This is a genomic window from Achromobacter sp. ACRQX, assembly GCF_022346505.1.
Classification (GTDB): Bacteria; Pseudomonadota; Gammaproteobacteria; order Burkholderiales; family Burkholderiaceae_B; genus Achromobacter; species Achromobacter animicus.
The window spans coordinates 115,343-170,803 of record NZ_JAKRML010000001.1 but is presented as its reverse complement, the minus strand read 5'-3'; the positions used below and the strand labels follow the sequence as shown (position 1 = coordinate 170,803).

Genomic DNA, 55,461 nt, shown 5'->3' with positions numbered 1-55,461 from the left:
TCAACGCCTGGCAATGCGTCCACCCATGCTGCTGGGGGGCGTTACTGCCATATCGGCGGTGTTCCTTCCGGATAGCCGCCTGATGAGGAAAGTTTAGGACCTCGGACGCGTTTCCAGTAATTCTTTGTTGATAGTCTTCCATACCAGATTGATATAGCAAGCCCCTCCCCTCCATGCCCCTGCCCCAGCCATCCCTGCGCCATCGCCTCCGCAAGATACTGGCGTTTTTCCCGCCGAACTGGTGCCTTGCCATCCTGGTGGCGCTGGACGGCTACGCGTTCATGCACCCGGTGCTGCGCGAAGTCCGTGCCCGCGAATATTCGTTCTGGCTCGCGCTGGACAACTGGCACGAGATCATGCGCGTGGTCGGTCTGCTGGAGATTCCACGTCTGGTGCTAGGCGTCGGTTTGCAGGTGATTGCGCTAGGCTTGATCCTGAAGGCGCGCATCGCGTGGGCGTTCTCGCTGGTGCTGCTGATCGGCATCGGCACGTTCGCCATTCTGGGCGACGGGGGCCGCGCGGGGCTGGGCATCTACACGCTGGTCCTGGTGATTGCGCTGGTGGCGTACTGGCGGCGCTTTGACCGCGCCAGCGTGACGGCCGGGTCGCTGTTTGCGCTGGTCAGCGTGCTGTCGCTGATGATCTACGCGGTGTTCGGCACGCTATACCTGGGCAACGAATTCAACCCGCCGATTCTGGACGCGGGCACCGCGCTGTACTTCTCGATCGTCTCGATGTCCACGGTGGGCTACGGCGACATCGTGCCGCATAGCGGCACGGCGCGCCTGTTCACGGCGTCGATTATCATCCTCGGCATTACCGTGTTCGCCACCTCCGTCAGCGCGATCGCCGGACCGGTGATCGGCGGCAATCTGAAACGGCTCGTCAAAGGCAGGTTTTCTTCGGCCATGAGAAAAAACCACATCATCATCGCCGGCGCGACGCCCCTCGCGCTAAGCGTCTACCAGGGTCTGCGCAGCCGCAACGAAGAAGTCACCGTCATCGTGCCAACGGGCATGGCGCACGACTATCCCGCCGCCGCCGACCTGATCGAAGGCGATCCCTCCAGCGTGGACGTGCTGCACGTCGCGGGCGTCGCGCGGGCGCGTTATGTGCTGGCGCTGCGCGACGACGACGCGGAAAACGCATTCATCGTGCTGGCCGCGAAGGAAGCCACGGGCACCGACGGCGCCAAGACCGTGGCGCTGGTCAACACCAGCAAGCATCTGGAGAAGATCCGCCGGGTGCAGCCCGATCTGGTGTTTTCGGTGCAACTGCTGGGCGCGGAAATGCTGACGCGCGCGATCAACGGCGAACCCATGGACAGCCAGGCCATCACGGACCTGTTCTTTGCCAAGCCGTCATCCAACGCCAAGACCACTTGAACGCGATTGCGGCTCGCCCACCGGTGCGTTCGGTGGCACGTGCCCGGCGTACCACGTCACGAACTGATCCGACGGCATGGGCCGAGCAAACAGGTAGCCCTGGATGAACGCGACGCCGCGCCCGGTGAGATAGCGGAACTGCAGATCCGTTTCAACGCCTTCGGCTAACACCGCCAGGCCCAGACGATGGGCAAGCGTGATGATCACGTCCAGCACTGGCGCGTCTTCGCCGGTGGGTTCGATGGCATGCACGAAGCCCTTGTCGATTTTCAGGTAATCCACCGGAAAGCGCTGCAGATACGACAGCGAGCAGTGGCCGGTGCCGAAGTCGTCGATGGCAACACGCACCCCCTGCTCACGCAGCGCGTCGATGTTGCGCCGCGCCTGGCCGTCATCGGTGATCAGGCTGCGTTCGGTGATCTCCAATACCAGGGTCGGGTCACGATGGGCGATGTTGGCGGCGAAGCGCTCGACGTCGGTGGTGAACTCGGCGCATGACAAATGCTCGGCGGCAATGTTGACTCCGACGTGAAACCCCGGCGGCGTGGTCCAGCTGCGCATGTCGCGTTCGATCAGCGTAAACAGATGGCGCGTCAGCGGGGCGATCATGCCATCGGCCTCGGCCGCGGCAATGAAGACGTCCGGCCGCACGGATCCGACCCCGGGCCGCTCCCAGCGCAGCAGCGCCTCGACGCCGCTGCATTGGCCCGTTGCATGACCGTACACGGGTTGGTAATGCACCCTGAATTCATCAGCCCGGATCGCGCGGCGCAACTGCTCTTTGAAGGAACGGCGGTTCGCCTGCTGGCGGTAAGCGACCACGGCCAGGCCGAAACCGAGCAGTGCGGCGGCAGGCAGGTAGGTCATCATCAATTGCTGCCACGCCTGCACGACGGCTTCAGCCGGCGCATTGACGCGAATGGTCAGCGGTGTGGGCCCATCGTGGCCCGTGGTCTCGTGGTGGACCAGCTCGCGCGCCGCCCCCGCCGCACCCTTGAAATCGTTGTGAATGAACGCCCCGCCCTCGCCTACCTGCAGTTCGATGCGGTAATCGCGCAGGCTTGCCACGGCGTCCAGCAGATCCTGTACGTACCGTCCGTCGACCACCACGACGCCGCTGCGGCCCTCGGCGCCGGGCCGGCCCAGCAGGATCGCCGGCCGTTCGGGCGCCAGCGGCGTGCCGGTCACGGTAAAGCGCCAGCGGTCGGGCGGCAGGTCGGATACCCACTTGCGAAACTCCGAGACCGGGTAGTCGATCTTGCCAACAGCCGACGAACAATAGATGCGATCGCCGCGTACCAGGAACAGGGACCGCAGATACGGGTTCAGTGCGCCCCAGCGTTGCAGGTCGGGCAGCGCTTCGTCGCAGGACAGCGCCGTCAGCGCCGCCACCCGGTCCGCCAACGTCCACGTCTGCGTCAGGACGTGCTGCGTCTGCACCCGCACGATGCGCGCGGCCGACTCGGCTTCAAGGCGCTGTTCCTTCTGCGCGTGCCACCACGTCCAGGCGACGCAGGCGATCACCGGCAGCACCAGCGCCAAGGCCACGGGCAGATAACGCCACGAGGGAACACGATCCATCAGGCCTGATGTCGGCAAGGGGTCTCCGCGGCAGTGGGGGCCATTAGTACAGCTGCATCGTTGCGATGGGACACCATGTGCGGCGCTGCGTCAAGAACTGCGTGTGCGCTTGCGCCTTGCGCAAGGTTTGCGTCGGCAACGCTGGCCGTACCGCCGCTCGCTGGGCTATCGTTGACGGGCAAGCCCCTCTGCCGACGGCATGAGGCTCGTGTGTATTCGTTTCCCCTTAGCACGCCATTTACAAGGACGGATGATGAAGAAAGCAAATGCCTCCCTGCCCGCCGGCCTGACCGGCGCCAACGTCGCCTTCTGCCAGCGCCTGGCCCAGCTTGCGCAGGAAAGCCAGCAGCGCTGGCTGGAAATGGGCCAGCGTCTGGCCGGCGACAGCTCCGGCCAGGTCCTCGCCGCCCTCTCCCCCTTGAACCCCACCGCCAACTGGCAGGATGTCATGCCCGCCATGGGCGAGCTCGCGCGCAAACGCTGGCAGGCGCAACTGGAAGCCAGCCAGGCCCTCACGCACGCCGCGCTGCAGGAACAGGCCACCATGGCCGCCGGCGTGGGCGAAGCGATGTGCGAATGGTTCAAACAGGCTAACAGCGCGGCCGTCGACAACTCGCCTTTCGCGCAGATGTGGTCCACGATGACCAACCAGATGGCCGCCGCCTGCGCCGCCATGCAGGACGCCCATCAGCAGGGAGGCCGCCATGACCGCTAAACGGACCGCCCTCATCACGGGCGGGACGGGCTGCCTGGGCCGCGCCATCGCCGTCGCGCTGCACGATGCGGGCCACGACGTCATCGTCACCTACCATTCCAGCGAGAGCGCCACGCGCGAATGGATCAAGGAAGAGGCGGCAAAAGGCCGCACCTTCGCCATGTACAAGGTCGACGTGGCGGACTTCGACGCCTGCCAGGCGCTGGCGCGCAAGCTTGAAGAAGATGGGCGCCAGATCGACATCCTGGTGAACAACGCCGGCATCACGCGCGACGCCAGCCTGCGCAAGATGAGCGCGCAGAACTGGGCCGACGTCATGCACAGCAACCTGGACTCCATGTTCAACATGACGCAGCCGCTTTGCGGGCCGATGGCGGATCGGGGCTGGGGCCGCATCGTGAACATTTCTTCGGTGAACGGCAGCAAGGGTGCATTCGGGCAGACCAACTACGCGGCCTCCAAGGCGGGCATCCACGGCTTCACCAAATCGCTGGCGCTAGAAGTCGCCCGCAAGGGCGTGACGGTGAACACCGTGTCGCCCGGTTATCTGGCCACGCGCATGGTGCAGGCCGTGCCGCCGGAGGTCATGCAGGAAAAGATCCTGCCGCAGATCCCCGTGGGACGGCTGGGCGAGCCCGATGAGATCGGCGCGCTGATCGCGTTCATCTGCAGCGACGCGGCCGGGTTCATGACAGGCAGCAACGTCGCCATGAACGGCGGGCAGCATATGTATTGAAGGCGGCGGCCAGCGCTGCGCGCGCTGGCCGGCCGCTTCCCTTTGATTAATGTCCCGCAACACCGACCTCCTCCTGACCGCGCTCGCCCCCACGATCTGGGGCAGCACCTACGTCGTCACCACGCTGATGCTGCCACCGGGCTATCCGCTGACGGTCGCCATGCTGCGTGCCCTGCCCGCCGGCATCCTGCTGATGTTGTGGGTCCGTGCGCTGCCGCACGGCATCTGGTGGCTGCGCGTGTTCGTCCTTGGGGCGCTGAATTTTTCGGTGTTCTGGGCGTTGCTGTTCGTCGCCGCCTACCGCCTGCCGGGCGGGGTGGCGGCCACGCTCGGTGCGATCCAGCCATTGGTCGTGATCGCACTGGCCCGGTTGCTGCTGGGCGCTCCGGTGCGCGGGCTGTCCGTGGTGGCGGCATTGACGGGCCTGGCTGGCGTGGCGCTGCTGGTGCTGACGCCCAAGGCGGCGCTGGACCCCGTCGGCGTTGCAGCCGGGTTGGGCAGCGCGGCATCCATGGCGCTGGGCACCGTGCTGAGCCGCCGGTGGCAACCGCCCGTGTCCGCGCTGACCTTCACGTCGTGGCAATTGACGGCGGGCGGCATCCTGCTCGTGCCCGCAGCGCTGCTGGCCGAGGCGCCGCTGCCGACGTTCACGCTGGTCAATGTCATGGGCCTGGCTTGGCTGGGACTGATCGGCGCGGCGCTGACCTATGTGCTGTGGTTCCGCGGGGTGGCGCGGCTGGAACCCGCTGCGGTGTCGTCGCTGGGCTTTCTGAGTCCGCTGTCCGCCACGGTGCTGGGGTGGGCGATCCTGGGCCAAAGCCTGTCGCCGCTGCAATTGGCAGGCATGGGGGTGGTGGTGGGCAGCGTCTGGCTAAGCCAGCGCGCGCAACGTCAAACCGTGCCAGCGGTAGCGCCGCGGGCCGCGCGCTGAGCCTCATATTTGTAACGCGCGGCCCCCACCCTGTACGGCAGATTTATTGCGGGTGAGGCGCCCCGCGCGCCGCCTCCATCTCTGCCCGCAACGACATCGCATCCGGCCGCATGGGCAGCGCCAGCCGCCCTTCGCGGTCGATGGCGCCCCATTCTCCGCCCGTGACATAACTGTGTTCGCCGTCGCGCGTGCGCTCGATGCGGCAACCCTTGCACACCGCGGCGAGACCACCCTCGAAGCGGTCGACCCAGTCGTAAGGCGTAGCCAGCACGCGGTTGAGTTGCCTGTCGTAGTAGGCCATGCCGCCGGCCCACGGTCCGCGCGTCAGGCCTTCCTCGAAATCGTCGGCGCCGTTATCGAACGTGACCACGGCGACGGCGCGTCCGTCGGGCCGCACCCAGTGCCACGAGCCATTGGCCGTTGCGGGTGACAGGCCATCCTTGCTGAAATCCATGCGCGCCATGACGGCGGGACGGAATTCGACGCTACCGTTCGTGGCGCGGGCGCAGTGCTGGACGTGTTCGAGGGAGCCTTCCGCTTCCTTGTCCGCAAAGAAGCACGGAAGGTCGTATTCAAGGGCAGGGCCCGAGGTCAGGGCCAGCGAGGTAAGCAAGGCGGCAATCAGCATGCGGGGCATCCTAGCATGGCGGATTCGCGCTCATCCGCCCGTCTGATGCCCGGCAAATCCCGTCGGTCTTCAGAAATCCTCAAAGGCTGAAAGAAGCCGCGAGACCGCCTGCCGCCTCAATTCGCCGTGGCGCCAGAGTCCTTGACCGCCTTCGCCCACGCCGCGATCTCGGTCTGGATGAACTTGCCGAATTCGGCGGTGTTCACGCTGGAGGCGCGCGCGCCCTCTTCCAGCAGGCGCTGCTTGACCTCGGGCGAGGCCAGCGCGCCGGTCAACGCCTGATTCAGCTTGGCCACCACCGCGTCCGGCGTACCGGCCGGCGCAACGATGCCGTGCCAGGACACCGCCTGAAAGCCAGGCAAGCCGGATTCGGCCATCGTCGGCACGTCGGGCATCGCGGACGAACGCTCGGGCGACGTCACGGCCAGTGCGCGCAGCGTGCCGGCCTTCACATGCGGCAGGACGCCCGGAATGGTGGTGAACATGAAGTCGATCTGGCCGCCGATCAGGTCCGTGATCGCGGGGCTGCCGCCCTTGTACGGCACGTGCGTGAATTCCAGCTTGGCTTCGCTCTTGAACATCTCGCCCGCCAGGTGCCCCGGCGTGCCGGCGCCCGCCGAGCCCATGTTGGTCTTGTCGCCCTGCGAACGGATGAACGCGATCAGCTCCTGCACATTCTTGGCCTTGACGTTGGGGCCGACGACCAGCACGTTGGGCACGGTGGCCAGCAGCGTGACCGGCGTGAAGTCCTTGACCGCGTCGTACGAAATGCGCGAGTACAGCGACGGGTTGATGCCGTGCGTGCTGGCGGTGGCCAGCAGCAGCGTGTAGCCGTCCGGCGCGGCCGAGGCCACCTGCTTGGCGGCGATGGTGCCGTTGGCGCCGCCCTTGTTGTCGATCACGATCGTCTGGCCGAGCGTCTTGGCGGCTTCGGCAGCGACGGTGCGGGCCAGGATGTCGGACGTGCCGCCCGCCGAATGCGGGACGGCCAGCGTGATCGGCTTGGCGGGAAAGGTCTGGGCGTGCGCCGCCGGCAGGGCCGGGGTCAGACAGGCGGCCAGCGCGCAGCGCGCCAGCAAACGAGTGCGGAACATGGGAGTCTCCAGGGTTGTGGCCGGCTGCGGCGCCTCGAGCGGGCGCTGTCAGGCCGGCGGTAAGGCCGGTCCGGTCAGTCCGAACCGAGCTGCAGCTTGTTGGGCTGGCGTTTTTCGATGGACCACTTCAAGAGCGCGGCCGAGCGGTAGATGCCATGGGCGAACTTGCCGTAGGGCAAGGTCAGGAACAACGCCATCACGACGCCAAGATGGATCGCCAGCAGCAGCGCCATCGCGCTGCCGTCGCGGCCGGCCAAGAGCGCCAGGCCCGTCGCGCTGGTCAGGAACAACAGCACGATGAAGCCCCGGTCCATCGGTTTCTGCGCCGCGTCGCCCTGCAGCGGATGGCGCTTGACATTCAGCCACAGCAAGCCGGCTGGCCCGATCAAGAGGCCGATGCCGCCCGCGGTGCCCAGCAGCACCGGCGCGCTCAGGATCGGATACGGCGCCTGCTGGTCCAGCAGATAGTGGTAAAGCGTGGCGACACACGTGGCTGCGAAACACAGCATGAAGCCGTAGAACGTGAAGTGGTGAAACCGCCGGCGCCACAGCGTGAAGGCGTCGTCGGCGTTGTTGCAACCCTTGCCGTGGCCGCCGTCCAGATAGCGCAGGCGCAGCGCGTCGTGCGCCGCCTCGGCCACCGCTGCGCCGGATGCCGCCCCCGGGCTGACGTTGCGCCAGAACCGCGTCACGCCCACCGCCAGCGCCAGCATCGAAAAGCCGAACACCACGCCAAACATCAGCGCCAGCGTGTTGTGCGGGAACACGGCGTAGAAATTGCCTGCCATCGGCTCGTGGAACAGGCCGCCCGCCATCACCACCGCCAGCACCAGGAACAGCGCCAGTCCGGCGGCCGTGGCCAGCGACAGCGCGAGGCCATTGCGCTTGTACAGCGTGCCCAACGCCGCGGGCCACGCATAGTCGGTGTAGGTCTGCATCCGCACCTTGGCCATGGCCTGCGGCACGTTGACGGCGAACTCGTGCGGCGGCGCGTACTGGCACGCGTGCAGACAGGCGCCGCAGTTATGGCACAGGTTGGCCAGGTAGTTCAGGTCGGCCTTGCCGAATTCCAGGCGGCGCGTCATGGCGGGAAACACCGCGCAGAAACCTTCGCAGTAGCGGCAGGCGTTGCAGATCTGCATGACGCGCGCCACTTCGGTCTCGTCATCGGTCAGCGATTCCGTCAGCGGCTTGGCGCCCCTTGCATGAAAATGCACGGGCTGCTCGGTGGGCGCCGGAGTCGGGATAGGTCCGGACTGGCTGGTGGAAAAGGACTGCGCCTCGCGGGCCAGGGCTTCAAGCTGCTTCACGGTGTGCTCCCGCAGGGTTCTGGCCGAGCGCCGCGGCGGCGGCGCGGGTGCCGGCAATGCGGCCGAAGGCCGTGCCGATGGACATGCCCACGCCCGCCGTGTATCCCTTGCCCAGCACGTTGCCGGCCATCATTTCGCCCGCGACAAAGAGGTTGTCGCTGGGCTGGTCGTTGAACCGGACCGCGGCGGTGTCGTCCACCTTCAGGCCCAGATAGGTAAAGGTGATGCCGGGACGCAGCGCATAGCCGTAGAACGGCGCGGTGTCGATGGGCCGCGCCCAGTGCGTCTTGGCGGGCGTCAGGCCTTCGGTATGGCAGTCGTCCAGCGCGGTGTGGTCGAACTTGCCGACGCGGCAGGCCGCGTTGTAGTCCCCGACCGTCCTCTCGAAGGTGGCCGCATCCAGCCCCAGCTTCTCCGCCAGTTCGGGCAACGTATCGGCCTTCACGCCCGGAAACACCGGCGGCATGAAGCGGCCGATCGCCTTGGCGTCGATGATGGAATACGCGATCTGGCCGGGCTGCATGGCCGTCAGGCGCCCCCAGATGGCGTAGCGCTTGGGCCAGAAGTCCTCGCCCTCGTCGTAGAAGCGCTCGGCGTCGCGGTTGACGACCACGCCCAGCGACACGCAATCGATGCGCGTGCAGATGCCGCCGTCGTAGAGCGGCGCGCGGGCGTCGATGGCCACGCAATGCGATTGGGAGGGGTCGCCGATGCCGTCGGCGCCGGCATCCAGCATGAATTTCAGCAGCACGCCCATGTTGAAGCGCGTGCCGCGGATCAAAAAGTTGTCGGCCGGCCATTCGCCGCGCTCGTTCTGACCCCAGGCTTCGCGCAGCCATTCGCGGTTGGACTCGAAGCCCCCTGCGGCCAGCACACAGGCGCGGGCCTCGATGCGCTCGTCGCCAATGCGCGCGGCCACGAAGCGGCCGTTGTCCAGGTCCAGCGAATCGACCGGCGCGTTGTAGCGGATCTGCACACCCAGCGCTTCGGCGCTGCGGTAATAGGCATTGACCAGCGCCTTGCCGCCGCCCATGAAGAACGCGTTGGTGCGCGCCACGTGCAGCGCGCCCGACAGCGGCGGCTGGAAGTTCACGCCGTGGCGGCGCATCCAGTCGCGACAGGTGGAGGACTCGCGGATGACCAGCCGCGCCAGATGTTCATTCGTCAGCCCGCCCGTCACCTTGAGCAGGTCCTGCCAGTATTCCTCTTCGGGATACGCGTCGATCAGCACGTCCTGCGGCGCATCGTGCATGCAGCGCAGATTGCGCGTGTGCTGGGAATTTCCGCCCCGCCATTCCTTTGGCGCCGCTTCCAGCAGCAGCACGCTGGCGCCGGCTTCGCGCGCCATCAGGGCCGCGCACAGCGCCGCATTGCCCCCACCAATCACCAAGACGTCAACCATGCCATCTTCCCCAATTCAAGGGGCAGACTCTACGCAGCGGCGCGCCGCTGCGATATCAGGCAGGCGTCAACGGGTATTCACGATTCGTGAAGAGCGACCACCGCCCATTTGCCTTCGCGGGCCAGGGTGCGGGACACGTCGGCCATGACCAGCCGGGCCGCCAGCGCCGCGGGCGACAGCTCCTCGTCCGACAGGCTGGCCAGCAGGTTGGAGCGGAACAGGTGGGCATCGTCGATGCGCGCCATCTGCAACTGGCCGGGCGCGATGCGCGCGGTGGCCGAACTGGGCTGGATCGTCGCCGCGCCGCCCTGCTGCACCACGTCCATCAGCAGGGACAGGCCATCGACCTCGGCCACCACCCGGGGCGTGCGTCCCAGTTGCTGGAAGGCGTTGTTGACCAGCGCCCGCAGGCCGTGGCGGCCGCTGGGCAGCACCAGCGGCAGGTCGGCAATGGCCTCCAGCCGCGTCGTGTCGCCAGACGGCACGCCGGGCATGCCGGGCCGGGCAAAAAGGAACAGGGGCTCGTCCAGCAGCGGCATCACGCTCCAGCGGCGCGCGGATTCGGCATGGAACACGATGGCCAGATCCAGCAGGCGGCCGTTGAGCATGTCGGTCAGGTGCCCGGACAGCGCTTCGACCAGATGCAGCCGGATGTCGGGGTAACGCGCATGCATGGCCTGCAGGAAGGGCGCGCCCAGCACCGCCGCCGTCGTGGACGGCAGGCCGACGCTGACGTGCCCGGCCAGCCGGGCCTGTTGCGCAGCCTGGACGGCGTCGTCGGCGTGGCGCAGGGCCAGCTGCGCCTGCCGGAAAAACGCCAGCCCCGCGTCCGTGGGCACCACGCCGCTGGCGCTGCGCTGCAACAGCCGCGTGGACAGTTCGCCTTCGAGACGGCTGATCTGCTGGCTGAGCGCCGACGTGACCATGCCGATCGACATGGCCGCCCGGCCGATGCTGCCGGCCTCGACCACGCGCACGAAGTAACGGAGCTGGCGCAGTTCCATCGGTCAGCCCGGAATGGTCAGACCCTTGGCGACCGCGGGCCGCGCCACGAACGCGTCCAGCACGCGCGCGACGTTCTTGAACGACGAAAAGCCGACGAGGTCGCCGGCGTCATAGAAGCCCACCAGGTTGCGCACCCACGGGAAGATGGCGATGTCGGCGATGGTGTACTGGTCGCCCATCACCCAGTCGCGCCCTTCCAGGCGCTGGTCCAGCACGGCCAGCAGGCGCTTGGACTCGTCCACATAACGGTCGCGCGGGCGCTTGTCTTCATAGTCCTTGCCCGCGAACCGATGGAAAAAGCCCAGTTGGCCAAACATCGGTCCGATGCCGCCCATCTGGAACATCACCCATTGCAGCGTCTCGAAGCGACCCGCCGTGTCCGCCGGGATGAACTGGCCGGCCTTGCTGGCCAGGTAGACCAGGATCGCGCCGGACTCGAACAGGCCCAGCGGCTTGCCGTCCGGCCCGTTCGGGTCGAGGATGGCCGGGATCTTGTTGTTCGGGCTGAGCGACAGGAACTCGGGCGTGAACTGGTCCTTGGTATCGAAGGCGACCCGGTGGACTTCATAGGGCAGACCGGTTTCCTCGAGCATGATCGACGCCTTCACGCCGTTGGGCGTCGGCAGCGAATAGAGCTGGATGCGGTCGGGATGCTGGGCGGGCCACTTCTTGGTGATGGCAAAGGCGTCTAGGGAGGACATGCAGGGTATCTCCGGGGGAGGCGGGGTTGGGTGACGACAATCCTAGCGCAAAAGCCGGCGCAAACCCCACCGCAGCGCGGTCGCCGCGACGGCGATGGGCAGGACCAGGCGCCATTGCGCCAGAAACAGTTCGCGCGTGGCCTCGCCGGGGGCCCAGGTGTTGCCGAACACTTGCGGGGAAGGCGGCGCGAGGTACAGGGCGAGCAGCGCGGCGGCAAACGTCGCCACGAGGCCCCAGGAGAAGGATTGGCGCAGCTTGGCCGGGCGCTCGGCCACGATCAGCATCAGCACACCAGCCAGGCCGGCCAGGACCGCCTGGGCGTAGAAATCGCGCGCCGAGAACATGTACGGCGCGTCGGAGACCACCCAGCCGAGGTCACCGGTCTGCAGCAAGGACGTCAGGCACGCGCCGAAAAGCGCGGCGGCAAAGGACAGGAGAGACAGGTCCAGGGCACGCAGGATGAGTTTGGACATTGGGCACGGCGGGGAAGGCGAAGGCGAAGGCGCGAGGATGCCACACGTTGACGCGGGCGCGGGGCTGTCAGCGGCGCGAAGCCGCCACGCGCATCGGATCCCGCGGCCCGCTACGCTTTCGGTTTGTGATGCACAATCCGGCTCGCGCTTGCGTCGCAGCGCCCTGCTTAGGCAGGCCTTCTCCCCTACCGCCGTGGCAGCCCGCCGCGCCCGGCGCCACTGGCAGTCCCCATGAAGCACCCGCAGCAACGTTCCGGACAATCCGCCTCACCCGCACTTCCCGGCGCCGCATCGCGCCCCGCCTGGTTCGCATCGGCCTCTGCGTCATGCCTGGCGGCCGTGCTGGGACTGGCCGCGGCGGCCGCGCATGCAGCGGCTCCGGCAGGCACGGCGGCCGCGCAGGTGTCAGACACCCCAAGCCGCACGCGCAGCCTGACGTTGACGCTGATGGATGGCAATGGCCCCGCCCCCGCGCCGCATACGCCGTACCGCGTCTTCGTTACCGGCTCGAACGACGAGATTCTCGATACCCCTTCCGGCGACGGCATCCTGCATGGCGTCACCGACGCCGAAGGCCGCACGGCGCTGATCCGGACCTCGCTGCCGCATACGGAAGACGACTTCACCCTGATCCGCCGCATCGGCGACGGGCCTTGGGGGCACTTCTTCCAGTTGCAGCGCAGTGGCAGCACCGAGCCCTTGCCGGCCTGGCCGTACATCATGACCATGCCCCAGCGCTGGGGCGAACAATGGGTGGACCTGGGCTACACCACCCGGCAGGGCGCGACGGCCTACTTCAGCCACGACGTGCCGGCGGGTTCGGTGTCGCTGCATATCGATGCGGACGTCACGCGCGACAGCAAGTGCTTTGCGGAGCTGGACGCCGTCAACCGCAAGTTCGCGCAGCACGACGCAGACGGCGCCCGCGCGCTGATCGGCGCCATGCGCTGCACCCGCAGTGCCGAGCAGAAGCTGGACCTGGCGCGGCTGCTGCTGGCCGCTGGCCAAACCGATCTGGCGCGGCACTGGCTGCTGCAGACACGGCAGCGGCCGTTTCCGGACATGTTCAAGCCGGTTGACGACGCCGACCGGCGCAAGCGGCTGGAAGTGGAGCGCCTGCTCGGCATGCCCGATCTGGTGCTGGAGGATTCGAACGTCTTGCAGGCCCGGCAATCGAAAAAGCACGCCGCCGACGCAACGGACCTGGCGAACAACACCGCCTACTTCCTGGCGGACTTTCCCGACTACCTGCCGCAAGCGGAGGAACAGGCCCGCCGCTCGCTGGCGCGCGTCGGCCCGCGTCCGTACAACCAGGGCACGCTGGGCTGGATTCTGGCCCTGCGCGGCCAGACCGACGAAGGCCTGCGCCTGATGCGTCTTGCCTACCGCGACCTGCCGCGCGACGAAGAAATCGCGGCCGATTACGGCCTGGCGCTGTGGCGCAGCGGACAAAAAGACCTGGCGGCGCGGCTGTGGGACGAAGCGCAGCGCGAATGCGTGTGGGGCGTTCGCCTGCACGCGGCGCTGCGCGAAGCAGGCTACCCGCACCCGTACTTTCATCCCGCGGATTCCGACCCGGTGAACGCGTATCGCGCGCGTTGCGCAAAACCCCGGATCAAGGCGAAGACTGCGGGCCTATAATCCGCGCATACGCTGCAAGCCACGCGCCTGCTGAGGGGCAGACGCAGGAGACCTCCATGACATCCTCCCTGAAGCGCCTGCTTTCTCTTCTTGCCGCCACCCTGCTCCTGGCCGGTTGCGGCGCCGGCCCCGGCGGACCGCCGCACCCGGGCGCGGCAAATCCGTACAGCTCCGGCGGGTTCAACGACGCCGGGCCTGACTATCCCAACACGGGACGCTGACGCCGACGCACGATGACGGCCTCAATCCGCATAACAGCTTTGCGCTCGCGGGCCCCTCCCGCAGCGCCCGCCAACTCCTAGACTGCCTGCACATACCGCAGTCAAGGAGAAGGCTTTGCAGCCGCTGTTATCGAATCTCAAAGTGCTGGACCTGAGCCGCATCCTGGCCGGTCCCTGGGCCAGCCAGATCCTGGCCGACCTGGGCGCTGACGTCATCAAGGTCGAGCGGCCGGGCCAGGGCGACGACACGCGCTCCTGGGGCCCCCCGTTCCTGAAGGACGAAGAAGGCCAGGACACCAAGGACGGCGCCTACTTCATTGCCACCAACCGCGGCAAGCGCTCCGTCACGCTGGACCTGCAGACGCCGGAAGGCCAGGCGCTCGTCAAGGAACTGTGCCGCGATGCGGACGTGGTGCTGGAGAACTACAAGGTCGGCACGCTGGCGCGCATGGGGCTGGATTACGACACGCTCTCCAAGATCAATCCGCGCCTGGTGTACTGCTCTGTCACCGGATTCGGGCAGACCGGGCCACGCGCCGCCGAACCCGCCTACGACTTCCTGATCCAGGCCATGGGCGGCCTGATGAGCGTCACCGGCGAACGGGACGACAAGCCCGGCGGCGGTCCCCAGAAGGTCGGCGTGCCGATCGTGGACCTGACCACCGGCGTGTATGCCGCGCTGGGCATCGTGGCCGCGCTGCTGCGCCGCGCACAGACCGGCCAGGGCGAATACATCGACGTCGCGATGCTGGACGTGCAGGTGGGCCTGCTGGCCAACCAGGCAATGAACTTCCTGTTGGGCAACAAGGTGCCGCGCCGCACCGGCACCGCGCATCCCAACATCCAGCCGCAGCGCACCTTCGCGTGCGCCGATGGCGACATCGTGATCGTGGTGGGCAACGACGGGCAGTTCGCCACGCTGTGCGACATGCTGGGCCAGCCCGAGCTGGCGCAGGACCCGCGTTACATCACCAACAGCCAGCGCGTGCGCAATCAGGACACCCTGGACCCGATCCTGGACGCCATTTTCGTCACCCAGCCGCGCGCCCACTGGCTGGCGGCGCTGAAAAAGGCCGGTGTACCGGCGGGCTCCATCAATACCGTTCCCGAAGTCTTCGAAGACCCGCAGGTCGTGCATCGCGCCATGCTGCGGCGCCTGCCGCATCCGGCCGCGGGGTCGGTGCCGCAGGTGATGAACCCGCTGCGCTTTGGCAGCGCCGCGCTGCGCGCCGACGCCGCGCCGCCGCTGCTGGGCCAGCACACCGCCGACGTGCTGGCGGAGCTGGGCCTGTCCGCCGAACAGATCCAGGATTACCGCGACCGCAAGATCATCTGAACAAGAAAAGGAGAGAGACATGAGCATGCCGGAGAACCTGGCTGGCCCCTACCGCGCGCTGGACGTCACGATCACCGACGGGGTCGCCACCATCCTGCTGGCCAATCCGCCCGTGAACGCGCTCAGCACCGACATGATGAACGAGCTGTCGTGGGTGCTGGACCGCATTTCGGAGACGCCCGAGGTGCGGGCGGTGGTGCTGTCGGGCCAGGGCAAGATCTTCTGCGCCGGCGCCGACCTGAAGAGCCGCGGCGAGACGATCAAGGGGCCGGGCGACCTGCCGCAGCATTCACGCCGCACGCGGGAGTGCTTTCATGCCATCCGTGAATGCGCCAAGCCCGTGGTGGGCGCGATCAACGGCGCGGCGCTGGGTGCGGGGCTGGCCATCGTGGCCTCTTGCGACATCCTGATCGCCGCGTCCACCGCCGTCGTGGGACTGCCGGAGATCAATGTCGGGCTGCTGGGCGGGGGCCGCCATGGCATGCGGCTCTTCGGCCACTCCCGCCTGCGCCGGATGATGCTGACCGGCCTGCGCGTCGACGGCGACGAGCTTTATCGCCTGGGCATCGTCGAAGCCGCCGTGCCCGCCGATGCGTTGATGGACCGCGCCATGGAACTGGCGCGCGAGCTGGCCTCCAAGAGTCCGCTGGCGACCGTGCTGGCCAAGCAGACCCTCAACGCCATCGAAGACATGAGCCTGCGCGACGGCTACCGCTACGAACAGGACATGACGGCGGCCATCGCCAAGACCGAGGACGCGCGGGAGGCGCGCCGCGCGTTCCTGGAAAAGCGCGCGCCGGTGTTCCAGGGCAAATAAGGGAGCCGACATGACCAGTGCATTGGAAGGCGTGAAGGTCCTGGACCTGAGCCGGGTTTTTTCCGGGCCGTGGGCCGCGCAGATGCTGGCCGACTTCGGCGCCGAGGTCATCAAGGTGGAGCGCCCCGGCCGCGGCGACGACGTGCGGCACCAGGGCTATCCCATGCCAGACCGCGACGGCAAGCCCAGCCGGGAAACCTCGTCGTTCGTCGCGATGAACCGCGGCAAGAAATCCGTGACGCTCGATATCTCGCGGCCCGAAGGCCAGGCGCTGGTGCGCCAGCTTGCGCAGAAGGCCGACATCGTCATCGAAAACTTCAAGGCGGGCGACCTGAAGCGCTACGGACTGGACTACGCCTCGCTGTCGGCCCTGAACCCGCGGCTGGTGTATTGCTCCATCACCGGCTTCGGCCAGACCGGCCCCTACAGCCACCTGCCGGGCTACGATCCGATCTTCCAGTCCATGAGCGGGCTGATGAGCGTGACGGGTGTGCCGGACGGCGAGCCGGGCGCCGGGCCGGTCAAGGCGGGTTATTCCGTTTCCGACCTGACCGCGGGCTTCTACGCGGTGTCGGCCATTCTTGCCGCGCTGCGGCATCGCGACCAGATCTCCGGCGTGGGTCAGCACATCGACCTGGCGCTGCTGGACGCGCAGATCGCGGCCATCTCGCACATCGGCATGAACTATCTGGCCAGCGGTCAGCTGCCCGCCCGCATGGGTTCGGCCTCGCAGATCACCGCGCCGTTCCGCGCCTTCGAATGCCGGGACGGACACCTGATGGTCGCCGTGGGCAACGACTCGCAATTCCGCAGCTTCTGCCTGGTCATCGGTCTGCCCGCGCTCGCCGACGACCCACGCTTTGACACGAATCCCAAGCGCGCGGCGGCGCAGGCCGATCTGTCGCGGCTGATCGAGCCCGCGATGCTGGCGCGAACCGTCGCGGACTGGAACCAGGCCCTGGCGGCCGCCAACGTGCCCTGCGGCCCGATCTACACCATGGATCAAGTGTTCGAGGATCCGCAGGTGCGCCATCGGCAGGTGCTGGGCAGCGTGGAGCATCCCGCGCTCGGCAGCATGCCGATCGTCCGCAACCCGATTCACTTTTCCGCCACGCCGATCGCCGCCGGTCTGCCCCCGCCCATGCTGGGCGAGCACACGGCCGACATCCTGCGCGCCGAACTTGGCCTGTCCGCCGAAGCGATCGAGCGCCTGCATGCCGAGGGCATCGTATGAGCGCCGCCGACCACGAACTGATCGAGGAAATCCGCGACAGCGCGCGCGACTTCCTGCAACGCCGCGACCAGCGGCAGCGCAAGCGCCGCACCCCGGGCGGCGAGCGCGCGTACTGGCAGGAGATTGCCGCCGTCGGCTGGCTGGGCATGAGCGTGCCCGAAGCGCTGGGCGGTTTGGGACTGGGCTGGCACGCGATGGCCGCCGTGCTGGAAGAAGCGGGCCGCGCCCAGTTGCCCGAACCGCTTGTCGGGGCGGGTGTGCTGAGCACGGCGCTGCTGGCGCGCATCAATCCTGCGGGCGATGGCACCGTCCGAGACGCGTTGCTGCAAGCCTTGTGCGCCGGTGAAAAACGGGTTGGCCTCGCCTGGCAGGAAACCGAAGGACAGCTCGAAGCCGGCGAATCCGCCGGGGCGTTTGGCGTCACGGTCACCGCGCGCGAAGGCGCCTATGTGCTGAACGGCGAAAAGCGCCACGTCGTCCCCGGCGCGGACGTGGACGGCTGGCTCGTCACGGCCGATGGCGAAACGGGCTCTGCGCTGTTCTATCTGCCGGCCGGCACGCCCGGCGTCACGGTGCAGACGCACGAACGCGCGGATGGCTCACCGGCCTGCCATTTGACGATCGAGTCCGCGGTGGTTGGCGGCGAAGCGTTGCTGGCGCGCGAGGGCGTGCTGGACGCCGTTGACGAGGCGCTGGACTACGGCCGCCTGATGCAGTCCGCAGAACTCGTGGGCGTCGCGCGGCAGGTGCTGGCCGATTCAGTCGCCTACTTGAATACGCGCAAGCAGTTCGGCCAGACGCTCTCGTCATTCCAGGCGCTGCAGCACCGCCTGGTCGACGCGACCCTGCAGGTCGAGCTGGCGTCCAACAGTCTGCTGGACGCACTGAACGCCATTGCCGCGGCGCCGGACGACGTCAAGGCCCGCAAGGCGGCGGCCAGCCGGGTCAAGGCCCGAGCAGCGCGCGCCGGCATCGATGCGGCGCGGCTGGCCATCCAGCTGCACGGCGCCATCGGCTACACCGACGAATGCGACGTCAGCCTGTACTTCCGCAGCGCCCTGCACCTGGCCGCCTGGCTGGGCAACGCCACGGCGCATCGTCAGCGTTATGGCGTGCTGGCCGCTGACCCGGCGCCGGAGGCGGACGATACGGCAGAGGACGCACCGGAGGGCTCAACGCCAGGCCTGGACGCCATGGAGTTCCCGCGCGAGGCAGATTGGAACGCCATGCCGGAAGCGGCGTTCCGCAAGCTGCTGCGCCGCTTCTTCCGCGCGCATTACCCCGATCAACTGCGGCACGTGCCGTGGCGGCTGCATTGGGATGAGATCAAAGCGTGGTACTTCACCTTGTCGCGCCAGGGCTGGATCGCACCGTCGTGGCCGCGCGAGCATGGCGGCATGGCGCTGTCTCCCGCCCGGCAGATCGCGTTCATCGAAGAAGCCGAACGCTACGGCGTGGCGCGCGCGCCGGACCAGGGCCTGGTCATGCTGGGCCCCATCCTCATCCGCCACGGCACGGACGCGCAGCGCGCGCGGTTTCTGCCGGGCATCCTGTCCGGCGAGGCGGTGTGGGCGCAGGGCTACTCGGAACCCGACGCGGGATCGGATCTGGCCTCGCTGCGCTGCGAGGCGGTGATCGACGGCGACGAACTGGTCGTCACCGGCCAGAAGACCTGGTCCACGCTGGCGCAGGACGCGACGCACATGTTCATGCTGGTGCGCACCGACAAGACCGTCAAGAAGCAGGCAGGCATCAGTTTCCTGCTGGTCGATCTGAGCAGTCCGGGCGTCAGCCGCCGGCCGATCCGCACGCTGTCGGGTCACGAGGAGTTCTGCGAGGTCTTCTTCGACCAGGTCCGCGTGCCGCGCGGCAACGTGGTCGGCGAACTCAACGCGGGCTGGGGAATCGCCAAGGCCTTGCTCGGCTTCGAGCGTCTGTTCAGCGGCAGCCCCAAGCACGCAAGCCACGCCCTGCAACAGATCTTCAGTCTGGCGCGCCAGCGCGGCCTGCTGGCCGATCCGGCGTTCGCCGACCGGCTGGCCGAGTTGCGGCTGGACAGCGCCGACCTGACCGCGATGTACCGCGTGTTTGCGGACATGGCCAAAGCCGGACTTCCGCTGCCGCCGGAACTGTCGCTCCTGAAGATCTGGGCCACCGAAACCCACGAGCGGCTGGGCGCCCTGCTGATCCAGATCGCCGAAGAATATGGCGGCGCGGCAATGCGCCTGAGCTATGGCGGCAGCGGCGTGCAGGCGCTGGCGCCCTATACCAACGCCCTGGCGGCCACCATCTTCAGCGGCACCAACGAGATCCAGCGCAACATCTACGCCAAGCAGGTCCTGGGCCTGCAAGGCGCCTGACAACGACAACGCGCCGGCCCGAGCCGGCGCATCCGGAGAGAGACACATGAAGAAAGCAACCGCACTGACGGTGGCGGCAATGATCCTGGGCGGCGTCGCCGCCGCGCCCGCCGCGCCCGCAGCCCAGCCCTGGCCAAGCCAGCCGATCCGGCTGATCGTGCCCTACCCGCCCGGCGGCTCGGTGGACAACCTAGCGCGCCTGCTTGCGCCGTCTCTGGGCGAGCGCCTCGGGCAGACCATCGTCATCGAGAACAAGGCCGGCGCCAGCGGCACCATCGGTGTCGACGCCACCGTGCGCGCCACGCCCGACGGCAACACCTTCGGCTTCGGCGTGCCGGGCGCGATCACCGGTTTGCCTCACGTCATGAAGGTGCCGTACGACGTGTCCAAAATCCAATACGTGTCGCTGGTCGCGCGCATTCCGCAGGTCATCATGGTCAATCCGTCGTTGCCGGACACCACCCTGGCCGCTTTTGTCGACAGCGCCAAGAAGCAGCCCGGCAAATACAACTACGGCTCGGCCGGCAACGTGACGACGCCGCACCTGGGCGGCGAACTGCTCAAGCAGCAGACCGCCATCGACATCATGCATGTGCCCTACAAGGGCGCCGCGCCCGCAGTCACCGCGCTGCTGTCCAACGAGGTGCAGATGTTCCCCGGCGACGCGTCCGCCGCGCTGGGCTTCATCAAGGCGGGCAAGCTGCGCGCGCTGGCCGTGGCCAGCCCGGAACGCTTCGAGGGCCTGCCCGACGTACCCACCACCAAGGAGGCCGGCTTTCCCGGCATCATCGTGGAATCCAACTACGGCGTCATCGCGCCCACCGGCACGCCCAAGGACATCGTCGACAAGATGTCCGACGCGATCGCAAAATCCCTGGCCGACCCGGTCCTGCGGCAGAAGATGATCGACCAGGGCGCCATCCCCGTCGCGACCACGCCCGACGCATACCGAACGCTGATGGAGACGGAATCGAAGAAGTGGGGCGAGGTCATCAAGCGCGGCAAGCTTGGCCTGCAATAACGCCATGCCCGTGCGCTTTTGCCGTACGCTTATGCCGATTCCCACGACTGCCGACCTGCGCCATCGACCATGCCATCAGCAAAAGCCACGGGCCTGAGCCTGGACCTGACCGCCGACCTTCATAAATGGCGGGCCTTCCTGGCCATCGCGGAACTGGGCAGCATCACGCGCGCGGCGCTGTACCTGGACCAGGACCAGTCGGTGCTGAGCCGCCGCATCAATGCGCTCGAGCGCGAGTGCAATGCGCGGCTCTTCAACCGCACCGGGCGCGGCGTGAACCTGTCCGAAGTGGGCGAGCGCCTGTTCCCGCTGGTGCAGACGCTGCTGGGCGACGCCGAACGCCTGGAAATGGAACTGAACGGCGAGGCGCGCGAGCCTGCCGGCGAGGTCACGCTGGGACTGTTGCCTTCAACCGCGCACCCGCTCATCCGCAGGCTGTTTTCCCGGCTGCGCGAGCAATTCCCGAAGGTGCATCTCAAGATCCTGGAAGGCTCCAGCGGCCAGATCGAAGAATGGCTGACCGACAGCCGCGTGGACATCGCCATTCTTTATCGCTACGGCGACAAATGCCCGCCCGGCGAACAGGCGCTGGCCTCCGTGGACTCGTACCTGGTCGGCGCCGCGGGCGACGCGCGCACGCAGGCGGGCGAGATCACCTTCGACAAGCTCGATGGCCTGCCCTTCATCCTGCCGGGCGCGCCCAACGGCTTGCGCAACGCGCTCGACGGTCTGGCGCGGGCGCGCAAAATCGCCATCTCTCCGCTGATCGAGGCCGACTCCCTGCCGTTGATGAAGTCCATCGTCGAACACGAAAAGATGTACACCGTGCTGCCGCTGCACGCGGTATGGCAGGAGGTGCAGGAAGGCCGCCTCAGCATTGCCGCGCTGCGCGATCCGACGATGAGCCGCATCGTCTCCATGGCGTTCTCGCGCTCGAAGGGGCCGGGCCGCACGGTCATGGAGGTGGCCTCCCAGATCCAGACGCTGGTGCGCGAGATCGGCGGCGAAGGCGTCTGGCACGCCAGCCCGTAAACCCGGACCGGCGTGCCGGCGCTTACCTGAACCCGTACAGGCGCGCGGGGTTATCCACCCACACCTTCCTGCGCAACGCGTCGTTGCCCAGCCAATCGTGCGCCAGATCCACCAGCGCATCGGCCGACGGCGCCGCCGCGCCCATGCGGACAAAAGGCCAATCCGACCCCCACAGCACCTGGTCCGGATTGGCGCGGGTGAGGGCGTCGTGGATGCCGCGCGCGTTTTCGTAGTCAGGCGCGGCGCCCACCCGGCATACCGTCAGCTTCATCCAGATCCGTCCATCGGCCAGCAGGCCGTGCAGCATCTGGAAAACCGGGTCCTCGGCGCCGCGCGCGGGCACGAGGCTGCCCAGGTGGTCGATGACCAGCGGCAGATCCAGCTTGGCCAGTGCAGGCAGATGGCGCAGGTAGGTATCGCACGGCGCCCAAAGCTGCGCGTGCAGGCCGAACCGCTTCATGCGCGGCGCAAGCGCCGCCACCTGATCGAATCCCACGCTGCCGGCAAACAGGTTGCCCGCCGGATCGCGCGCCTCGACAAAGCGCAGGCCGCGCACGCCGCCGTCGTAAAGGGCCTGCAATTGCGCATCGGTGGCCGTGGGATCCGCCACGGCAATTCCGCGCAGGCGCTCTCCGCCCTGCGCCACGGCGGCCAGCAACGCGTCCGGATTCGTCCCGTAGGGCGCCGGTTGCACCAGCACGCCCCGCGCGGCGCCCAACGTGTCCAGCATGCGCAGATAGCGTTCGGCCGGCGCGTCCGGCGCGGCGTAGGACGACGGATGCTGCAATGGAAAGCGTTCGTAGGGCCCGAAGACGTGGCAATGCGTATCGCACGCCCCCGCCGGCAGCGTATGGCGGGGTGTCACGGGCATGCGCGGCGTCTCCACGCTGTCCGGCACGTAGGCGCGCGCCTGCGCGCCGGGGTTGGGATTGCCGGCGGCGCTCATGATGCGCTCCCGGCCAGCGGCGCCAGGCGGCTGAGCGCCGGCGCGCCATCCTGCGCCGGTGTATCCAGCGGCGGCGGAGCGTCGTCGGGCATCGGGATCTCGTGCGCGTTCAGCGTCATGGACACCATCGTGTAGTAGCCGATCACAGCGGTCAGTTCCACCACGCCAACGGCGGCCCAGCGCTCGACCGCCTGCGCATACAGGGCCGGTTCGACCTGCCCGGTCTCCTGGATCTGCCGCGCGAACTCATAGACGATTTCGTCGTCGCGGTTGTCGAATACCGGCGTCACGCGGGCCCGTATCGCGTCCAGCACGGCATCCGAGATGCCTGCGGCCCGGGCGGCTTGCGCATGGATATGCCACTCGATCTGGCTGTTCCAGCGGCGCGCCGTCACCACGATGGCAAGCTCGCTGACGCGGGGCGGCAGGCTGGTGCCAAAGCGCAGCAGTGCCCCCAGCGCCTGCCAGCGATCGGCCAGATCAGGATTGTGCAGCGCGGCGCGCAGGGGACCGACGAGGCGGCCGCGCGGACCGGAGACGATCTTCTCGTACACGCCCTTCTGCGCGTCGGTCATGGTGGCGGGATCGGGTAGCGGGATACGGCTCATCATCGTCCTCTGTTCACGGGGTTTCGTCGGGCTGCGTGCGCATCACGGACGGCCGCGCGGCAAATCGCGCATGCCAGGCCGCCAGCGCCGGGTGGCCGTCGCGCCAGGCGATGTCCGGGAAACGATAGTCCATGTACGACAGCGCGCAACCGATGGCGATCAGGCCCAGGTCGAAGCCGCTGGCCTGCAGCGCCGGCGCCTCGGCTTCCAGCGCGGCAAGCACCGCTCGGGTTTTCAGCGCAAAGGCGTCGAGCCACGCGGGCGTCTGGCGCGCGGCGGGCTTGTTGCGCTCCTGCCGGAACAACAGCAACGCGTCCAGGAAGCCGTCTCCCAGCGCCTGCCGGCGTTCGGCGAGCAGGCGCGCGCGGGGGTCGGCGGGCAACAGGCCCGCGCCGGTGAGCGCGTCCAGGTAGGCGCAGATGACGCGCGAGTCGTACAACGCCGTGCCGTCTTCCAGCACCAGCGTCGGCAGCTTGATGAGCGGGTTGTCCGGCACCAGATCCAGGTTGGGCTTGTCCATCGCGACCGGCGTGCGCACCAGCGCCACGCGGTCCTCGATGCCGGCCTCGTGAATGACGATCATCACCTTGCGCACGAAGGGCGATCGTGGCGACCAATGCAGTTTCATCGACAGGCTCCAAAAGGGTTCAAGGTCTGCGGGGCATTCAATGCCCCTGCGCGGGCCGCACGGCGGGATCGTTGGCCGCGTCGGGCGTGCGCATCTGAAATAGATCGCTGGTATGCGCGTACCAGCCCGCGCCGTGCATGCGGCCCAGCAGGCGCAGCGCGGGCGTGTCCACATAGAACTTGCCGGCATCGAGCAAGGCGTCGTCCCGCAGGTACAGCGCCACCACCCGCGCCAGCACGATCACGCGCTGCGGCGCCGCGTCCAGCACCTGCCAGACCTCGCATTCCAGCGCGGCCGGACTCTGCGCGATGCGCGGCGGCGCCACGATCAGGGACGGTTCGGTCGCCAATCCGGCGCGCGCCAGTTCGTCGATGCCGGCGTCGTAGTCCAGGCTGGTGTGATTCATCTGTTCGGCCAGCTCCGCAGACACCAGGTTGATCACGAACTGCCGCGTCTGCCGGATGTTGCGCGAGGTGTCCTTCAATTGCCCGCCGCGCGGTCCGATGCCCAGCGCGACGATGGGCGGGTCGCTGCTGACCACGTTGAAGAACGAGAACGGCGCGGCATTGCGCACGCCCGCTTCCGACTGGCTGACCACCCAGGCGATGGGCCGGGGCACGACCACGCTGGAGAGCAGCTTGAAGGCGTCGGCCGAGGCCAGCTTGCTGAAGTCGAAGTTCATGGTGCGGGCGCCTTTCGCGGCGCAGGAAAGTGGGGGGTCATTTGGCCAGCAGCCCCAGTGTGCCCAGCAGCCGCTGCATGTCGGCGCGGTCCTTCCGGACGTAGGCGCCGGCATCCTGGGGAGACAGCGCCATCAACTCTATCGCCTGGTCCTGCATGATGCGGCGGTAGTCGGGATCGTCGTTCACGCTTCGGACGGTGTCGCTCAGCTTCTGCACGATGTCCGGCGGCGTGCCGGCAGGCGCGGCCAGGCTGTACCAGGTGGCGGCCTGTGCCCCTTTCACGCCGGCCTCGTCCAGCGTGGGCACGTCGGGCAACAGCGGCGAGCGCTTGTCGGCCGCATACGCCAACGGCACCAGCCGGCCCTGGCGGATGAACGGCAGGCTGGCGGACAGGTTCAACATGGCCAGGTCGATCTGCCCGCCCACCGCATCGTTGATCGCGGGCGACGCGCCGGCATAGGGAATGTGATTGAGCTGCACGTGCGCGGCCTGCTGGAACAGTTCCGCGCCCAGGTGCGTGGCGCCTCCGACGCCCGCCGACCCGTAGCTGAGCTTGCCGGGTTCCGCCTTGGCGCGGGCGATCAGGTCGGGCACCGTTTTGATGCCGCGCGACGGATTGACGACCAGCATGATGGGCTGCACCGCCACCACCGAGCAGAACTCGAAGCCCTGGATGCCGTCGTATATCGTCTTCTGCATCAGCGGCGTTACGACGTGACCAGCCGACGTGCCGAGCAGCAGCGTGTAGCCGTCCGGCTTGGCGCGCGCCACGAAGCCCGTTCCGATGGATGCGCCGCCGCCCGGCTTGTTCTCGACCACGACAGGCTGGCCCAGGCGCTTTTCCAGCGCGCGCGCCAGGCTGCGCGCCACCACGTCGGCCGGACCGCCGGCGGCGTACGGATTGATCAACGTGATGGGATGGTCTGGGTACGCGGCGGCGGCCGGCGCAGACGCGAAGGACAGTGCGGCAGCCGCCGCCAGCAAAGCTCGGATCATCGAAGGCATGGTCGTTCCGTTGGTTGGAGATGCGATGGCCAGGCGGGCCGGCGCTCAGTCCGCGCGCGCGCCGGACGCGTCGATGATGCGCGCCCACTTCTGCGTGTCGGCGCGGATGCGTTCGGAGAATTCCTCGGGGGTGCTGTACGTGGTCTGAATGCCGTAGCCCGCCATGCGCTCGACCATCTGCGGCGCGGTCATCACGGTTTTGATGTCCGCGTTGAGCCGATCGATGATGGCGCGCGGCGTGCCCGCGGGCGCCAGCACGCCTGACCACAGGCTGACTTCGTAGTCCTCGAAACCCGGCGTCTCCGAGATCGACGGCACGTCGGGCAACGCCGCCAGGCGCTTGCGGCTCGTCACGCCCAAGGCCTTGACCTTGCCGTCCTTGACCTGCTCCACGAAATTGGACGAGGTGTCGATCATCATCGAGATGCGGCCGGCCATGAAGTCGTTGATCGCGCCGGACGTGCCCTTGTACGGAATGTGGCGGATATCCACGCCTGCGGTGGACTTGAACATCTCGCCGGCCAGATGGCTGGTCGTGCCGTTGCCCGAAGAACTGAAGGTCAGCTCGCCGGGCTGGCGGCGGGCAAGCTCGGCAAGCTCCGTCACGGAGTTCACCTTCAGCGCCGGGTTCACTACCAGCAGGTTGGCGGTCAGGTTGGTCAGCGAGACCGGCGCAAAGCTCTTTTGCGGGTCATAGCGCAGCTTGGCGTACAGCGACGGATTGATCGTCAGCACGCCCATCGTCGAATACAGCAGGGTGTAGCCGTCCGGCGCGGCGGTCGCCACCGCCTCGGCCCCGATCGAGCCGCCCGCCCCGCCCCGGTTTTCCACCACCACGGACTGGCCCAGCTTCTCGCCCAGCCCTTGCGCCAGCGCCCGAGCCATCAGGTCGGTGGCCCCGCCGGCCGGAAAGGGAACGACCAGCCGCAGGGGCCGGTCGGGATAGGAACCCGCGGCCCCAGCCGCGGAAAACAGACCCGCGCCGAGCAAAAGCCCGGCCGCGGTCAGCGCGCTAACGATCTTCATGCTGTCTCCAAACTTCGTTCTTGTGTTTGCAGCATGGTAGGCGCGGGGCGGGGCCGGGGCTATGCGCGGGATCGCATATCTGGTTTGCGCGGGGTTTGGCGGGGGGATTGGCCCGGGTTTCCTCCGGGCCTTGGTCCGGGCTCAGCCGGGTTGGGCCAACAGCCGCTGGATTTCCGCCTCGGTCTCCTTGTACCGGCCTTCGCCGAAGTGGCTATAGACCACCTTGCCCTGCTTGTCGATCAGGTACGCCGCGGGCCAATACTGGTTGCGGTAGGCGGTCCAGGTGGCGTAGCGGTTGTCCTGCGCGACCGGATACGTGATGCCGAAGCGTTGCAGCGCCTTTTCCACATTCGGGGTCGACCGTTCAAACGGAAACTCCGGCGTGTGCACACCCACGACGACCAGGCCCTGATCCTTGTACTTCTGATACCAGCTCGTGACGTACGGCAGCGTGCGGATGCAGTTGATGCAGGTGTAGGTCCAGAAATCCACCAGCACGACCTTGCCACGCAGCGATTCCATCGTCAGCGGCTCGCTGTTGAGCCAATTTTCGATGCCGGTGAATTCCGGGGCCGGGGGTGCGGCGGCCGGGGCGGCCTGCGCGGCGCCCTGCATCAGGCAGGCGCCGATCAGCGCGCCCAGGGCAATCTTCTTGAACGTGGCAAACATGGTTATCTCCTTGAGGGTCAGGCGAAGAGGTTGGTGATCCAGGCATAGGCCAGGACGTCGTACTGGAAGTAAATGGCGATGGCGGTCAGGACGAGCAGCACCCCAAAGCCCTGCTGCAAGCGCTGCGTGTAGCGCGACAGGCCGCGCACCCGGGTGGCGATGGCCTGCCCGCCGTAGGCGATCACCAGCATCGGGACGCCGGCGCCGATGGCGAACACCAGCAGCAGCGTGCTGGACTGCACGAGGTCCTGCGCCTTGGCCGCCAGCACCAGGATCGAGGCCAGCACCGGACCCGCGCACGGCGTCCACACGGCGCCCAGCGACAGACCCAGCACAAAGCCGCCCGCATTGCCGCTGCCCGTGCCGCCCGCCGCCGCCAGGCGCTGCAGGGGTCCACCGACCCGGGCAATCAGACGGTCGTAGGGCTCAGGCCAGATCCGTACCAGGCCGAACAGCGCCAGCAGGACGATCGAGGTCGAGCGCACGGCTTCATGCACGTGTTCATTCAGGTTGGAAATCAGGCTGAGGGCAATGCCCAGGCCGGCGAACGCCAGCACGAAGCCGGACACGACAAACAAGGGGCGCAGGCGGCCGGACCGTTCCAGCGAGGTGCCCAGCAGCACGGGCAACAGGGGCAGCACGCAGGGAGACGCAATGGTCAGCATGCCGGCAAGCAACGCGATGGGGGTGTTGATGAGGTCCATGGGGGTCGTCCTTTGGAAAGTGACCCCATTGCACCCGTGGCACGTATCCGGCATGTGCCGGATCGGCGGATTTTTTCAAGCGCGTGTATCCGCCGCCAGGGCGTATACAGTACGACACACTCCGCGGGCGCCCCGGCGCTATAAACCGATCACACCCCGCAACGGAGTCCCTCATGAAACGCTTTCTTGCCGTCCTGCTGCTGCTCTTTGGCGGCTTCACCGCCGAGGCCGCCAAGCCCTTCCAATGCCAGCTCATCTCCAACACCCGCCCGCGCCGCGATCCCCTGCCCCCGGGCGAGCGCTAGCCCTATAGAATTCCGGAACCCCGCCGGCGCGCCGGGCGCGCCATCACCCACCAAGAAGGCACCCGCAGATGGACCACATAGACCACGTCATGATCGTGGACGACGATCGCGAGATCCGCGAACTGGCCGGCGGCTTTCTGCGCAAGAACGGCCTGACCGTCACGCTGGCCGCCGACGGACGGCAGATGCGGCAACTGCTTGAGAACCTGACGGTCGATCTGATCGTGCTGGACATCATGATGCCCGGCGACGATGGCCTGGTGCTGTGCCGCGAACTGCGCAGCGGCAAGCACCGCCGCATCCCGATCCTGATGCTGACGGCGCGCAGCGACGACATGGACCGCGTACTGGGCCTGGAGATGGGCGCGGACGATTACCTGGTCAAGCCGTTCGTGGCGCGCGAGCTGCTGGCGCGCATCAAGGCCATCCTGCGCCGCACGCGCATGCTGCCGCCCAACTTTCAGGTGACCGAACCGGGCCGCGAGATCAGCTTTGGAAACTGGCGGCTGGACACCACGGCGCGGCACCTGCTGGACGCCGAAGGCACCATCGTGGCGCTCAGCGGCGCGGAGTACCGGCTGTTGCGCGTTTTTCTGGACCACCCGCAGCGCGTGCTGAACCGCGACCAGCTGCTGAACCTGACGCAGGGCCGCGACGCCGACTTCTTCGGTCGTTCGATCGACCTCCTGGTCAGCCGCCTGCGCCAGCGCCTGCGCGAAGATGCGCGCGAACCCCTCTACATCAAGACCGTGCGCAGCGAAGGCTATGTGTTTTCCGCGGCGGTGGAAGTCTCGGAAGGCGAACCGTGAGTGCCGCCGCGCCGCGCCGCCACGCCTGGCCCCGCACGCTGGTCGCGCGGCTGTTCCTGATCTTCGTGGCGGGGCTGATCCTGGCGTACGGCCTGTCGTTCGCCTCGCTGTTCTACGAACGCTACAGCGCCACCCGCAACATGATGCTGGGCGACCTGGAACGCGACGTCGCCATCGCCATGGACATCCTGGACCGCCTGCCCGCCGCCGAGCGCGCCGCCTGGCTGCCGCGCCTGTCCAGCAACAACCGCCAGTATCTGCTGGGCGACGGCAAGGCCGATCAGCCGCTGTCTCTGGACGCCGCGCGCACCGCCGCGCAGTCGATCGAGGCCGCGCTGGGGCCGGAGCGTCCCGTCACGGTCCGAGCCATGGCCGACGATCCGCGCCACATCCAGGCGCGTGTCGTGCTGTCCGATGGCCAGCCCGCGATTCTGGACATCGAACTGCTGCGGATGCGGCCGGCGCCGTGGCTGTTTGGCGTGCTGGGCGTGCAGTTGCTGCTGCTGGCCGGCTGTGCCTGGCTGGCCGTGCGACTGGCCGTGCGTCCGCTGACCCGCCTGGCCCGCGCCGCCGAGGAACTGGATCCCGACCACAAAAGCCCGCTGCTCGACGAGGCGGGCCCGGCCGAAGTCGCGCACGCCGCCGTCGCCTTCAATGCCATGCAGGACCGCATCGCCGCGCATCTGGCCGAGCGCATGCAGATGCTGGGCGCCATCTCGCACGACCTGCAGACGCCCATCACCCGCATGAAACTGCGCACGGAGTTCATGGATGCGTCCGCAGACCGGGACAAGCTGGCGCAGGATCTGAACGAAGTCGAGCGGCTGGTGCGCGAAGGCATCGACTATGCGCGCAGCGCCCACGGCAAGACCGAGCAGCCCGCGCGGATCGACCTGAATGCCTTTCTGGACAGTCTGGTTTGCGACTATCAGGACACGGGCAAGGACGTGTCCCTGTCGGGCGACGCCGTCCCGCCGCTGTTGACGCGTCCCCATGCCTTGCGGCGCATCCTGGGCAATCTCATCGACAACGCGCTGAAGTTCGCGGGCGCCGCCGAAGTGCGTGTGGCGGCGCGGGACGACGCGACGCTATCCATTCATGTGCTGGATCGCGGCCCTGGCATCCCTGCAGATGAACTGGACGCGGTGCTGCAACCGTTTTACCGGCTGGAAAGCTCTCGTAATCGGGACACGGGCGGGACGGGCCTTGGACTGGCCATTGCGCATCAGCTTGCACAGGCGCTGGGCGGCAGGCTGATCCTTTCCAACCGCGAAGGCGGCGGCCTGTCGGCGGAAGTCAGGATCGCGCCGCTGGCTGCGTAGCGTTGATCGTCAGGCGTCGCGCAGCGCGCCCGACTGCAGCAGCGGCTTCAGGATGCCGGCGGTGTACAGCCGCGCCAGGTTTACCAGGAAGTCCGTGAAGTCCGTCTTGGCCGCGTGATCGGCGCTGTCGGAGATCACGCGCATCACGGCAAACGGCACGCCGAACTCGTGACACACCTGCGCCATCGCCGCGCCTTCCATTTCCAGGCAAAGCGCGTCGGGCAGGCGTTGGCGCAGCTCGTGCGCCAGATCGTTGTCGTTGACGAAAATGTCGCCGGTCGCAATCAGGCCATGGTGAACGCGCGGCTGGGCGGCCGCGCCCGGTAAACCGCCCTTGGCCGCGAAGTCGCGTGCGCTATCCAGCAGCAACGCACTCAGCGCGGCATCGGCATCGAAGCGCTCGCGCCCCAGCAGCGGGATTTCGTGGCGGCCGAACAAGGGCCGCGCGTCCATGTCGTGCTGCATCAAGGCATCCGCCACGACGATATCGCCGACGCGCACCTGCGGATGCAGCCCGCCCGCCAGGCCCGTGAACAGCACGCGCGACACGCCGAACTCCTGGATGACGATGGACGCCGTCGCCCCCGCGGCCACCTTGCCGATACGGCTGAGCGCGATCACGCAGGGCGTGCCCCACAGCGTGCCCACCTGAAAATCGCGCATGGCGATGCGGCGCGTTTCGGCGCCGGGATCCATGGCCGCCAGCAGGTCGGCGATTTCTTCGTGCAGCGCGCCCAGGATGGCGAGACGTCCCATGATGTGTGCTTTTCCGTGATCGTTGCTTGATCGTTACTCGATCGTTGCTTTGATGCGGCCCGTGCCGCCAGCGCGCAACATACTCCAATGCCGCCGCGCCCGCCAATGACGGCGGTTTGTATCGCAGCGTATCCGGACCGGTGCTGGATACGCGGTGATGCCATCCCGCGCCGGCGCCGACACATGACCGATACAGCCGCTTGATGCAATGCAGGCTCTCAACCACAGGCACGGCCACGCCGCGCCGATCTTCCTGGAGTCATCATGGCCAAGCAACTCGAGCAGGTTCTCTACACCGCCCACACCCACACCACCGCCGGCCGCGAAGGCGCGGGACGCAGCAGCGACGGCGCGCTGGACGTCACGCTGAGCACACCCGGATCCGGCAAGCCCGGCACCAATCCCGAACAGCTTTTTGGCGTGGGCTACTCGGCCTGCTTCATGGGCGCGATCAAGCGCGCCGGCGCCACTCACAACATCACCGTGCCGCGCGATATCGCCATCGACGCCAGCGTGTCGCTGGGCAAGGTAGATAACGGCGCCAACTTCGCGCTCGGCGTCACGCTGGCCGTTTCGCTGCCGGGGTTGACCGGTGAGCAGAAGCAGTTGCTGGTTGAATCGGCGCACCAGTTGTGCCCTTATTCGCGCGCGATTCGCGACAACATCGATGTGCAATTCCAGATCGTCTGAAGCGGGGATTGTCCCTGTTTGCTACGGCGGCCTTCGGGCCGCTCTTTTTCTTGTCCTGGATACCATCCGCAAGCGCTTCGGATGGCTCCTGATGCCGTAGTAAAGGCGTACTCTTGAAAACGGTACGCCGCGCAGAATGCCGCCAGCACGCAATGTCGCGCCCGCGGGGCTAGGCAGAAAGGTGGTGTACGAACATGCAGCAGGGAAACCCCGCGCCCTGCCTTCGACACGCCGCGTGCTAGCTTGCCTCAGGCAGGCGTTGTCCCAGCCGGCAGCATAGGTATCGCAAGCCTTTATCTGTGTGTGGGGAGACGATCATGGTGAAGAACCTCGCCGTATTCTTCGACGGTACGTGGAACGAACCCAACGACCGCACCAACGTCTACGAGCTCTACAAAGCCGCGCCCGAGACCAGCACGCAGGAAACGCTCTACATCGAGGGCGTGGGGACACAAGGCCAGGGCCTGTGGTCCGCCATCGACAAATTCATGGGCGGCGCGTTCGGCGCAGGCCTGTCGGCCAACATCCGCGAAGGCTACCGCTGGCTCTGTCAGCGCCACGAGCCCGGCGATCGCATCTTTCTCTTCGGCTTCAGCCGCGGCGCCTACACCGCCCGCAGCCTGGCGGGCATGGTGCGTAAGTGCGGCTTGCTCAACGAACCCACCGAAAACAATGTCTCGGAAGCCTACGCGCTGTACCGCGACGACTGCACCCCATCGTCCCTGGAAGCCGCCGCCTTCCGCGACCGCTTCTCCCGCGACACCGACCTGCACTTTGTCGGCGTCTGGGACACCGTCGGCAGCCTTGGCATCCCGGTTGGCGGCGTGTCGTTTCCCGGCTTCTCCAGCTTCTACAACTTCCACGACACGGAACTGAGCAACCACGTCCTGAACGCCTACCACGCCATCGCCACCAACGAATACCGCGAGCCGTACTTTCCCACGCTATGGACTCGTCGCGCGGGTTCACCGCCACGGCCGGCGCACCTGCCCGTCGAACAGCGCTGGTTCATCGGCGCGCATTCCGATGTGGGCGGCGGATATCAGGATGGGAGCTTGCAGACGCTGCCGGCGGCATGGCTGCAGGAAAAGGCGCGGCAGGCGGGCCTGGAGACAGGGACGGTGCAGCGGATCTCGACCGATTATGAACAGTGCGAACCGCATGATTCGTACAAGGAGTTCACGGAGAAGGTGCCGATTCCGGTAAAGCGGCGGCCCAGGGTGTGGGATCGGGATACGGTGTTGAACCTGACGATCGATGACCGGTTGCTCGGGAGGTTCGAGCGGAACCAGGCGTTTTTGAAGGAGTATCCGGATTTCAGGGATGCGTTGGGGAAGTTGGAGGTGGGGCGGTAACGCCGGCTCCGCAAAACGAGAGGGTGTTCACGCAGCCTCGTGCAGGCGCATTTCCACACGCAAGCCGGCGGCCGCCGCCATGTTGACCAACGCATCCAGCCCAAACAGATTGATCTTGCCGCGCATCAGATCCGACACGCGAGGCTGCGTTACGCCGAACAGGCGGGCAGCCTGAGCCTGACTCATCCCCGACTGCGCAAGGTGACTCGTCAAAGCCATCATGAGGACGGAACGCAACTTCATGTTTTCCGCTTCCGACGGCGTGCTCTCGATTGCGTCCCACACGCTTTCGTATCGTTGCTTGCTCACGGTTTCAGCTCCTTCAACAAGTGCCGGTAACGCTTTGCGGCCAGATCCAGGTCAACCTTGCTGGATTTTTTCTGGAAGCAATGGAGCACATAGACCACCTCGGCAAATTTCGCGATGTAGAGAACGCGAAATGCGCCCGTCACGTCACGAATCCGTATCTCCCTGACTCCGGGTCCGACCGTACTCATCGGCTTCCAATCGTCAGGCTCCAATCCGCGCTGCACGCGATCGATTTGGTAACCGGCCTCACGCCGAGCCGAGAGCGGCAACGCGCGTAGATCGTCCAGCGCGCCGCCAACGAATTCAACCTCACGCGGCGCGTTCAAAGCGCAATTATACAAATTTTTGTATCAGGCGCGACCCTAGCGAATGGTTCGCCCTGCCCATCCAACTGGCGCCTCGCACCAACAACACTTGATTCGTCGAACATGTGTTCACCCATCCGCTAACCAGCGAACAATGTCGCAAGGAGCGACTTGGGTGTCGATGAGGATTGGTCTGAATCTGCAGGGCTTCTGCGCAGAATCACCCCGCCACATACCCCAACGCCACGCTGGCCGCCAGCGCCTCGCGCTTAACCGCGGCCACCACCGCCCCGCCCTCGGACACGTCGAATCCGCCCGTCGCGCCCAGCGCGGTCAATACCGCGCAGACCCGCCCAGTATGGTCATACAGCGGCGCCGACACGGCGCTGATGCCGCGCAGATTGGTGTCTTTCACGGTGGCGCATCCCGCCGCCCGCACGTCTCGCCGCAAGACGCCGATGGGATCGTCGCGATCCAGCAGCGCGCGCTGTTCGGCCGGTGCGCCGGCCAGTTCGGCTTCCGCCAGCGCCCGCACCGGCGCCTCATCCAGCAAACCAAGAAATGCGCGCCCCGTGGCCGACCACAGCATTGACAGGACCGAGCCGACGCGCACGTTCACGGTGACCGGCAGACCCGGTTCCTCGAAGCGCACGATGGTCGGGCCTTTGTTGCCCATGACGGCAATGAAGCACGTGACGGCCAGGCTTTCGCGCAGGCGCACGAGCGCGGGTTCGCCGATGCGTAGGGGGTCGGCCTGGCGCATGGCGGCTACCCCGACATAAAGCGCTTCCAGGCCCAGGTGATATTGCTGCGTCGCCACTTCCTGGTCGACCAGGCCTTCGGCGATGAGGCTCATCAGGTAGCGGTGGACCTTGGCGGGGCTTTCGCCGACGTGGGCCGCCAAGGCCGTGAGGCTGGCGCGGCCACCCAGGCGAGCGAGCCCTTTCAGCACAGACATGCCGGTCTCGGCGGCCTGGACCCGCTGACGTCGCTCGCGCGGCCGGGCGGCCGGATCCTGGTCGGATTCGAGGTCGGATTCAGGCGGCAAGGCGGCTTTGCTCATGGGGAAATACAGCTCCGGGGCAGACGCTCGCCGGCAAACGAGGGATCGAAAGCCTGGAGCGGCACTAAGGTTAACCCTTCTTCAAAAATTACGCATTGCGTATATGCTTTACGCAAATAAGGAATGCACTTTTGACATTCCACAACGAGGAGACTTGTCCATGCGCAGTGTTAAACACCACATCCTGGCCGGCCTGATGGCCCTGCCCCTGCTGGCTTGTGCCAGCGCGTCCGCGCAGCAGGCGGCGGCCGATTACCCGTCCAAGCCCGTGCGCTGGATCGTGCCGTACGCCGCGGGCGGCGGGTCGGATTTCCTGGCGCGCAGCATCGGGCAGGGATTGACGGGGCGCCTGCACCAGCCGGTGGTGATCGAGAACAAGCCGGGCGGCAACACGGCGATTGCGGCGTCGGAAACGGCGCGCGCCCCGGCCGACGGCTACACGATGCTGTCCGCCGACAACGGCACGCTGGTGTTCAACCCGGCCCTCTACAAGAAGCTGTCGTACGACCCGGCGAAGGATCTGGCGCCCGTCACGCTGATGGGACGGTTTCCGATGATCCTGGTGGTGGGTCCGGCCATGAAGGTCAACTCGGCCAAGGAATTCCTGGCGGAAGCCAAGGCGCGCAAGGAAGGCCTGGATTACGCGTCGGCCGGCGCGGGCAGCCCGCACCACCTGGCGATGGAATTGCTGAAGGTTGAAGCGGGTCTGACCCTGACGCACGTGCCCTACCGCGGCGCGTCACCCGCCCTGGCGGACGTGGCCGGCGGGCAGGTGCCCGCGATGATGGTGGATCTGGCCGCTGGCGCCGGCTTCATCAACGGCGGCAAGGTGAAGGCGCTGGCGGTCGCCAATCCGACCCGCCTGCCGCAACTGCCCGACGTGCCGACCTTTGCCGAAATCGGCCTGAAGAACGTGGAAGCCGCGGCGCAGGTTGGCGTGGTGGTGCCGGCCGCGACGCCCAAGCCCGTGATCGATGCGCTGAACAAGCAAGTGGTTGCGACCATCAATGACCCGGCCACGCGCCAGCGTCTGGTGGAGTTCGGCATAGAGCCGATCGGCAACACGCCTGCGCAGTACGCCGAGATGCTGACCGCCGAGCGCGCCCGCTGGCAGAAGCTGATCAAGGATCTGGACATCACGCTGGACTGAGGATCACGCTCACGGCATCACGCTGAACCCGCATCACCGGCCCGCCGCACATCGTATGCCGCGCACCAAACGCCGAACCCGCGGCGGGCCCGCAAGACGAACACACGGAACGACCTCATGAACCAAGCATCCGCTACCCCGCGCCCCTCGGGCTGTCCCATCGATCACGCCGCGTTGGCCGCGGCGCAGAGCCCGACGGGCTGTCCGGTCAGCGCGCGCGCCGCCGCGTTCGACCCCTTTGGCGACGGCTATCAGCAGGACCCGCCGGAATACGTGCGTTGGGCGCGCGAGCAAGAGCCGGTGTTCTACAGCCCGCAATTGGGTTACTGGGTCGTAACGCGCTACGACGACATCAAGGCGATCTTCCGCGACAACATCACCTTCAGCCCGTCCATCGCGCTGGAGAAGATCACGCCGACGGGGCCGGAGGCCAACGCGGTGCTGGCGTCGTACGGCTACGCCATGAATCGCACGCTGGTGAACGAGGACGAGCCCGCGCACATGCCGCGCCGCCGCGTGCTGATGGACCCGTTCACGCCTGAAGAATTGAAGCACCACGAACCGATGGTGCGACGCCTGACGCGCGACTACGTGGACCGCTTCATCGACGACGGCCGCGCCGATCTCGTGGACCAGATGCTGTGGGAAGTGCCGCTGACGGTGGCCCTGCACTTCCTGGGCGTGCCCGAAGAAGACATGGATCTGCTGCGCCAGTATTCCATCGCGCACACGGTGAACACCTGGGGCCGGCCCAAGCCGGAAGAACAGGTTGCCGTCGCCCACGCGGTCGGCAATTTCTGGCAGTTGGCCGGCAAGATCCTGGACAAGATGCGGCAGGATCCGTCCGGCCCCGGCTGGATGCAATACGGCCTGCGCAAGCAGCAGACCCATCCGGAGGTGGTCACCGACTCGTACCTGCATTCGATGATGATGGCCGGCATCGTGGCGGCGCACGAGACCACCGCCAACGCGTCGGCCAACGCAATCAAGCTGCTGCTGCAGCATCCCCAAGCCTGGCGCGAGATCTGCGAGGATCCGAACCTGATCCCGAACGCGGTCGAGGAATGCCTGCGGCACAACGGCTCGGTGGCTGCCTGGCGGCGGCTCGCGACGCGCGACGTGGAGATCGCGGGCGTGGCGATTCCGGCCGGCTCCAAGCTGCTGATCGTGACCTCGTCGGCCAACCATGACGAGGGCCAGTTTGAAGACGCCGACCTCTTCGACATCCGCCGCGAAAACGCCAGCGACCAGCTCACCTTCGGGTATGGCTCGCACCAGTGCATGGGCAAGAATCTGGCGCGCATGGAGATGCAGATCTTCCTGGAGGAGCTGACGCGCCGCCTGCCCCATCTGAAGCTGGCGGAACAGGCGTTTACGTATGTGCCGAACACTTCGTTCCGCGGCCCGGAACATCTCTGGGTCGAATGGGATCCGGCGCAGAATCCGGAACGTGCAAATCCTTCGCTGTTGGAGAACAGGCACCCCGTGCGCATTGGCGAGCCGTCCTCACACGCCATCACCCGGCCGGTCGTGGTGCACAGCGCAGAAACGGCGGCCGACGGCATCGTGCGGCTGCGCCTGGTGTCGCCGGACGGCAAGCCCCTGCCCCGCTGGTCGCCCGGATCGCACATCGACGTGGAATGCGGCAATACCGGCCTGTCGCGACAGTATTCGCTGTGCGGCGATCCGGCCGAGACCGGCGTCTTTGAAATTGCCGTGCTGCGCGAAGAAAATGGCCGCGGCGGTTCCGCCTGGATGCACGCGAACGCCACGCCCGGCGCGCGCCTGCGCATTCGTGGACCACGCAATCACTTCCGTCTGGACGAATCGGCTTCAAAACTCATCCTGATCGCGGGCGGCATCGGCATCACGCCCATCAGCGCCATGGCGCGGCGTGCGCGGGTGCTGGGGCTGGACTACGAACTGCATTACAGCGGGCGTTCGCGCGCTTGCATGGCGCTGGCGGACGAACTTGCCTCGCTGCACGGAGATCGCCTGCATCTGCACGTCAAGGACGAGGGCACTCGCGCGGACTATGCCGCCCTGCTCGCCGAGCCGCGCGCCGGCACGCAGGTCTATGCATGCGGTCCGCAGGGTCTGCTGGATGCGCTGGCCGGCTGCTGCGCGGCATGGCCGGAAGATACGCTGCGGGTGGAGCACTTCCATTCCACGCTGGGGACGCTGGACCCGTCGAAGGAACAGGCCTTTGAGGTGGTGCTGAAGGATTCGGGGATTGTCCTCAACGTGCCTGCGGACCAGACGCTGCTGACCGCATTGCGCGGCGCCAACATCGATGTGCAGAGCGATTGCGAGGAAGGGCTGTGCGGATCGTGCGAGGTGCGCGTGCTGGAAGGCGACATCGACCATCGCGACGTGGTGCTGACGCGCGCGGAACGCGAGGCGAACAACAAGATGATGGCCTGCTGCTCGCGATCGTGCGGGGGCAAGAAGGTGGTGCTGGAGCTGTAGCAAAAAAAAACGCCCCGGCGCGCACGCCGGGGCTATCCCTGCACCACACACTGCTGCTTGCCCTGTCCGTCCCGATCAGTTCGGGAACACCTTGATCTGGTCGCTCTTCAATACATCAGGCGTCAGGCTCTTTTCGATCCACGCCATCGACGTATCCGTCACCCCGGGCGTGACCAGTTCAGCCGGCACGATGGTGATGTCGGCCAGCACCTTGAACGGGTACTTGTCGCTCTTCTTGGTCACGCCGAACAGCTGCGCTTCCAACGCCTGGCCATCAGCGCGGTGCATCTGGATCTCGCGGCCATAGCCCTTGAAGCTGACGTCGTGCATCGCCGCCGCCACCTGTTCAGGCGTGGGCCAGTTGCCGCCGTTGTCCTTGATGGCCTTTTCGTAGCCGGCCTTCAGACCGTTGATGCCTTGCACCATGTGATAAACCGAGTAGATCGGATAGGCGCCGGTCTTGTCGTGGAATTTCTTCACGAAGGCCTGGTGCTTGGGATCGTCCTTGGTTTCCGGATGCAGGAAGTAATGGTCGCCACGCGCGCCGACCAGGACGCCTTCCGGCAGGGCGTTGCCCAGGCGTTCCAGCGAGCTTTCGGCCAGCGACAGCACGAAGGTGGAGTTCTTGAACAGGTTGCGTTGCGAGGCCTGGCGCACGAAGTTGTCCAAGTCGCCACCCCATGACGTGGAGACGATCACATCCGGGCGCAGCGCCTGCAGGCGGCTGATTTCGGTGGAGAAGTCGGCAGCGCCGAATTTGGGGAACATCTCGGCGACGACCTTGACGTCGGGCTTGAACTTCTTGAGCGCGGCCAGGAAGATGTCACGCGAATCACGGCCCCAGGCGTAGTCCTGGTTGACGATGGCGATGGTCTTGAAGTCGGGCTTCACCTTCATCAGGTAGAGCACCTGCGCGACCATCTCGGTGGTGGCGTTGGCCTGCGTGCGCACGACGTACTTGTATTTCTTGCCTTCCAGCGCCTTTTCCGTGCCGCAGTCCCACAGCACGTTCAGAACCTTCAGGTCCTCGGCCACGGGCGCGACGATGTTGCAGTGGCCGCTGGAAATGGCCGACAGCATCACGCGCGTGCCGCCTTCGGCCAGGCGCCGGTATTCGGACAGCAGCTTCTCGCCGCCGCCGCCTTCGTCAATGTAGCTGGGTACGATCTTCACGCCGTCGATGCCGCCGTTGGCATTGATCTCTTCGATCAGGATGTCGGCCGCGTCGCGGGCCGGCACCCCGAACACGGACGCCGAGCCCGACAGGAAGGTCGAGATGCCGACGTTCAGTTCCTTGGGCTTGTCGGCGGCGATGGCCAGCGTGGCCAGGCCCGACAGCAGGGTAGCGCCCAAGAGGGCCGCCAGTCTTGAGGTCTTCATGGTGTTGTCTCCAGTGTTGTTGATCGGGTCTGTGCCCTTAGAAAACGATGGCGTCGCGCAGGCTGCCGCCGGTGGCGAGGTGATCGAACCCCTCGTTGATCTGGTCCAGCGAAAACGATTGGCCCATCATCCGGTCCACCGGCAGGCGGCCGGCCTTGTACAGGTCGATGTAGCGGCTGATGTCGATGGCGGGTACACCCGAGCCCAGGTAGCTGCCCCGGATCTCGCGCTCTTCGCCCACCATCTGCGACAGCGACAGCGGAAAGCTGAACTTAGGGTTGGGCAGGCCGGACGTCACCGTGGCGCCGCCCCGGCGCGTGAGCTTGTAGGCGGTCTCGAAGGCCGGCACCGCGCCCGCCATGTCGAAGCCGAAGTCCACGCGGCCGCCAGCCAGATCCATGAGGTCGTCGTCGGTCTTGACCTGCTTCGGGTTGACGAGGTGCGTGGCGCCCAGCTCTTTCGCCAGCGCCAGCTTCTCGTCGCTGAGGTCGATGGCGACCACGCGGCGCGCGCCCGCGGCAACGGCGGCCAGCAGTGCGCTCAGGCCCACGCCGCCCAGCCCGACGATCGCGGCCGTGTCGCCCATCTTGATGCGCGCACGGTTGATGACGGCGCCGGCGCCGGTCAGCACGGCGCAGCCGAACAGCGCGGCCTCGCGGTGGGACAGTTCGACGTTAACCTTGACGCACGAGCGCCGCGACACCACAGCGTACTCCGCAAAGCAGGATACGCCCGTGTGATGGTTGATGTATTCGTCGCCGATATGCAGGCGGCGCTCGCCGCCCAGCAGCGTGCCCTTCGTGTTGGCGACGGCGCCGGGCTCGCACAAGGCGGGCCGGCCTTCCATGCAGGGGTTGCAGCAGCCGCAACTGGGCACGAACACCATGGCAACGTGATCGCCGGCCTTCAGGTCCGAGACGCCCGGCCCGGTTTCCACGACTTCGCCGGACGATTCATGCCCCAGCACGATCGGCACGCCGCGCGGCCGGTCGCCGTTGATGACCGACAGGTCCGAATGGCACAGCCCGGCCGCACGGATTCTGACCAGCACCTCGCCGAACCCGGGCGGGTCCAGCTCGATATCCGCGATGGTCAGGGGCCGGGTCTGCGCGTACGGTCCCTCGACCCCCACTTGCCGCAATAACGCCGCTTTGATTTTCATGCGTCTTCATCCACAGAAGTGATCCGGACCGCGGGCGGTCGCGGCATCCGGCATGCCGCGACCCCGCGGCAAGCCGGCGTCCAAACCTACACCGTGCGTCCGCCGTCGACGGGGAACTCCACGCCGGTGATGAACTCGGCCGCATCGCTGGCCAGGAACAGCGCGGCCGCGGCCACGTCGGACGGCTGGCAGAAGCGGCCCAGCGGAATGGTCGACACGAACTTCGCGCGGTTCTCCGGCGTGTCGGGCAGGCCCATGAAGAGTTCGAACATGCCGGTCACGCCCATGACCGGGCAGATGGCGTTGACGCGGATGCCTTCGCCGCCCAGCTCCACGGCCATCGACTTGGACAGCACGTTGACCGCGCCCTTGGACGCGTTGTACCAACTGAGGCCGGGGCGCGGACGGATGCCGGCCGTCGATCCGATGTTCAGGATCACGCCGCGCTTTTGCTTGCGCATGACGGGCACGACGGCCTGGGCCATGTGATAGATCGACTTCACGTTGATGTCGAACATGCGATCGAACGTGGCCTCGTCCACGTCCAGCATCGGCTGGTTCTTGTGGGTGATGGCGGCGTTGTTGACCACGATGTCCACGGCGCCGAATTTGTCGAGCGCGGCGCGCACCACGTTGTCGATGTCGGCGCGGCTGGACACGTCGGCCTTCACCGCCAGCGCGGCATCGCCGACTTCAGCAGCCACGCGGTCGGCGGCCTCTTTATTGATGTCCGCGATCACGACCTTGGCGCCTTCCTTGGCGTACAGCTTGACGATGCCCTCGCCGAAACCGTTGCCCCCGCCCGTGACGATCGCAACCTTGCCTTGCAACTGGCTCATTTTCTGTCTCCGTATGATGCGCGGCGATCACTCGCCATAGAACTGAATCAGGGTCTTGGTCGTGCTCATCTCTTCCAGCGCGATGAAGCCTTTTTCCCGGCCGTGGCCGCTTTTCTTGACACCGCCGAAGGGCAGCTCGACGCCGCCGCCCGCGCCGAAGCCGTTGATGTAGACCTGGCCGCACTTGATGCCGCGCGCCACGCGCTGCTGGCGTCCGCCGTTCTCGGTCCACACCGCGCCCAGCAGGCCGTAGTCGGTGGCGTTGGCAAGACGAATGGCCTCGGCCTCGTCGGCGAAGGGCAGCGCGACCAGTACGGGGCCGAAAATCTCTTCCGTCAGCAGGTCGCTGTCGTGGCTGGTGGCGGCAAAGAGCGTGGGTTTGACGAAGAAGCCGCCCTGCGGAACGCCGTCGGCGATGCCGCCTTCGGCCGCGACCTGCAGGCCTTCAGAGAGACCCTTGGCGATGTAGCGGTTGACGCGGTCGTACTGCGCCTTGTTGACGACGGGGCCGCAGGTCAGGTCCATGTCCGGCGTGCCCGCGCGCACCTTGGAAAACTCCTCGCCCAGCGCCTTCATGAAGTCGTCGTAGATGCCCTTTTGCACCAGCAGCCGGCTGCCCGCGGTGCAGGTCTGGCCGGTGTTGTGGACGATGCCCTTGACGATGGCCGGAATGGCGAGCTTGTAGTTGGCGTCGTCAAAAACGATGTGCGCCGACTTGCCGCCCAGCTCCAGCACGCACTTGACCGCGTTCAGTGCAGCGGCCTGCTGGACCAGCACGCCGACTTCGTTGGAGCCGGTGAAGGTGATGAAGTTGATGCCGGGATGGCGCGACAGCGCGGCGCCGGCCTCGTCGCCCAGGCCCGAGACGATGTTCAGCGCGCCCGGCGGAAAGCCCACTTCCAGCGCCAGTTCGGCCACGCGGATGATCGACAGGCAGGCGTCTTCGGCGGGTTTGACGACCGCGGCGTTGCCCATGGCCAGCGCCGGCGCCACGCTGCGGCCGAACATCTGCGCGGGGTAATTCCACGGAATGATGTGCGCGGTGACGCCCAGCGGTTCGCGGATGAGCTGCACCGAATAGTCTTTCTGGAACGGGATGGTCTGGCCGTGCACCTTGTCGGCCGCGCCGCCGTAGAACTCGAAGTACCGGGCCAGCACGGTGATGTCGCCGCGCGCGGTGGACATGGGCTTACCGGTATCGCGCGATTCCAGTTGCGCCAGTTCCTCGTGGTGCGCCAGCACGCTTTCGCCCAGGCGCATCAGCAGCCGGCCGCGTTCCAGCGCCGTCATGTCGCCCCATTCGCCTTCCAGCGCGTCGCGCGCGGCCTGCACCGCCGCGTTCACGTCGGCCTGCTGGCCGCGCGGGATGGTGGTGAACACCTGGCCGTCTACGGGGGAAACGACCTCGATCGTGCGCCCGTCCTGGGCGTCGACCTGGCGGCCGCCGATAATCATCTGCGTCATGGGAATGTCTCCGTGGGGTATCAGTTCAGCGTGATCGAGCCGCGCTCGATCGTCCATATCTGGTCGGGAATGTCGCCCAGCAGCTTCACGTTGGATTCGGTGATGACCACGCACAGGTCGGGCTGCATTTCCTTGAGCCGACCCAGCGCCTCGGTGTAGTCGCGCGCCAGCTTGGGCGCGAGCCCCTGGAAGGGTTCATCCAGCATCAGGAGCCGCGTGCCGACCATAACGGCGCGCGCCAGCGCCACCATCTTGCCCTGCCCGCCCGACAGCGCGGAACCGGACCGCTTGAGCATGGGCTCCAGCTGCGGCACCACCTTCAGCACGGTCTCCATGCGGGTCTGGATCTCGGCCTTGGACTGGCCCTGCACTTCGCACGGCAGGTGCAGGTTTTCCTCGACGGTCATGGTCGGGAAGATGACGCGGTCTTCGGGCGCGTAGCCCACTTTCATCGCGGCGCGCTTGTGACCGGGCAGCGACGTGAGGTCGGTGCCGTCGAACGCGATCCTGCCGGAGCGGATGCGCGTCAGGCCCATGATGGTGCGCAAGAGCGTGGTCTTGCCCGCGCCGTTGCGCCCGACGATGCCGATGGTGCGGGACGCTTCGAAGTTGGCGCTGACGTCGCGCAGGATGCGATTGCCCGCCAGGTCGACGTTGATGGCCGATAGATTCAACATGGTTCAGGCCCCCAGCACTTCGCTTCTGATCTGCGGATTGTTCAAGACTTCCTCGGGCGAGCCGTCGGCGGCCACCTTGCCGGCGATCCACGCCGCCACGCGGGTGGCGTAGCGTGACACGATGTCCACATCGTGCTCGACGAACCAGCTCGTCACGCGGCGCTCGTCCAGCGCGTGCATCACGGTCTCCATCAGCGCGAACTTGTCTTCCGACGCGACGCCGCTGGTGGGCTCGTCCATGATCAGCAGCTTGGGCTGCAATGCCAGCGCCATCGCCACGTCCAGCAGCTTGCGCTTGCCTTCGGGCAGCTCGATGCAGGCTTCGTCGGCGTCGGGCAAGAGGCCCACCAGGTCCAGCGTGGCGTCCACCTCGCGCGCGTCGATGGTGCTTTCCAGCGACCGGAACCAGCTCAGTTCCTTGTTGCGGCGCGCGGCCGCGATCTGCACGCACTGGCGCACGGTGTGCTCGGTGAACAGCTGCGGCAGCTGGAACGAGCGCCCCATGCCCAGCCGCACGATCTTGCGCGGGGCCATGGCGGTGACGTCCTTGCCGTCGAAATAGACCTTGCCCTTGGCGGGCGTCAGGTACCCCGTGCAGATGTTGATGAAGGTGGTCTTGCCCGCGCCGTTCTGGCCGATCACTGCCAGGCGTTCGCCCTCGTGCAGCTCGAAGTTGATGTTGTCGGCGGCCACCACGCCGCCGAAGGCCAGGTACAGGTCGGTGGTTTGAATCAGGGGTTTCATGTCAGTTCCTTGCCGCGACCTGCACGGGCGCCTGCGCGCGCCGCTGCGCACGTTCACGCGATTTGATGCGCTTGGTGATCTGGCCCACGAAGCCCGTGGGGAACATGAAGATGACCAGGATCAGCGTGAGGCCCAACAGGAACTGCCAGAGACCGGGGAAGTAGGCGGCGGACACGAGCTTCACGGATTCGAAGCCCACGGCGCCCAGGAAAGCGCCGGCCGCGTGGCCCGCCCCGCCCAGGATGGTGATGAAGACGAATTCGCCCGAGCGCAGCCACGAGCCGATTTCCGGCGTGACCAGCCCCTGCATCAGCGCAAGGATCGCGCCCGAAAAGCCCACCACCACCGCCGACAGCAGATAGCCCTTCCACATGATGAAGTACGCGGAAAATCCCAGGTATTCGATGCGCGTTTCGTTAGTCTTGATGGCCGACAGCGCCTGGCCGCTGCCCGAGCGGAAGTAACGCTGCACCCACCACGCCAGCACCAGCGACAGGACCAGCGTCAGCACCAGCAGCGCGCGTTCGAAGGATTCGCGCTCCATCACGATGCCGGCCATGGTCGGGCGCACGATGCGCATGCCGTCGGAGCCGCCGGTCAGCGTGTAGAGCTTACCCAGCAGCGCGAACAGCACCATGCTGAGCGCCAGGTTCAACATGCCGAAGAAGATGCCGCGGTAACGCACAACGAACAGGCCAATGACCACGGCAGCGACAAAACTGGCGACGACGCCGGCCAGGATCAGCACCAGCGCATCCAGACCGGGCATGGCTTTGGCCAGGAACGCCACGGTGTACGCCGAGATGCAGGCAAACATGGCGTGGCCGAACGAAATCTGGCCGGCGCGCGCCATCACCGACACGCCCAGCGCGGCAATCGCGTAGGTCAGGCCGATGACGATGGGCGTGATGGTCCAGGAATAGGTGTAGCCAAGAAACAGCGTGAACAACGCGGCCAGCAGGCTGAGGACAGGGACTTTCATCAGATCGTCCTCGCTTGAGCAACGGTGAACAGGCCGTGCGGGCGGATGATCAGCACCAGCACCATGATGATGTAGGGCACGGCGACTTCCAGCTCCGGCGCCGCATACACGGCGATGGCGCGGATGATGCCGATGAGCAGCGCGGCGATCAGCGCGCCCGTGATCTGGCCCAGCCCGGCGGTGGCGACCACTGCGAACGACAGCACCGTCATGTCGGTGCCGGCGCCCGGCACCAGCGACGTCGTGGGCGAAGCCAGCGCGCCGCCCAGCGCGCCCAGGATGGTCGCGATCACGAAGGTGACGTAGCCGATCTTCTTGGCGTTGATGCCGAGCGACGTGGCGACCTCGCGGTGGTGCGTGGTGGCCACGGTTTGTTTGCCGAGCTTGGTGTGGCGCAGGAAGAACTCCAGGCACACGTAGGCCAGCAGCGCCGTGGCGGGGACCACGACAAGCTGATATGTCGTGTAGGTGATGTCGCCGATCTCGATGTTTCCCAGCCGGTTGACGACTTCGCTGGCGCTGTAGGGTTGCGCACCCCACAGCATGCGCTGGATGTCTTCCAGCATCAGGAACGCGCCAAAAGTGAGCAGCAGCTTGAGGATGGGATCGTAGTTCTGGGCGCGGCGGATCAGGACGAATTCCATGATGCTGCCCAGCAGCAGCCCGACGGCGATGGCCGCCACGAACAGCGCCGCGAAAAGAAGAATGGGGGAGTCGGTCTTGGGCGCCACGAACATGACGAGGCTGGCCGCGGCATAGCCGCCAAAGGCGTAGAACGCGCCGTGGGCAACGTTCAGTATCCCCATCACACCGAACACCAGGGTTAACCCCATCGACACCAGGAATAGCAGACTGGCGTATGCCACGCCGTCCACCAAGGCGAGAGGCAGTAGATCCAAGGTCAAGCGTCTTCTCCCAATACGCTGAGCACGGACGCGACGAACCGTCAGGATCGCGCGGCGTGCGGGCTTGCGCCCCGGGCGCGCCCGGCGCGCCCTTGTCTCGTTATCAACCTTTCCGTGCTGTCCTGCGCAGGCTGCGCAAGACGCCGGAAGGCACTTTTATGGCTGGCTTACAGGCCCATCCCGCAACGGCTCGGGCCGGTCCGCCGTCCTATGTTTGCGAAGTATAGGTAGGGGTTGATCGGCGACCTATTTATCTTTGTGCAAGGCGGGTTTAACAAGCGATGGAGTGGCGGCTGGCGCCCCCAGCGCCGCCAGCGGCGCCCGGGTTTGATAGTCCGGGATAATCCGGATCTGCGCCTCATCCGGCAGGCGTACATAACGGCCTAATCCATCCGGCGCCAGCGCGCCTACATCCAGCGATGCCAAGGTCGCGCCCGCGGCATCGCGCACGTCGATGCGCAGTTGCGGCGGCGCAAGGCCATAGGTTTCTCCGTCCTGCGGGGTCAGCGTGCGGTCGCTGCGGGTCTGCGAGAACAGCGCGATGAAGTCGGCCACATCAAAGCCTGCTGCGGCGCCCGATGGCGTGGCGGTCCAGCCCTGCGGGCCGCGCGCCAGTCGAACCGATCCGTCGGGACCCGCCAGCGTCACCTGCGCAGCCATGCCGGGTTCCCAGGCGTAAAGCCGCCCGGGCTTGCCGCGATCGTCGTGCAGATGCGTGTGGCCGTCGTGATGCGCCGGCGATTCGGCGGCCTCGTGCCATTGCCACGCCGACAGCACAATGCCTGCCGCCAGCAGCGCCGGCCACAGGGCCGCGCGCGCGTTCACCGCCGCCTCCACCACAGCAGCAGTCCCGTCAGCAGCGCAAGCAGCGGCAAGGCCACCGTGCTGGTCCAGAACACCGCGCGCATCTGACGGTTGGTCAGTTCCACGCGGCGGTTTTCGTAATGCCGGGGCCGAATGGTCAACAACGCGTCCTCGCCCGCGAGCAGGGTGACGGCGTTGGTGAACAGCGCGCCGTTGCCCAGCGTGGCGAAATGCCGGTTGATGGCGAAATCGCTGTCGCCCGCAACCAGCAGCGTGGGATGCGCGGCCCCGTCCGCGTTGGCCGCCTGCGCGTTGCGCGTGGCCAGCGCCATCAGCGTGTAGCGCGAGGGCGGCTGGCCGGGCACCTGGGCATCGGCGGAGGTCTGCGCCAGCGGCGTCACCACCACGCCGGGCGGCAGCGCGTCGCCCGCGGGTTCCAGGCCGGCCGCTCCCGGAAAGAAGCTGAGCGGCAAGCCGCGCGTCATCTTGTGGCGCGTGTAGTCGCTGACGGCCGGACTGCCGGGATCGTTGCGGTAGTGACTGCCCGCATCGGCCAGCGCGCCAGGCGCCAGCGCGATGCCGAAGTCCGACAGCAGACCGTCCAGGCCGTGCCGGGTATCGGGTTCCAGCAGCAACAGCGTCTTGCCGCCCGCGCCGGTCCAGCGGCGCAGCGCCTGGGCGTCGTCCTCGCCAAACGGCGTACGCGGACCGGCAGCCACCACGACGGCGCAGCGCGGCAACGCCTGCGCCAGAGTGCCCGCGCCCACCGCGCGCGTCGAAAACCCCAGCGTCTGCAAGGCGTTGCGCGCCATCGCCATGCCGTGCTGTTCATGCACCTCGACACGCGCCACCAGGTTCTCGTCGTGGTCGTGGTCTTCCAGGTCGTCCAGCGACGTCAGGCTGTCCAGCGGCGCTTCGCGATGGCCCTGCGTGAAGCAGACCGTCTGCGCGCCGTTCTGGCTGATGCGGATGATCGCGTTGGTGAAGTCGGTTTCGGTGCCGCCGTTGATGGTGGTGCGACGCTCGCCCGAGGCCAGCACCGCGCTGCCCGCGAACTGGATGCCGGCAGCGCGCGCCTCGGCCGGGCGCAGCGCCGGGTCGACGCCGCGCACGCGGATCAGCGGGTTCTCGCGTTCGTACTGGCGCAGCAGTTCCAGCGCGTCGACCATGCTCTTGTTGCGCAGGTCGTAGAACCACGTCACCTCGACCGGCCGGCGCACCTGCCGCGCGACTTCCAGGCTTTCGGGAGCCAAGCTGTATACGCGCTGCGCGGTCAGGTCGATACGGCCCAGATGGCGCGACGCCCACAGGTTCAGCGCCAGCAGCAGCGCGGCCACGGCCAGCACCGGCAGCCACAGCGACAGCCGCCGCCCGGCGCGGCGCACGGCGGGGCTCATCGCAGCCTCCAGCGCTTCAGGTTGACGGCGGCCACCATCAACGCCAGCACGGCCACGCTGGCGAGCGTGACGGTGGCGGGTCCGGGCAGCACGCCCCGGATGAAGTCCACGTGCTGCGCCGACAGCGACAGGGCCTGGAAGAACGGCGACAGCGCCGGAAACGCATCCAGCGCCGCCGGGTAGTCGATGAACCACAGCAGCACGAGGATGCCCCACGTGGCGCTGGCGGCGACGATCTGATTTGAGCAGGCGCTGGACACCGCAATGCCGATCGCCAGGAACAGCGCGCCGTACAGGAACACGCCGATGTACCCGCCCACGATGGGACCGTAGTCCGGTTGGCCGTACCAGGCCAGCGGCAGCACCGCCGACATCGTGCCGGCCAGCATCAGCGCCAGCATGGTCAGCCCGGCCGCGAACTTGGCGGCCACCAGCGTGAAGTCCGACAGCGGCAGCGTCAGCAGCAGCTCCAGCGTTCCCTGCCGCGCCTCTTCGGCAAAGGCGCGCATGCTGACCAGCGGCATCACCAACATCAGCAGGATGGTCATGTTGTGAAACGCCGTCACCATCTGCCCGGTGCTGACGAAGAACAGGTTGAAGCTGAACAGATAGCCCGACAAAGCCCAGAACACCGCCACGACGGCCAGCGCCACGGGCGAGCCGAAGTCGGTGCGCAGTTCCTTGCGGTACAACGCCGCGAAACCCTTCATGCGCGTCTCCGTAACGGGGGATCGTTAGGCGCCAGCGCCGCCAGCAGGCGGGCTTCGACCGCTTCCTGCGCGGGCAGCACGGCGCGCAGTTCCGCGTGCGCCAGCGCGGTGCGCAGGACCGCGTCGCAGGCGGCGGCATTGGTCGCGTCGTTGGCGGCGTTAGTCGTCGCACTGGCGATATGGCGGCCGGTCACGCTTGCACCCGGGGCGTCCCACGTGACGCGCCACTTGCTGGTGCCGGCATCGAGCAGCGTGATGTCCACCGCCTTCACGCCCGGACACGCGGACAACGCCGCGTGCAATGCGGCATGCCCGGCGGCGGGCAACGCCAGCAGCAATTGCAGCGCCAACCGCGATTCGCCCAGTGGCTGGTCCTCGACCAACCGGCCCTGCCGCAGGATCGCAATGCGCGAGCACAGCGCCTCGACTTCCTGCATCAGGTGGCTGCTGAACACCACCGCGCGGCCTTCGGCGCAGCGGCGGATCATGGCGCGGGCTTCGACGATCTGCACGGGATCCAGGCCGTTGGTGGCCTCGTCCAGCAGCAGGACGGGCGGGTCGTTCAGCACCGCCTGCGCCAGCCCCACGCGCTGACGCTGCCCCTTGGACAGGCGTCCGATCACCGAGCGCGCCACGCCCTGCAGATCGAAGCCATCGATGGCGCGTTCGATGGCCAGGCGGCGCGCGCTGGCGCCGCCCTGCACTTTGACGCCCGCGCCGAACTCCAGATACTGCGTGACGGTCAGCGCGTCATAGAGCGGCGCGCGTTCGGGCAGATAGCCGATGTCGGCGTTGCCGCGGCCCGGCGCGGGCTCACGTCCGCGAATCGTGATGCGCCCGCTGTCGGGCGTGTAAAAGCCCGCCATCAGGCGCAGCGTAGTGGTCTTGCCGCTGCCGTTCGGACCCAGCAGGCCCAGGATCTCCCCCGGCCTGACGGACAGGCTGAGGGATTCCAGAACCTGGCGGGATCCGAACGACTTGCAGACCTGGTGCAAGGCGACGGCGGGCTCCATGGCGCGCCTTTTAGTCGAACACTTTGGTCTTGGCGTTCTGCGCGTGCTGCTCCGCGTCGTGGCTGTACCAGAGCTGGCCCTGGCGCGCGTCGCGGATCTGCTTGAGACGGTCGATGGCCTGCATGGACGCCGCCGTGTTCCAGGTGATGCCGGGAATGACGCCGGCCTCGTTTTCACCCGTGTAGATGGCATCGGCCGCCAGCAGCACGACGCCGGTCTTGGGCAGCTTGACCTGCAGCGACTGGTGGCCTTGCGTGTGGCCCTTGGTGTCCAGCAGCACGATGGTGCCGTCGCCGAACAGATCGAAGTCACCCTCGACCTGGATGAAGTCGTAGTCCCGCGTGGTGTCGAAGTCCTTCATGACGTAGGCCGCGCGCTGGAATTTCTCGGGCCACCAGGCGGCGCGCAGCTCGGCCTTCTGCACCACGTGCTTGGCCTTGGGGAACATCTTGATATTGCCGGCGTGATCCAGATGGAAGTGCGAGTACACGACGTATTTCACGTCGCTCACGTCAAAGCCGGCGGCCTTGAGCTGGCGGTCGATGACCTCGTCGCGGCCCTGGATGGAATTGAACGCGCCGCACAGACCCTGGCCCCAATAATTGGCGCAATTGCCGTCGGCCGTGGCCTGGTTCATGCCGGTGTCGAACAGCACCAGGCCGCGCGGGTGCTGGATCACGTAGGCCGGCACCGGAATCTTGATCTTGGTGCCCACGTCGACCATCGCGGTCATGAAACCCTTGTCCAGCTCGATCTTGCCCACCGACAGCTGCATCAGTTTTACGTCCACCGGCGGCGCGTCGGCAGCATGTGCCCATCCGCCCGCCATGACCGCCACCGCCCCAACCATTGCCTTCCAGCTCTTGCTCATTGTTGTCTCCTCGGACCAACAGGGGTAAGCCGCAGCCCGGACGGCGCGGCCGATCAGCAAGCTCCCGGTGTGTCCCGGGTTCACATCGTCGACAGGGTGTTTTTTCCGTGCGAAGGCGCCTTGCGGCGGGCCGCGATATCCATGCGCGCGGCCGGAAACGGCATCTGGCGGCCGTTTTCTCTGATGCGCACTCTGACGCAGCCCGGTTTGGCTGCCAATTAAGGATTTGTGAAGCTGGGCTTCGCGGCGCGCGAAGTGGGGGGAACCCTAGTGATCCGGACCGTCCGGCATGGCTACGCGCCGTATCGCACCTGCAACTCGGCGAACGACGCCAGTTCCCCTGCCAGCGCGCTCGCCATGACCGTTGGCGGACTGGCGAGCCAGACGCTGCCCGGCCCCGATCGGCCCGGAAAATTCCGGTTGATGGCGCTGATCGTCACCTGAGACGCCTCGGTGGACGACCCCGGCCCGCAGTTCGCACACGCGCCGCACGACGGCTGCAGGATGCGCGCGCCCACGGCGGCAAACGTCTTGTCATAGCCCTGCGCCACGCAGTAATCGCGCACGGCCGTGGTGCCGTACTGCAGATACAGCGTCACGCCGTCTGGCAGCCGCAGTCCGCGCGCCACCGCCCACGCCAGCACCTGATGGTAGTAGTCGAAATCCTCGCGCTTGCCGGCGGTACAGGAGCCGCCATACGCAATGTCGATGCGCGGCCGCGCGGTCAGGGTGGACAGCGGCACGCCATTGCCCGGATCGCCGGGCGCCGCCACCAGCGGCGACAGCGCCGCGCAGTCCACGCGCAGAACGGCGGCGTAGTCGGCGCCTGGATCGCTGCGCATCCACGCTTCGATGGCGGCATCCACGCCGCGGCGTTCGCGCAGAAAGCGCGCCGTCTCGGAATCCGGCGCGACGATGCCGGTCAGTCCGCCGAGCTCGGCGGTCATGTTGGTCAGCGTGGCGCGCTCGTCGATGGACAGGCTGACGATGGCCTCGCCGGCGAACTCGAACACCTTGCCCACGCCGGCGCCCGCGCGGATTTCGGGCAGCGCCAGCAGATGCAGCACGATGTCCTTGGCGGTAACGCCGGGCGCAGGCGCACCGTCCAGTTCGATGCGCAGCGAGGCCGGCAGCGTCAGCCGCACCGCGCCCGTGACGAACGCGTTCGCCATGTCGGTGGTGCCCACACCAAAGGCCACGCATCCCAACGCGCCGCTGTGCGGCGTGTGCGAGTCGGTGCCCACGACGACCTGCCCCGGCAGCGCGTAGTGTTCAGCCATCATGGCGTGCGAGATGCCGGCCACGTTGGCGCCGGTGTCGCGCGCGGCCTCGGCCTCGGTCAGCGTGCGGTGCTGGCGCAGGTCGTAGGCGTCGGCGAAGTCGCGTTGCGCCTGGCACATGGCGCGCACGTTGGGCACGATGCCCGCGCGCACGTGGTTGGGGCTTTCCTCGACGTAGGAGGTGTGGTCCTCGAACACCACGATGCGGTCGGGGTCCACCAGACGCAGGGGCCGTTTGAACCGCGCATGCAGCATATGGGCGGCCATGCCGGAGTAGTACTCATGGATGAAGCGCCAGTCCGCGCGCAGGAAGACGCCGTCGCCCTGCTGCGGGTTGGACGCGGTCGCGGCGGTCTTCAAGAGATGGCGCCGGACGATCTTCTCGAAGAGCGTGTGTGGAGGCCCGACAGAAGGCGCGGCCGAATCGGCGGTGGAATCACTGACACCCGACACGCCGGATTCCGGCGCGCCAGTCCCCGGACCGTCCTCCTCCAGACGTTCACCCGCCGCCGACACATCCCGCAACTGCGCCTGCCCGAAAGCCAGCAGCCCGCCCGCCCTGACAATCGCCGCCGCCAGCGCGTCGCGCCCCGCCACGATCTCATCGACCGTGATGCGCTCGCCCCCTTGCAGCCGCGCCACCAGCCCCATGTCGGTGCTGGTGTAAAGCCCGATGTTGTCGGCATTCTGGCGGTAGATGCGCTCGAAGCTCTCGGCAATCACCAGCCGCACGCCGGCAGACTTCTCTGCCATCGGACTGTGCTCGCGTGACGAGCCCTTGCCGTACCGCTTGCCCGCGACGACGACGTTGATGCCGGCGTGCCGGATGGCATCGATGCCGATGGGCTGGGTGTCGCCCGCCCGAAAACCCGTGTACGGATACCGGCCCAGCTTCTCGTCGAAGTGGGTCAGGATCGGCACGGGTGTGATCTCGTCGGTGGAGATGTCGTCGCGCAGCGGCGCGGCCTGGGGCAGCGTCAGCGCCGCGCCGCCCAGTTGCGCGGTCACGCGGGCCGGATCCTGCGTCAGAAACAGCAGGCGGGCCGGGGCGTCGAGTACAGATACGGCAGTCATGGCAATCCGGTCATTCGATAGTGACGCCCGCCGCCTTGACGAGCGTCTGGCTCTTGGTGATCTCGGCGGCCAGCGTCTGCGCCGCCTGTTCCGCCGTGGTGCCCTGCGACACAAAGCCCTGCGGCGACAGCGCCTTGAGCACCGCCGGCTCCTGCATGGTCTTGTGCGTGGCGGCTTGCAGCTTTTGCACGATATCGGCGGGCAGCCCGGCCGGTCCGATCAGCGAGATCCAGGCATCGTACGAATAGCCTTTCACCCCGGCCTCGTCCAGCGTGGGCACGTTGGGCAGGATCGGCAGGCGTTCGGGCGTGCTGACGGCAAGTGCGCGCAGCTTGCCCGCCTGCACCTGCGCCAGCACGGACGGGGTCGCCAGGAAGGCGACCTGGATCTGTCCCGACATGACGTCGGTGATCAGCGCGTTGCCGCCCTTGTACGGGATGTGCATCATGTCCACGCCCGCCTTGGACTTGAGCAGCTCGCCAGCCAGGTGCAGCACGCTGCCCGTGCCGGACGAGCCGTAATTGATCCTGCCCGGCTGCGCGCGGGCGGCCTTCAGCAGGTCGTCCATCGTCTTGTACGGCGAGTTCTCCGCCACTACGACCACCAGCGGCGTCGTGCCGATGACGGAAATCGGCGTGATGTCCTTGACCGTGTCGTAGGGCAGACTTTTGTACAGGCTGGGGTTGATGGCGTGGTTGGACGACACGATGCCCAGGGTGTAGCCGTCGGGCTTGGCCGACACCAATTGGCGTGTGCCGGGGATGCCCGCCGCGCCGGCCAGGTTTTCCACGATCATCGGCTGGGCCAGCGTCTTGCCCAGGTTATCGGCCACGACGCGCGCCACCACGTCGGCGGTCGAGCCGGGCGACGTGGGCACGATCAGGCGGATGGGATGGTCCGGGTAGCCGGCGGCGGACGCGGCCGCAGCCGCGCACATGGCGCCAAGCGCGAGCGCACAGCTCGCGAGCAATCTGGTGGGGGTCATGATGTCTCCGTATAGGACGCAGCGGGGTCTGGATGCCCCGTACCGGCGATGAACGCGCTTTGACTATACGAAGACGGCCGTCAACCGCGAAGTGTCATATCGGCAGCCCCGCCATCGCGAATGGCGACGGCGGGTTCCGACGACGGGAGGCGCCCGTGGCTGCGGCGGCAACCGCTTCGGTCGCTGCGTTGCTTGCGGCGCAGCAGCGCCGCCGCCAACCGTCAGCCCTGCTGCGCCAAAAACCTGACCAGTTTGCTCGCTGTCGCCGACAACTGCGCCTGGTTCGGAAACACGATGCAAAGCTGGCGACGTGCCCACGCATCGGAAAGGGGACGCACCACCACGTCCAGCGCCTGCAGATACAACTCCGCGACCTGCTGCGGCATCACGGCGATGCCCAGCCCGGCGTGTGTCATCCTGCACAGCGCGTCCAGGCTGGCCACGCGGATCTTCACCGACAACGTCTCGCCCAGCGCCGCGGCTCGCGCCGCCAGCAGCTGCGTCAACGCGCTGTTCTCGCGCAGGCCGACGAAGGTCTCGTCGGCAATGTCCTGCAGGCTGAGCTGGCGCGCCGACGCCTTGGGGTGATTGGACGGCAGCATGACGGCAAGGCGGTCGCGGCGGTATGGCAGCTGTTCCAGCCCATCGGCGCCCGCAATCTGGTTGCAGATCCCGAAGTCGGCCGCCCGCTCGCGCACCAGGCGCAGGACATCCGGGCTGTGCTGTTCTTCCAGGTCGATGTCCACGT

The 55,461-nt window shown here is 67.1% G+C and carries 55 protein-coding genes (1 of these 55 running past the window's edge); 19 read left to right on the top strand and 36 right to left on the bottom strand.

Going from position 1 to position 55,461, the window contains the following annotated elements; genetic code table 11:
- Positions 1-173: 173 nt before the first annotated feature.
- Positions 174-1,385 (top strand): voltage-gated potassium channel protein, encoded by a 1,212-nt coding sequence (gene kch, locus MHZ91_RS00755; RefSeq protein WP_239211395.1) that lies wholly within the window; start codon positions 174-176, stop codon positions 1,383-1,385.
- Here kch and MHZ91_RS00750 read toward each other — a convergent pair.
- On the bottom strand, positions 1,362-2,966 hold the full coding sequence (locus tag MHZ91_RS00750) for an EAL domain-containing protein (RefSeq protein ID WP_239211394.1): 1,605 nt from the start codon (positions 2,964-2,966) through the stop codon (positions 1,362-1,364). The two genes, kch and MHZ91_RS00750, sit on opposite strands and share 24 nt — an antisense overlap.
- Positions 2,967-3,219: 253 nt before the next feature.
- On the opposite strand from MHZ91_RS00750, the gene MHZ91_RS00745 reads away from it, so the two are divergent.
- The 3 genes from MHZ91_RS00745 to MHZ91_RS00735 are packed head-to-tail and all read left to right on the top strand — an operon-like array spanning position 3,220 to position 5,348.
- Positions 3,220-3,681: a hypothetical protein gene (locus MHZ91_RS00745; protein WP_370647765.1), complete on the top strand. Its 462-nt coding sequence runs from the start codon at positions 3,220-3,222 to the stop codon at positions 3,679-3,681.
- Positions 3,671-4,417: an acetoacetyl-CoA reductase gene (gene phbB / locus MHZ91_RS00740; protein ID WP_239211391.1), complete on the top strand. Its 747-nt coding sequence runs from the start codon at positions 3,671-3,673 to the stop codon at positions 4,415-4,417. The genes MHZ91_RS00745 and phbB overlap by 11 nt, the downstream gene beginning before the upstream one ends.
- A gap of 49 nt (positions 4,418-4,466) precedes the next feature.
- A complete protein-coding gene (locus MHZ91_RS00735; protein WP_175137825.1) occupies positions 4,467-5,348 on the top strand; it encodes an EamA family transporter in 882 nt (293 codons plus the stop codon).
- Between the two features lie 43 nt (positions 5,349-5,391).
- Here MHZ91_RS00735 and MHZ91_RS00730 read toward each other — a convergent pair whose 3' ends face one another.
- The 7 genes from MHZ91_RS00730 to MHZ91_RS00700 all read right to left on the bottom strand — a co-directional run bounded on the left by MHZ91_RS00730 (position 5,392) and on the right by MHZ91_RS00700 (position 11,962).
- Positions 5,392-5,976: a WG repeat-containing protein gene (locus tag MHZ91_RS00730; protein WP_239211389.1), complete on the bottom strand. Its 585-nt coding sequence runs from the start codon at positions 5,974-5,976 to the stop codon at positions 5,392-5,394.
- Positions 5,977-6,092: 116 nt separating this feature from the next.
- The gene (locus MHZ91_RS00725) at positions 6,093-7,070 is read right to left on the bottom strand and encodes a tripartite tricarboxylate transporter substrate binding protein (RefSeq protein ID WP_175137827.1); all 978 of its coding nucleotides are present in this window, start codon (positions 7,068-7,070) and stop codon (positions 6,093-6,095) included.
- 74 nt (positions 7,071-7,144) lie between these two features.
- Positions 7,145-8,380 carry a tricarballylate utilization 4Fe-4S protein TcuB gene (gene tcuB / locus MHZ91_RS00720; protein ID WP_286897352.1) on the bottom strand — a complete coding sequence of 412 codons (1,236 nt, stop codon included), beginning with the start codon at positions 8,378-8,380 and terminating at the stop codon, positions 7,145-7,147.
- Positions 8,367-9,782 (bottom strand): FAD-dependent tricarballylate dehydrogenase TcuA, encoded by a 1,416-nt coding sequence (gene tcuA / locus MHZ91_RS00715; protein WP_175184688.1) that lies wholly within the window; start codon positions 9,780-9,782, stop codon positions 8,367-8,369. Before tcuA ends, tcuB begins: the two co-directional genes overlap by 14 nt.
- 77 nt (positions 9,783-9,859) lie before the next feature.
- Positions 9,860-10,786 (bottom strand): LysR substrate-binding domain-containing protein, encoded by a 927-nt coding sequence (locus tag MHZ91_RS00710; RefSeq protein ID WP_239211385.1) that lies wholly within the window; start codon positions 10,784-10,786, stop codon positions 9,860-9,862.
- 3 nt (positions 10,787-10,789) lie between these two features.
- Positions 10,790-11,488: a glutathione binding-like protein gene (locus MHZ91_RS00705; RefSeq protein ID WP_175122464.1), complete on the bottom strand. Its 699-nt coding sequence runs from the start codon at positions 11,486-11,488 to the stop codon at positions 10,790-10,792.
- 42 nt (positions 11,489-11,530) lie between these two features.
- Positions 11,531-11,962 (bottom strand): hypothetical protein, encoded by a 432-nt coding sequence (locus tag MHZ91_RS00700; protein WP_239211382.1) that lies wholly within the window; start codon positions 11,960-11,962, stop codon positions 11,531-11,533.
- 231 nt (positions 11,963-12,193) lie between these two features.
- Here MHZ91_RS00700 and MHZ91_RS00695 point away from each other — a divergent pair, with 231 nt between their 5' ends.
- From MHZ91_RS00695 to MHZ91_RS00660, 8 genes are all read left to right on the top strand, one after another.
- Positions 12,194-13,603, top strand: a complete 1,410-nt coding sequence (locus tag MHZ91_RS00695) for a hypothetical protein (protein ID WP_239211380.1) — start codon at positions 12,194-12,196, stop codon at positions 13,601-13,603.
- Positions 13,604-13,659: 56 nt separating this feature from the next.
- Positions 13,660-13,824, top strand: coding sequence for a hypothetical protein (locus tag MHZ91_RS00690; protein ID WP_175122021.1), 165 nt, complete (start codon positions 13,660-13,662; stop codon positions 13,822-13,824).
- Between the two features lie 115 nt (positions 13,825-13,939).
- Entirely contained in the window at positions 13,940-15,160 is a 1,221-nt protein-coding gene (locus MHZ91_RS00685; protein ID WP_239211378.1) for a CaiB/BaiF CoA-transferase family protein, read from the top strand.
- A gap of 19 nt (positions 15,161-15,179) precedes the next feature.
- Positions 15,180-15,977, top strand: a complete 798-nt coding sequence (locus MHZ91_RS00680) for an enoyl-CoA hydratase/isomerase family protein (RefSeq protein ID WP_370647764.1) — start codon at positions 15,180-15,182, stop codon at positions 15,975-15,977.
- 10 nt (positions 15,978-15,987) lie between these two features.
- A complete protein-coding gene (locus MHZ91_RS00675; protein ID WP_218342864.1) occupies positions 15,988-17,211 on the top strand; it encodes a CaiB/BaiF CoA-transferase family protein in 1,224 nt (407 codons plus the stop codon).
- Positions 17,208-19,571, top strand: a complete 2,364-nt coding sequence (locus tag MHZ91_RS00670) for an acyl-CoA dehydrogenase (protein WP_239211376.1) — start codon at positions 17,208-17,210, stop codon at positions 19,569-19,571. The genes MHZ91_RS00675 and MHZ91_RS00670 overlap by 4 nt, the downstream gene beginning before the upstream one ends.
- A gap of 46 nt (positions 19,572-19,617) precedes the next feature.
- Positions 19,618-20,592 (top strand): tripartite tricarboxylate transporter substrate binding protein, encoded by a 975-nt coding sequence (locus MHZ91_RS00665; protein ID WP_239211374.1) that lies wholly within the window; start codon positions 19,618-19,620, stop codon positions 20,590-20,592.
- A 69-nt stretch (positions 20,593-20,661) separates the two neighbouring features.
- On the top strand, positions 20,662-21,624 hold the full coding sequence (locus MHZ91_RS00660; protein WP_175122457.1) for a LysR family transcriptional regulator: 963 nt from the start codon (positions 20,662-20,664) through the stop codon (positions 21,622-21,624).
- 22 nt (positions 21,625-21,646) lie between these two features.
- Here MHZ91_RS00660 and MHZ91_RS00655 read toward each other — a convergent pair whose 3' ends face one another.
- The 8 genes from MHZ91_RS00655 to MHZ91_RS00620 all read right to left on the bottom strand — a co-directional run bounded on the left by MHZ91_RS00655 (position 21,647) and on the right by MHZ91_RS00620 (position 27,893).
- Complete coding sequence (locus tag MHZ91_RS00655; RefSeq protein ID WP_239211372.1) at positions 21,647-22,570, bottom strand: amidohydrolase; 924 nt, start codon at positions 22,568-22,570, stop codon at positions 21,647-21,649.
- On the bottom strand, positions 22,567-23,178 hold the full coding sequence (locus MHZ91_RS00650; RefSeq protein WP_239211955.1) for a carboxymuconolactone decarboxylase family protein: 612 nt from the start codon (positions 23,176-23,178) through the stop codon (positions 22,567-22,569). The genes MHZ91_RS00655 and MHZ91_RS00650 overlap by 4 nt, the downstream gene beginning before the upstream one ends.
- Positions 23,179-23,191: 13 nt before the next feature.
- A complete protein-coding gene (locus MHZ91_RS00645) occupies positions 23,192-23,806 on the bottom strand; it encodes a glutathione S-transferase family protein (RefSeq protein ID WP_239211365.1) in 615 nt (204 codons plus the stop codon).
- A 37-nt stretch (positions 23,807-23,843) separates the two neighbouring features.
- Positions 23,844-24,488 (bottom strand): flavin reductase family protein, encoded by a 645-nt coding sequence (locus MHZ91_RS00640; protein ID WP_239211362.1) that lies wholly within the window; start codon positions 24,486-24,488, stop codon positions 23,844-23,846.
- A gap of 37 nt (positions 24,489-24,525) precedes the next feature.
- Positions 24,526-25,485: a tripartite tricarboxylate transporter substrate binding protein gene (locus tag MHZ91_RS00635; RefSeq protein WP_239211952.1), complete on the bottom strand. Its 960-nt coding sequence runs from the start codon at positions 25,483-25,485 to the stop codon at positions 24,526-24,528.
- Between the two features lie 54 nt (positions 25,486-25,539).
- Positions 25,540-26,520, bottom strand: a complete 981-nt coding sequence (locus tag MHZ91_RS00630) for a tripartite tricarboxylate transporter substrate binding protein (protein WP_175184697.1) — start codon at positions 26,518-26,520, stop codon at positions 25,540-25,542.
- A 141-nt stretch (positions 26,521-26,661) separates the two neighbouring features.
- Positions 26,662-27,135: a thioredoxin family protein gene (locus tag MHZ91_RS00625; protein WP_370647770.1), complete on the bottom strand. Its 474-nt coding sequence runs from the start codon at positions 27,133-27,135 to the stop codon at positions 26,662-26,664.
- 71 nt (positions 27,136-27,206) lie between these two features.
- Positions 27,207-27,893, bottom strand: coding sequence for a cytochrome c biogenesis CcdA family protein (locus MHZ91_RS00620; protein ID WP_105240645.1), 687 nt, complete (start codon positions 27,891-27,893; stop codon positions 27,207-27,209).
- Positions 27,894-28,066: 173 nt separating this feature from the next.
- Here MHZ91_RS00620 and MHZ91_RS28220 point away from each other — a divergent pair, with 173 nt between their 5' ends.
- The 3 genes from MHZ91_RS28220 (at position 28,067) to MHZ91_RS00610 (ending at position 30,329) form a co-directional block, all read left to right on the top strand.
- A complete protein-coding gene (locus MHZ91_RS28220; protein ID WP_255595163.1) occupies positions 28,067-28,198 on the top strand; it encodes a hypothetical protein in 132 nt (43 codons plus the stop codon).
- 68 nt (positions 28,199-28,266) lie between these two features.
- Complete coding sequence (locus MHZ91_RS00615; protein ID WP_175122450.1) at positions 28,267-29,007, top strand: response regulator; 741 nt, start codon at positions 28,267-28,269, stop codon at positions 29,005-29,007.
- Complete coding sequence (locus MHZ91_RS00610) at positions 29,004-30,329, top strand: ATP-binding protein (RefSeq protein ID WP_239211357.1); 1,326 nt, start codon at positions 29,004-29,006, stop codon at positions 30,327-30,329. Before MHZ91_RS00615 ends, MHZ91_RS00610 begins: the two co-directional genes overlap by 4 nt.
- Before the next feature lie 9 nt (positions 30,330-30,338).
- Here MHZ91_RS00610 and MHZ91_RS00605 read toward each other — a convergent pair whose 3' ends face one another.
- Positions 30,339-31,085, bottom strand: coding sequence for a 5'-methylthioadenosine/adenosylhomocysteine nucleosidase (locus tag MHZ91_RS00605; protein WP_239211354.1), 747 nt, complete (start codon positions 31,083-31,085; stop codon positions 30,339-30,341).
- 264 nt (positions 31,086-31,349) lie between these two features.
- On the opposite strand from MHZ91_RS00605, the gene MHZ91_RS00600 reads away from it, so the two are divergent.
- Positions 31,350-31,775: an organic hydroperoxide resistance protein gene (locus MHZ91_RS00600; protein WP_175122447.1), complete on the top strand. Its 426-nt coding sequence runs from the start codon at positions 31,350-31,352 to the stop codon at positions 31,773-31,775.
- 317 nt (positions 31,776-32,092) lie between these two features.
- Complete coding sequence (locus MHZ91_RS00595) at positions 32,093-33,130, top strand: DUF2235 domain-containing protein (protein ID WP_239211350.1); 1,038 nt, start codon at positions 32,093-32,095, stop codon at positions 33,128-33,130.
- A 27-nt stretch (positions 33,131-33,157) separates the two neighbouring features.
- Here MHZ91_RS00595 and MHZ91_RS00590 read toward each other — a convergent pair whose 3' ends face one another.
- From MHZ91_RS00590 to MHZ91_RS00580, 3 genes are all read right to left on the bottom strand, one after another.
- Positions 33,158-33,439 (bottom strand): helix-turn-helix domain-containing protein, encoded by a 282-nt coding sequence (locus MHZ91_RS00590; RefSeq protein ID WP_175137843.1) that lies wholly within the window; start codon positions 33,437-33,439, stop codon positions 33,158-33,160.
- Positions 33,436-33,765, bottom strand: a complete 330-nt coding sequence (locus MHZ91_RS00585) for a type II toxin-antitoxin system RelE/ParE family toxin (RefSeq protein ID WP_239211347.1) — start codon at positions 33,763-33,765, stop codon at positions 33,436-33,438. Before MHZ91_RS00585 ends, MHZ91_RS00590 begins: the two co-directional genes overlap by 4 nt.
- A gap of 199 nt (positions 33,766-33,964) precedes the next feature.
- Positions 33,965-34,807, bottom strand: a complete 843-nt coding sequence (locus MHZ91_RS00580) for an IclR family transcriptional regulator (protein ID WP_239211345.1) — start codon at positions 34,805-34,807, stop codon at positions 33,965-33,967.
- A 160-nt stretch (positions 34,808-34,967) separates the two neighbouring features.
- Between MHZ91_RS00580 and MHZ91_RS00575 the strand changes: the two genes are divergently transcribed.
- Positions 34,968-35,957: a Bug family tripartite tricarboxylate transporter substrate binding protein gene (locus tag MHZ91_RS00575; protein ID WP_370647763.1), complete on the top strand. Its 990-nt coding sequence runs from the start codon at positions 34,968-34,970 to the stop codon at positions 35,955-35,957.
- A gap of 117 nt (positions 35,958-36,074) precedes the next feature.
- On the top strand, positions 36,075-38,426 hold the full coding sequence (locus tag MHZ91_RS00570; RefSeq protein ID WP_239211341.1) for a cytochrome P450/oxidoreductase: 2,352 nt from the start codon (positions 36,075-36,077) through the stop codon (positions 38,424-38,426).
- A 75-nt stretch (positions 38,427-38,501) separates the two neighbouring features.
- Here the strand turns inward: MHZ91_RS00570 and MHZ91_RS00565 are convergent, their stop codons facing one another.
- The 16 genes from MHZ91_RS00565 to MHZ91_RS00490 all read right to left on the bottom strand — a co-directional run.
- Positions 38,502-39,806 carry an ABC transporter substrate-binding protein gene (locus MHZ91_RS00565; RefSeq protein WP_239211339.1) on the bottom strand — a complete coding sequence of 435 codons (1,305 nt, stop codon included), beginning with the start codon at positions 39,804-39,806 and terminating at the stop codon, positions 38,502-38,504.
- A 37-nt stretch (positions 39,807-39,843) separates the two neighbouring features.
- On the bottom strand, positions 39,844-40,968 hold the full coding sequence (locus MHZ91_RS00560; protein WP_239211336.1) for a zinc-dependent alcohol dehydrogenase family protein: 1,125 nt from the start codon (positions 40,966-40,968) through the stop codon (positions 39,844-39,846).
- Positions 40,969-41,054: 86 nt separating this feature from the next.
- A complete protein-coding gene (locus MHZ91_RS00555; protein WP_175122441.1) occupies positions 41,055-41,807 on the bottom strand; it encodes a glucose 1-dehydrogenase in 753 nt (250 codons plus the stop codon).
- Positions 41,808-41,834: 27 nt separating this feature from the next.
- Positions 41,835-43,271, bottom strand: coding sequence for an aldehyde dehydrogenase family protein (locus MHZ91_RS00550; protein ID WP_239211333.1), 1,437 nt, complete (start codon positions 43,269-43,271; stop codon positions 41,835-41,837).
- A gap of 20 nt (positions 43,272-43,291) precedes the next feature.
- Positions 43,292-43,948, bottom strand: a complete 657-nt coding sequence (locus MHZ91_RS00545; RefSeq protein ID WP_239211331.1) for an ABC transporter ATP-binding protein — start codon at positions 43,946-43,948, stop codon at positions 43,292-43,294.
- A 3-nt stretch (positions 43,949-43,951) separates the two neighbouring features.
- Positions 43,952-44,692, bottom strand: coding sequence for an ABC transporter ATP-binding protein (locus MHZ91_RS00540; protein WP_175122438.1), 741 nt, complete (start codon positions 44,690-44,692; stop codon positions 43,952-43,954).
- A gap of 1 nt (position 44,693) precedes the next feature.
- Entirely contained in the window at positions 44,694-45,674 is a 981-nt protein-coding gene (locus MHZ91_RS00535; RefSeq protein ID WP_175137852.1) for a branched-chain amino acid ABC transporter permease, read from the bottom strand.
- Entirely contained in the window at positions 45,674-46,579 is a 906-nt protein-coding gene (locus MHZ91_RS00530) for a branched-chain amino acid ABC transporter permease (protein ID WP_175122436.1), read from the bottom strand. The genes MHZ91_RS00535 and MHZ91_RS00530 overlap by 1 nt, the downstream gene beginning before the upstream one ends.
- A gap of 246 nt (positions 46,580-46,825) precedes the next feature.
- A complete protein-coding gene (locus MHZ91_RS00525; RefSeq protein WP_239211329.1) occupies positions 46,826-47,404 on the bottom strand; it encodes a DUF4340 domain-containing protein in 579 nt (192 codons plus the stop codon).
- A complete protein-coding gene (locus MHZ91_RS00520) occupies positions 47,401-48,780 on the bottom strand; it encodes a GldG family protein (protein WP_239211327.1) in 1,380 nt (459 codons plus the stop codon). The genes MHZ91_RS00525 and MHZ91_RS00520 overlap by 4 nt, the downstream gene beginning before the upstream one ends.
- A complete protein-coding gene (locus MHZ91_RS00515; RefSeq protein ID WP_175122433.1) occupies positions 48,777-49,490 on the bottom strand; it encodes an ABC transporter permease in 714 nt (237 codons plus the stop codon). Before MHZ91_RS00515 ends, MHZ91_RS00520 begins: the two co-directional genes overlap by 4 nt.
- Positions 49,487-50,503 (bottom strand): ABC transporter ATP-binding protein, encoded by a 1,017-nt coding sequence (locus MHZ91_RS00510; protein WP_239211326.1) that lies wholly within the window; start codon positions 50,501-50,503, stop codon positions 49,487-49,489. Before MHZ91_RS00510 ends, MHZ91_RS00515 begins: the two co-directional genes overlap by 4 nt.
- Before the next feature lie 10 nt (positions 50,504-50,513).
- Positions 50,514-51,374 (bottom strand): N-acyl homoserine lactonase family protein, encoded by an 861-nt coding sequence (locus MHZ91_RS00505; protein ID WP_056559238.1) that lies wholly within the window; start codon positions 51,372-51,374, stop codon positions 50,514-50,516.
- 293 nt (positions 51,375-51,667) lie between these two features.
- Complete coding sequence (locus MHZ91_RS00500) at positions 51,668-53,728, bottom strand: aconitase family protein (protein ID WP_239211325.1); 2,061 nt, start codon at positions 53,726-53,728, stop codon at positions 51,668-51,670.
- A gap of 10 nt (positions 53,729-53,738) precedes the next feature.
- Positions 53,739-54,713: a tripartite tricarboxylate transporter substrate binding protein gene (locus tag MHZ91_RS00495; protein WP_239211324.1), complete on the bottom strand. Its 975-nt coding sequence runs from the start codon at positions 54,711-54,713 to the stop codon at positions 53,739-53,741.
- Between the two features lie 221 nt (positions 54,714-54,934).
- Positions 54,935-55,461 carry the 3' portion of a LysR substrate-binding domain-containing protein gene (locus MHZ91_RS00490; RefSeq protein WP_175137857.1) on the bottom strand. The gene runs 376 nt beyond the window's last position, so only the last 527 of its 903 coding nucleotides appear in the window; its start codon lies beyond the right edge, outside the window — the gene reads right to left on this strand; its stop codon occupies positions 54,935-54,937.

Coding starts and splice junctions, on each gene's coding strand:
- MHZ91_RS00690 (WP_175122021.1), top strand. CDS start 13,660: ATGACATCCTCCCTGAAGCGCCTGCTTTCTCTTCTTGCCGCCACCCTG.
- MHZ91_RS00680 (WP_370647764.1), top strand. CDS start 15,180: ATGAGCATGCCGGAGAACCTGGCTGGCCCCTACCGCGCGCTGGACGTC.
- MHZ91_RS00635 (WP_239211952.1), bottom strand. CDS start 25,485: ATGATCCGAGCTTTGCTGGCGGCGGCTGCCGCACTGTCCTTCGCGTCT.
- MHZ91_RS00550 (WP_239211333.1), bottom strand. CDS start 43,271: ATGACGCAGATGATTATCGGCGGCCGCCAGGTCGACGCCCAGGACGGG.
- MHZ91_RS00735 (WP_175137825.1), top strand. CDS start 4,467: ATGTCCCGCAACACCGACCTCCTCCTGACCGCGCTCGCCCCCACGATC.
- MHZ91_RS00640 (WP_239211362.1), bottom strand. CDS start 24,488: ATGAACTTCGACTTCAGCAAGCTGGCCTCGGCCGACGCCTTCAAGCTG.
- MHZ91_RS00595 (WP_239211350.1), top strand. CDS start 32,093: ATGGTGAAGAACCTCGCCGTATTCTTCGACGGTACGTGGAACGAACCC.
- MHZ91_RS00570 (WP_239211341.1), top strand. CDS start 36,075: ATGAACCAAGCATCCGCTACCCCGCGCCCCTCGGGCTGTCCCATCGAT.
- MHZ91_RS00535 (WP_175137852.1), bottom strand. CDS start 45,674: ATGAAAGTCCCTGTCCTCAGCCTGCTGGCCGCGTTGTTCACGCTGTTT.
- MHZ91_RS00750 (WP_239211394.1), bottom strand. CDS start 2,966: ATGGATCGTGTTCCCTCGTGGCGTTATCTGCCCGTGGCCTTGGCGCTG.
- MHZ91_RS00695 (WP_239211380.1), top strand. CDS start 12,194: ATGAAGCACCCGCAGCAACGTTCCGGACAATCCGCCTCACCCGCACTT.
- MHZ91_RS00495 (WP_239211324.1), bottom strand. CDS start 54,713: ATGACCCCCACCAGATTGCTCGCGAGCTGTGCGCTCGCGCTTGGCGCC.
- MHZ91_RS00630 (WP_175184697.1), bottom strand. CDS start 26,520: ATGAAGATCGTTAGCGCGCTGACCGCGGCCGGGCTTTTGCTCGGCGCG.
- MHZ91_RS00660 (WP_175122457.1), top strand. CDS start 20,662: ATGCCATCAGCAAAAGCCACGGGCCTGAGCCTGGACCTGACCGCCGAC.
- MHZ91_RS00600 (WP_175122447.1), top strand. CDS start 31,350: ATGGCCAAGCAACTCGAGCAGGTTCTCTACACCGCCCACACCCACACC.
- MHZ91_RS00745 (WP_370647765.1), top strand. CDS start 3,220: ATGAAGAAAGCAAATGCCTCCCTGCCCGCCGGCCTGACCGGCGCCAAC.
- MHZ91_RS00575 (WP_370647763.1), top strand. CDS start 34,968: ATGCGCAGTGTTAAACACCACATCCTGGCCGGCCTGATGGCCCTGCCC.
- MHZ91_RS00520 (WP_239211327.1), bottom strand. CDS start 48,780: ATGAGCCCCGCCGTGCGCCGCGCCGGGCGGCGGCTGTCGCTGTGGCTG.
- MHZ91_RS00670 (WP_239211376.1), top strand. CDS start 17,208: ATGAGCGCCGCCGACCACGAACTGATCGAGGAAATCCGCGACAGCGCG.
- MHZ91_RS00675 (WP_218342864.1), top strand. CDS start 15,988: ATGACCAGTGCATTGGAAGGCGTGAAGGTCCTGGACCTGAGCCGGGTT.
- MHZ91_RS00560 (WP_239211336.1), bottom strand. CDS start 40,968: ATGAAAATCAAAGCGGCGTTATTGCGGCAAGTGGGGGTCGAGGGACCG.
- MHZ91_RS00705 (WP_175122464.1), bottom strand. CDS start 11,488: ATGTCCTCCCTAGACGCCTTTGCCATCACCAAGAAGTGGCCCGCCCAG.
- MHZ91_RS28220 (WP_255595163.1), top strand. CDS start 28,067: ATGAAACGCTTTCTTGCCGTCCTGCTGCTGCTCTTTGGCGGCTTCACC.
- MHZ91_RS00665 (WP_239211374.1), top strand. CDS start 19,618: ATGAAGAAAGCAACCGCACTGACGGTGGCGGCAATGATCCTGGGCGGC.
- MHZ91_RS00625 (WP_370647770.1), bottom strand. CDS start 27,135: ATGCAGGGCGCCGCGCAGGCCGCCCCGGCCGCCGCACCCCCGGCCCCG.
- MHZ91_RS00725 (WP_175137827.1), bottom strand. CDS start 7,070: ATGTTCCGCACTCGTTTGCTGGCGCGCTGCGCGCTGGCCGCCTGTCTG.
- phbB (WP_239211391.1), top strand. CDS start 3,671: ATGACCGCTAAACGGACCGCCCTCATCACGGGCGGGACGGGCTGCCTG.
- MHZ91_RS00620 (WP_105240645.1), bottom strand. CDS start 27,893: ATGGACCTCATCAACACCCCCATCGCGTTGCTTGCCGGCATGCTGACC.
- kch (WP_239211395.1), top strand. CDS start 174: ATGCCCCTGCCCCAGCCATCCCTGCGCCATCGCCTCCGCAAGATACTG.
- MHZ91_RS00605 (WP_239211354.1), bottom strand. CDS start 31,085: ATGGGACGTCTCGCCATCCTGGGCGCGCTGCACGAAGAAATCGCCGAC.
- MHZ91_RS00730 (WP_239211389.1), bottom strand. CDS start 5,976: ATGCTGATTGCCGCCTTGCTTACCTCGCTGGCCCTGACCTCGGGCCCT.
- MHZ91_RS00555 (WP_175122441.1), bottom strand. CDS start 41,807: ATGAGCCAGTTGCAAGGCAAGGTTGCGATCGTCACGGGCGGGGGCAAC.
- MHZ91_RS00500 (WP_239211325.1), bottom strand. CDS start 53,728: ATGACTGCCGTATCTGTACTCGACGCCCCGGCCCGCCTGCTGTTTCTG.
- MHZ91_RS00510 (WP_239211326.1), bottom strand. CDS start 50,503: ATGGAGCCCGCCGTCGCCTTGCACCAGGTCTGCAAGTCGTTCGGATCC.
- MHZ91_RS00645 (WP_239211365.1), bottom strand. CDS start 23,806: ATGAAACTGCATTGGTCGCCACGATCGCCCTTCGTGCGCAAGGTGATG.
- MHZ91_RS00615 (WP_175122450.1), top strand. CDS start 28,267: ATGGACCACATAGACCACGTCATGATCGTGGACGACGATCGCGAGATC.
- MHZ91_RS00565 (WP_239211339.1), bottom strand. CDS start 39,806: ATGAAGACCTCAAGACTGGCGGCCCTCTTGGGCGCTACCCTGCTGTCG.
- tcuA (WP_175184688.1), bottom strand. CDS start 9,782: ATGGTTGACGTCTTGGTGATTGGTGGGGGCAATGCGGCGCTGTGCGCG.
- MHZ91_RS00540 (WP_175122438.1), bottom strand. CDS start 44,692: ATGAAACCCCTGATTCAAACCACCGACCTGTACCTGGCCTTCGGCGGC.
- MHZ91_RS00545 (WP_239211331.1), bottom strand. CDS start 43,948: ATGTTGAATCTATCGGCCATCAACGTCGACCTGGCGGGCAATCGCATC.
- MHZ91_RS00580 (WP_239211345.1), bottom strand. CDS start 34,807: ATGAGCAAAGCCGCCTTGCCGCCTGAATCCGACCTCGAATCCGACCAG.
- MHZ91_RS00710 (WP_239211385.1), bottom strand. CDS start 10,786: ATGGAACTGCGCCAGCTCCGTTACTTCGTGCGCGTGGTCGAGGCCGGC.
- MHZ91_RS00505 (WP_056559238.1), bottom strand. CDS start 51,374: ATGAGCAAGAGCTGGAAGGCAATGGTTGGGGCGGTGGCGGTCATGGCG.
- MHZ91_RS00515 (WP_175122433.1), bottom strand. CDS start 49,490: ATGAAGGGTTTCGCGGCGTTGTACCGCAAGGAACTGCGCACCGACTTC.
- MHZ91_RS00700 (WP_239211382.1), bottom strand. CDS start 11,962: ATGTCCAAACTCATCCTGCGTGCCCTGGACCTGTCTCTCCTGTCCTTT.
- MHZ91_RS00650 (WP_239211955.1), bottom strand. CDS start 23,178: ATGAGCCGTATCCCGCTACCCGATCCCGCCACCATGACCGACGCGCAG.
- MHZ91_RS00655 (WP_239211372.1), bottom strand. CDS start 22,570: ATGAGCGCCGCCGGCAATCCCAACCCCGGCGCGCAGGCGCGCGCCTAC.